The sequence below is a fragment of the Asticcacaulis sp. AC466 genome (assembly GCF_000495815.1).
Taxonomy (GTDB): domain Bacteria; phylum Pseudomonadota; class Alphaproteobacteria; order Caulobacterales; family Caulobacteraceae; genus Asticcacaulis.
This window is the reverse complement of sequence record NZ_AWGE01000028.1, coordinates 1-43030: the sequence shown is the minus strand read 5'-3', so window position 1 is coordinate 43030 and position 43030 is coordinate 1. Positions and strand designations below refer to the sequence as shown.

The window sequence follows — 43030 nt, the reverse complement described above, 5'->3', positions numbered from 1 at the left end:
GACTGGTGGCGTTGGTTCGGCCATAGACCGCCTTGCGCCTATCCTGGGCGGGTGATGAGATGTCGTTTCGCATAGAGGGAGGCGGCGGCATCATCTTCGCTCTGCACCAGAAGGCGGGGCACATCGTCGGCACCGCCAAAGCAGCCGAGTGAACGCCGTGCTCGACCTTACGCCAGCGCCGGGGCTTATGTCTCACGATCAGCTTGTCGCGGAAATAACTACGGCGGATGAGCAGAACTTCGCTGCCTACGACAGCTGCGACACCGCTGCCTACGCAGCGTCTCTGAGCCCGAACCTGGAATTCTATCAGGACAACCAGCCCGTCAAGAACAGCGATGCCGTGCTGACCGCCTTCGGCCAGCGCTGCGCGGAAGGCATCAAATTGCGCCGCAAACTGGATGCGTCCTCACTGATTGTCAACGCGGCACCGCCAGAAGATGCGATCGAGGCAGGCCTACACCGCATCTATTCGGTAAAACCCGATGGCAGCAAACATCTCGATGCGACAGCGCGCTTCACGATGGTGTGGAGCAAAAAGAGCGGCAACTGGCAGCTCCTCCGGGTGATCAGCTACGACCATCGCTGAAGGGGTCAGTATGACCCACGCTGGAGCAGGACGGCCGGCAAGGTCATAACCAGAATGTGGAAGTAGGTCACCACGCCGGTCTTGCGTACAAACAGGCGATCCATCGCCACGCGGCGCGAATAGGTTACGTCGTTTCTGCCGGCGACCTGCCATAGCCCGGTGATGCCCGGCCGAACAGACGCATAATGGCGGATAGACTTGCCATATTTCTTGACTTCGGCCTGCACGATGGGACGGGGGCCAACCAAGCTCATCTCACCCATCAACACGTTCCAGATTTGCGGAAACTCGTCGAGGCTGGTCTTACGCATAAAGCGTCCAAGTTGGGTGATCCGCGGATCGTTCTTAAGCTTGTGATCGCGTTCCCACTCACAGCGCGCTTCCAGGGACGTTTCCAAAAGTTGCTTCAATCGGGCGTCGGCATCAACCAGCATACTGCGGAATTTGTAGCACTTGAAGGTCTTGCCGTTTTCCCCAATTCGGACCTGCCCGTAAAATATCGGACCGCCGTCCTGAAACTTAACCAGCAGTCCTGCGAGGACGAGGATCGGCAGCGTGAAAAAGAGGATGCATAGGCTCAAGACAATATCGAGCGCGCGTATAACCAACTTTCCAGCGGTACGCGATGAGGTGCGTGACGGCCCTCTCTCTTTGCGGCGACGTTCGTGGACCATCTCAAAAGACGAAGATGGCATGATGACTTTCGATCCCATGGTTCCTGCCTTTATCCAATCCATCTTTAAATTCCCGGACCTGTCCGATGCAATACATCTACGTTCCTGACTGATTATTTTGTCAATTATTTTTTTGCAATGCAACAAATATGCCGAACAAGGATCGACAATTTCTCGATATCTCCTTGTGCAAGAGCCGTACCAGTTCAAAATTTTTCGGTAGCAGCGTTAAAAGTTGCACAAAGTCAAATAGATATAAACCCAAAGAACAGGTCCGGCCAGACTAAATATTACAGAGAATTTATAAACTGCGCCGAAATGTCCCTGATCGGGCTCAAAAAAAATGCGTGATAATTGTCATAGCTGTCTCTTTGGCGCCCCCGCAATGCACAATTGCACGCGGTCACGAAGCCGTTAACAGTCCCGACGCGACCTCGCCTGCGGCATGTGCGGCGACCTCCGGCGCCATATGCTACGTGCGTAAACGAGATCGACGAAGCTCATCGTAAGAGGTCACAAATCGGTCCCGAAGATGATTTGTGCCATTTTGAGACGATTTACCTATCTTAACGCTAACACTATTTTCTTTGATTTGTCGCTAAGGCAAGGTTACTGCCCAAAATCAATGCGACGAATGCGGCAATCACCGGTTCCTGCAAACCAAAATCCGTAAGTCCGTGTAGCAAAGCCACGATATATGCAAACAGGACGACCGCCACGCGACGACCGGCGCTGCCCCGGGTTCGGGCAGCCTTAACCATTGGGGCGAGTATAGCTATATTCAAGGACAGGAGGGCCGCCACGCCAATCAGGCCCGTTTCTTCAAACCACTGCAAATACACATTGTGGGCGGCCCGGATAATCGACAGAGCGGGATAATTCCCCCGTTCGATTATCAAATTGTTGACCGTATTAAAGGAGCCGAGCCCCGAGCCAAATAAGGGCTGCTCAAGCGCAATCTGCCAATGTGCGTTGAATATAACAGAGCGCGTGCCGACATCATCCCCCGATTGCCCCATACGCGCGACAAGTTCGGTAAGGGGATCATGGAAAATGACGGCAGCAAGAACGAGAATGCCGGCCCCCGCCGCCACCGCCCATTGTACCTTGGCTTTGCGCCATAACATATAGACTAAGGTTGCAATCGAGGCGATAACTGTCGCCATGACGCCGGCGCGCGATAAGGTCATAACAAGGCCAACCCAAAACAAAATGAGCAGGCACAAATAATAGGGCTTTATGCGGTGTAAAACGCTTCGGCCCTTTGAAGACACGTACCGCGAAACCAAGCGACCGAGCGCCAGAACGCTACAGAAGCCCAATAAGGTGGCCGCGCTGTTTGGCGAACTAAAGGCGCCCGCCAGGCGCCCAGAGGCTCCCTCATGGTCAGTGCCGAAAGGACCAAGCGAATATATGTCGCCGATGATCGCCACCAATGCCCAGGCGCCGGCAGCCAGCAGGAAAATGTCGCCAAACTTCTTCGCCTCACCGTCCGACGTCGAGAGGCGGAAGCCTAGCGCGAATGCGGCGGCGAGCCCTCCCAATTTGATCCACTCGCTCCATAGAGTGGAAGGGTCCACGGCGATAGACGCCGTTCTTGAGGGCGCGAAAAACACGGTGATGACAGCGGGAAGCACAACGGCCAGCCCCAGACACGCGGCACTCAGTAAAACAGGCAGCAACTCTCTGCGCAGACAAATGGGCGGCGTTTCGGTCAGCTTCACGCACCAGGCCAAACATGACAAAGCCGCAAGCACAGCATAAAGCGCAAATGCCTGCAGGTTTACATTGCCGCTGGACACCACAAGACCGGTTAAGACCGTGAGTGCACACGCCCCTGGTAAGGCCCATGCCTTCAGAAATCGCCCACGCGACAAGTTTGGCGTACGTAACCGCTGCGCCAGAAATCCGGCGGACCAGGCGAAATGCATGACCATCGCTGCCGGGCCAGCAAACCAGGCGCATGCCCTTTTTTGTCGGAAGCCGATATAGGACCCAAAACCCAGGCAGGCCACGACCCACAACACCATAGGAATACAGGCCCACCAGACGAGCGGCGTCAGGCCCGCGAACAAAACGGCCGGAAGAATGCAAACGGGTCCTAACTGTCTCAATTTCAAAGGCAGTTCATGCTTGGCGACGGTTCGCGCCCTGCCCCGTCCATAATTATAGTACTGCTTAAACAGGCTGACCGGATCCCGACGGGGAAAATAGGTGATGCCGTTATGGCCGTCCAGCCAGATCTTGCCGCCCAGCAGTCTGAGCCGGGTGTCGAATTCGGCGTCTTCATTATGGCTGAAGGTTTCATCGTAACCGCCAATTTTTTGAAACCACACGAGGTCAAAAAGGGCATGATGGCCGTGATCCACAAACAGACTCTTTCCCGCATGGCGATGTGCGGACCCGCCCGTGCCCAGAACTGAATTCTGAGCGGCCGCCACGCCCGTCTGAAAGCAATGCTGGCCTGCGGTGGTCATAGGAACCACAATGGACTGCGCCGATGACCGCGCTACGGCTTCCACAAGGTTTTTCACATAGTGTCGCGGATAGCCGGCATGCGCATCAATCCGGACCATAAAGCGGTAGTCTTCGCCATACACGGCGGCAGCCAAATTGACAGCGGCACTTTGAAGCCGTTTCTCATTATGTAACAATCTAAGCGATGGATAGGTCTCCATCAGGGATTGGACAATGCTTACGGTTGAATCGTCACTGCCGCCGTCGGCCACCACAACCAGATCGACATAGGCTTTTTCACCTCCACAAAAGCGTTCGATGAGACCGCCTATGTGATCAGCCTCATTCAGGGTCGGGATGACAAGGAGAACCCCCTTACGCGGGGCGTCGACGGCCTTCATAATCTCAACTCCCGTACGATCGCGCGCGCTTCGGCGTGCGTAAAGGCAAGATCGGCATAAGGAATGCTCATGCTGGCTTGGTGCAATTCCCTATAGGTCTCGGACGTCAAGCTTTCGATGAAGGTGGGCAACTCTGTCGCCGGGTCATCAAGCAAGACCCCAGCATGCCTGGACTTCAGCCAAGCGCCGGTTTCAACCGACGCCAGAGCAATCGGCACCGATCCGCAGATGCCCCCTTCATACAACCGGTTGGGAAGCAGCCAGCTTGAGTTCAACCCCTCTTCGAAATAGTCGATCGCCCAGGTGAAGTGGACCTGATCGTAAAGTTTCGGGAAATCACTGGGCGCATAGGGGCCGGTAAATCGCATATTGGGAATGTCCGCAATTCGGGCGCCAACATCTCCGACCTGTCCCAGATCGGGCTTTCCGGCAATCAACACACCAATCCCCGGCATACGTCGGGCCAGATCCATCAATATTTCAAGGCTTTTCCCACACCGCAAGACCCCGAACCAGCCTATCGTCCAGGGCGGCTGGTCGTTTGATTGCATCGAAACGCGCGGTTCGCCAACCGTTTCCAGACATTTGTTTTCGAGCAGTCGCACCTGTCCTTCATACTGCTGCATCCCAACGAAATAGATATCTCTGAATGCCGGAGAGCTTACGATTACGGCATTGGTTTTCTTCAGGAGAAATCTCTCCAAAGCCCGCAAGCTTCTCGAGACAAGCCCCTGCCCCAACATCTTCCGGTGGATGTCCAGACACTCATAGACCAAGGGTGGCTTTGTGGAAAAAAGCTCGCGTACCCAAAATGCGAGCAGCAGCATTTCAAGATTCCTGGCAACCATGACCTCGGCGTCTCTCACCTGCGCGAACAGCGCCGTGCGATTGAGGCAAAAGCGCAACGTCGTAAACACGCGGCTCAGGAGTTTCGCATTATAGGTACGGGCCAGTGGTACAACCTCGCAATCCAGGGAATTGCTCGGCGGCGTTTCACTCCTGTAAAACCCCAGCGCCTTGACCTGGGCACTCCCCCATTTGAAAAGGGTAATCCGACGCAAAACCGCCGCGTCGCTCAGGTCGTGCACAAAATATGCGATCTTCATATAACTTCAATTCCGGTTGTGATCGCCTGACTTTTCGTCTGCGCAACACGCCGTCGCACAGGCCAGCCTAGCCTAACGCCGCGCCAACTCCGCGTAGGCCTTAAGGTAAATTTCCCCTGCCTTTGGCAAGGACAAGGTGTCTTCAACATACTTGCGCGGTTGAAATGTGCCAAGCAGACGCCAGAACGCCTCATAGACCGATTCGAACTGATCGATCTTGAACCGGCGGCCGCACGCGTCGCTAAAATACGGAACACTCGAGACCTCAGTGTTCTCAAGAAGATAAGGATGAAGGACCGGGTCGATCATCTTGCCTTCATCCCACGCAAGGACTGGAATATTCGCCGACAGGGCCTCTTGATAGGCCAGCCCCTGGGTTTCATGTTCGCACAAGAAAATCAACGCCTTGGACTTCTTCAACGCCGCCTTGAATTCGGAATGGTGATGGGCGCCATAACGTAACACGGTGAACGAACGCCCATCCTGCGTCAAACGTCGCGTAACTCTGTCAAGCACAGCGGGGACTTGCGTGTCTCTGTTCCACCGAATTTTATCATAGACGATAAAGTCAACCGTCTTGGGCTCGTTTGCGTAATCGGGCCAATCACCCGTGTCTATGCCCGCAAACCACGTCAGAACCTTGTCGCCACACAAGGGCACATAGATGTCGGATATCCAATCCGATGGCTGAATTATCTTCTTGAACCTTGGGTCTTGGATTGTCCGCGCGGCCGCCGGCGGCAACCCGGGATCCCCTGGGCCCAAGATCACAGGATTGGGCAGGTCAACCTTCGAAATGACCGTCGGATATCCCGCAAGTCCAATGGGGTAGCCGGGGCGACGACGCGCCGCGGCAAAGTCATTGATGCGAATATCGCAACCTACAGCTTCGAGGCTTTTCACAAGACCAAGGAAGGCTGTATAAAAGCCTGTTCTCACCTGCTGGCGCATAGCGCTGCGCTTCAAGAATCTGGCGAGACGTAGTGATTGTGATATTAGCTCCCCACCAAAGCCGGGGATAACCTTACGCTCATAGCCATCGTAAAACAGCAGAACCAAAGGCCCTCGCGCGGTCCGCTCTAATCCATCAGCGATATCCGCTAAGTTGCTGGTCACCTTCATTTTATCTGGTCCCTTCGGCTGCCACACTTGTACTCATCTCGCATCCGCAACACAGGTGTCAACTACAACCGTGTCGCGGGCGAGCTCAGCGGACTGCGTATTCATTTTCGACGCTTTGCGAATTCGACCAAACCCATTAGACGATTTCGGGCAAAAACCAACATCACAGCACTATAAATCAAAGCTCCAGCGCCAATTTCAATGAGCAATTTCCATATCGCATTGAGGTCGCCACAGACATAGCTCGCCACAGCCACCGCAACCACCATCAAAGCAACGCCGATCAAAGGTGCGGAGACGGCTGTAAGATAGTCTTTTAATTTCATGTCTATAAGTTTAAACGCAAATACCAGCAATGCGGGAGAAAAGATTATGGATTTGGCAAGCAAACCATAGCTGAATACCATAATACCAAATTTAAAACTGAAGAGAACGGTTAATGCAACAGCAGCCCTATCGAATATATTATACCACATCCACCACTTCGCCTTTCCGTGCCCACGTATGACGGCAGATTGCAAGGGAAGGAGACTGTCGAATATGCCGATAACACAATATAGTTGCACTATACTTATTGCTGTTCTCCAATGCTCCCCAAACAGCAAGGGAATGAGTTCATTCGAAACAAGCGCAATGCCTGCGAATGCGGGGAGAACTATTGCATTGGTGGCAAATGTCAGGTCCAAAAACAGCTTCTTGCCTTTCGCTTGATCGTCTTGCAGAGACGCCATCAACGGATATGCGACCGTCCCTATCGGGCCAGGTATCAGGTCGGCGATCAGCTTTGTAATGCGCGTGGAAAAGCTGACAAGACCGAGTCCTAAGGTCCCGATAAGGCTTCCGATGAGAATTTGGTCAAGATTTAGCATGGTCAACATGCGGCTCGCGGAGGCGAACACGCCAAAATGGGCCAACTCTTTTATCTTGGATCGATCAAAGTCGAACCCAGGCCTCCATTTCACTGACAAAATCGTGCCGGCGAAGGACACGATCGATGAGGCCAACTGAGACAAGGCGAGCGCCCATATCCCGAAACCCATCAACAATATGCCTATGCACAAGACGGCGGCAACAACCGAGGCCGCTGTGGTGCGAATTGCCATGGCCCGGAACGACATTGTCCGGGACAAAATCGCGCTCGGGACACAATTGCTCAGGTCGAAGATCACCTTCAGCCCGACCACCGGAAGAAGAACCGCCAGCTCTTTTTCGTTGAGCAGCATCGAAATAGGCCACGCGGCCCCGACCAGAATGAAGTAAATCAGGATGGCCGATCCAAGACATAGCCAAAACACCGCATCCAGATGCTTCTTGACCAGCTCCTTGCGCTGGACAAGCGCATCGCCGAACCCGGCAGGTGCAAAAGCATTGGCAAAGCTGGTAATGCTATTTGCAAAAGCAATCAGGCCAAACTCGACGGGATGCAGGTAGCGGGACGAGACCATGAAGACCGCCATGCCGATCATGCCTGGCGCGAAACTATTGATCGAACTCCACACCGCTCCAAACGCCGCCTTACGTCCGTGGCCAGACGTAATTTGCGCGTATTCAGAGTCGACGGCCGGATCTTCCGCGGACGAGGTCGCGTTGAGCTGCGGCAGCCTCGAAGTTGGCAACTCGGTCATCTATTCTCTTCCTGTCCATACTGGACAATTTCTTTACCGCCAAAAAGGCCGTTTATTGCGCCAAGATGCAACAAGCCCCTTAGCAGACTTTTATTGAAACGCGGGCGAGAATAGCTACTGAGCACGGCTGCGCACGCGCAAAAAAGTGCCTTTGAAAAGGTCACGCCCAGAATCGAGAGTTTGCGCGGAAGCGATGGAGCAAGCGTTTCGACGATCAACCGACCATGTGTTTGTCCGGCTCGAAATTTCCGCCGCGCCAACCAACTAAAGCTGGCTCGATCCACCGGTACGGGCTCCCTGACAACGGCTGAGGGCGCATAGGTGATTTTCCCGCCATCCTTGAAAACACCGTAAAAGAAGTGCGTGTCCTCACCGCCACTCTTGCCGCGTCCGAGATCAAAGCGACGCCCAACGATACTCGGAGCAGCAAGGTTCAACAGAACATTGCAGGTGTAACCTGTATGAATGATTCCCTTCACGAACACCGGATAGGTCGAATGCGTATCGCCAGCCCTTATCCAATCCGGTGCAGTATCCGGATATACGGCTTCCACCGGCCCCAGAACAACGGCAGAATCCGATGCTCTAGCTTGGGAAATCATTGCATTCAGCCACCCAGGCGTGACCGTTTCGTCGTCATCTACAAACAGACAGTAGCCCCCGGACGCCTCATCAAGGCATGCATTGCGCGCAACTGAAATATTATGAGCCGGCGCGTGCAGGTAGGTCAGGTTAAGGTTGAGACCGGCGGCATGATCGCTGATTGTCGCCTGCGCTGTCGGCCGCACGTCGTTGTCAGCGACAATAATCCTCATCCTCCATCCATCTTTGATTTCGAGCGTTGACAGTGACGTCAGAGTGACGAGCACATGTTCACGTCTATAGGTACAGACGCAGATTGATACGTGCACGTCGTCGGTCATTTATTAAGTCTGTTATCGGGGACGGAGGAGATTGAATTGATCTGATATTAGATAATAAAGTCGAAATATAAAGCGAATTTAGCGAGTGGATTGTTTTAATTTACGCTAAAAGACTTGTTTACGCTAAAAGACTTGCGCATGGGAACAAATTTGCGTCGCCCACCTTCTGTTCCATCCTATCATAAGAAATAGCCCTTTGTGCCCCTATGCATTCCGGCCTTAGCGTGGCGTGATCATTGGCAAGCGTATCTAAGCCGAAACATGCGTCTTGGCGAGATGAAAAACCGATTGGGCGCCTTTACTGAAAAAACCACAATTCCCGGATAAGGCAGGACCGCGACGCGCTCACAGCCAAGTTAGCAGCCCGAATATCGCTGGCAACCTTTTTTGGCAGCATTTTTCAAGTATCCGTTATAGACACTCCCTAATATAGACCGTTATACGGAGCAGTTGCAGACGTAGCTGAAAGCATGCAAAAATACCAGCCATGAACATTGCCGTCATCATAGCCTCATATAATGCATCAAGCACTATTTTCAGAGCAGTCTCTTCGGCGTTGAAACAGGAGGGGGTTACTGAGGTCATCGTCGTAGATGATGCTTCCGCGGACGATACTGTGGGCGTAGCGCGCACCGCCGACGACAGGTCAGGCAGGTTAAAGATCATTCAACTCACCGAAAATCGTGGCTGTTCACATGCCCGCAACGTGGCCATAGAGAACAGCACAGCACCATTCATCGCGGTGCTGGATTCGGATGATTTTTTCTTACCTAATCGCTTCAAAGTTTTTGAGACCCTGACCAATTGGGACTTAGTCGCCGACAATATATGTTTCGTTCCTGAAGACGGTTTTTTGGACCGTACAGAACTGAACATCCAGAAATTTGATCCGAGCTTTACAAAAATTACGCTGGAAGACTTCGTCACCTCCAACATCTCCCGACTGTTTCGACCGAAGGCGGAGCTCGGATTCTTAAAGCCCGTTATGCGACGGCAGTTCCTTGACGATCACGGCATTCGCTACCTCGAAGGCGTAAACTTCGGCGAGGATTACGATTTATACAGTCGGTGCTTGGGCCACGGCGCGAGTTTTTACGTCACCAGTCACTGCGGCTATGTCGCAATCGAACGAACAAACTCTCTGAGCAGCACCCCCAAAACCCATGCTCATCTCGTTCTGGTTCAAATAGACGATGCACTCATTGAAATGCCGAATCTGCACTCACAAGCTGTCAAGGCGATTAGCCGGCACAGAGACCATTCTGCCCGAAAATACAGGCTTAGAACCGTCCTAGACATAAAGAAAGGCGACGGCCTGGGCAACGCACTCAAACAAATGCTTACAAGTCCGACACATTTTATCGAGATCAGCACAGACATCTTGATAGATAAGGCATCGGCGATCTTGCCAAAAAAGAAAGCGGATTCGGGCACACGACCACTTCGCTACCTTCTCGACGGCAACAGACACGCACAATACCCGACCCAGACAGTGCCTCTCGAGACGCTTTAAAACCTTAGGTCACAAAACGCTGACGGCGGGAAATAGGTCGATTCAAGACAAGACCGCCAATTTAATCTTTAAAGTTGAAAATCTGGACACGCCTATGAGTGCGTTTACGGCCGACATCGCCCCCGTTTTCAGTGGGCGCTTGCCGTTGCATGGACTGGCGATTTCTTAAACGGCCGCAGCCCATTAAACAGATGTTTAAGAGTTAACCTTACATTTTTCTCCAGCGTTAAGCATTGATAGGTATGCTCCATTATCCAAACAAGAGAAAAGATCAGTATGCCAAGCGTCGCAAAATCCGCCGTAAGCTTTGACCACGATGTAGATACCACCACTTTGACCGGCGAAGCCTCTGTCAACGAGCCTCCCCATCTGGCAATGGTGAGCGACGCCAAAGCTTATATTGGGAATGTCTCCGCTGTGCAAACAATGCAGCAGCAGTTGGTTCAAGAATTCGCCAGCCTGCCAGAGCCCGACGTTGGCCCTAAATATCCGGCGAAATTCGTCTTGGCCGGCGTCGTTGTCTTCTGTGGCATTTTTTGGGTAGTTGTCGCGAAACTCATCTTTTAGACTCGGCGCACAGGCACGCGGATATCGTCGGGTATTTACTCCCCAACGGCTATTATTCAGCTTGACACGCCACCTTTTTCGCCGCGACCACCTCCATCAACTGACCATACTGATAGGCCGGATTAAGCGCTTCACGTCGCGCATATTCGAGGGCACGCGCAGACAGCTGCTCATAAACGTTTACATCCCTCCATATCAGTTTTACGGATCGTACCCAATCTTCGATCGGTGCATCTCGTGAGATTACCACTCCACCCGGCCCTATTGCCTCCCCAAGTCCGCCGCAATCGGATCCTATAACAGGAATCCCGCTGCAATGCGCTTCGGACGCAACCCGCCCCCACGCTTCCTCCCATTGACTGGGCGCCAGCAAGATTTTCGTCCGGGCATAAATATCCCGCATGTCGTTGGAGCGGCGGACCAAGGTTACGTTTTGCAGCCCTGCAATATCCCGGTTGATAAGATCCACGCGCTCGTCTGGCAAGCTCCAGCTTTCGACAAATTGAAACGGGACCTCCGGACAAGCCGTGGCAATAGCCAAAGCCGTTTCATAGCCCTTTTCAATATTGGGGTTGATAAAGGTAATCATGTCCTTTGGGCCATCGGTGGCATACTTCTCCACCTCAATCATGGGCGGAATAACGACGCTTCGAACACCCGAAATTTTTTGATAAAAGTCTGACGTGTAGTTGGAATTTGCAATGAAAGAGGTGTTGCGCAAGCTGCCCGGATTACCGCCTAAAAGCTCGTATTCCATGTGCCGAAAATAAAGCACGGTTGCGACGCCCTGCGCTTCCATAGCGCGCGCAATAGCTACGCTGCCATTACCCTGCGCAAGAACAATATCAGGCTGGAAATAGGACACCACGTCTTTTGCTGAGCCTGCCACGTCCCACGAACGCATCGTTAGATGCCCCATACGCCGGTCGATAGCAAATTTCCGCCTAAAGAGCTTCATCTGGAATTTTGCGCCAAGCCCAAACGCCCCTCCACCGTAAAGCTGGCAAGTGAGGGCCGCGTCGTTGCCGTTGGAAATACAGCGCGCAATCAGCGCGGCCGTACTATTTTCCATGCCTCCATTCTCTTGAGGTGGATAACCGTTTCCGTTCGCGAAAAGTATTTTCATACCGTCCATTCTCCATCGGTTAGCGCGTGTGCAAAAGCTGTGAATGCACGATCCAGTCGCCGATTGGGATTACGTGGCGCCAATTCTACGGACGCACTAAACCTACTTATGGGCGACGTTGACGCCGATGTCCAGACATGGACTGGCTTCTATATTCCCGCAACTATTCGTTAACTGCCCTTGCGCGCGCGCCTAAATGTCTTCAATAGACATTTCTATATTGCACTGCGTGGGGTGCATACGCTTAATAGGCGTATTATGAGCGTGCGGGTTTTGGGACACAGGGCGATACCTTCAATGAAGCCGATAATTTGGAGCAATGCGCCGCTCATATTGACATTCTTGGGGCTTACGGCCGCAGCTGGCACGATAGGCTATTTTGCAATTGTAAAAAGGGATCCGGCCCAGTCTCAGCTTGAGAGGCTGGTTAAGCAAAATCTACCAAACTCAAAGAACGCCATATTTAACAACATCGAGGTATTTGTACTCGCTGACGGGTCAAAAGCCATGTGTGGCGAAGTCAAAACGAAGGATGGATCAGGGAAGTATGGCCAATATAGGCGGGTCATCGCAAAGCCGAAGATGGTCATAGCCGAATTTACAGATACCTATGATACGACCTTCGTACAGGCCTGGACAAATACGTGCATTTATCACTACGCCAATCCAATGACCCCGAGTGCAATGGAAACGGATTTGAGCGCCGAATAGCAGGCAAACCAACGGGTATATTTATTCTCCTTGCCAGCGTCCGTTCAGAACTAGCCACGCTTTGCGCGTTCCCGTCGCCAGTCACCCCTTATACGGCGATGATAAAGGCGAGCAAAAATAAGCGGTAATAGCGCCATGGCGACGCCAAAAGAATCGGCCACCCAGTCGGCAAATTCAGCATCTCGTCCTGTAAGTCCTTGAATGATTTCAATTGCCACTCCAAAAAGCGAACAAAGTCCGCCGATATAGAGCTTGGGGACTCTTGGCGCCGCCATAAAGAATAATAGGGTCAGACAGTAGAAAGCCAGAGCATGGGCTTCCTTATCGCTCAGGAAGAAAAAGCGTTCATCGCCCTGAAAGGGCCCAAGGGTTACGATGCAGACAGCGAGCCACAGCAGGACGAAAATGATCCGGAAACATAAGAGTAAGAACCGGCTGGCCTTGACGCTTAGCATTACACTCTCCTGACACCTATAAATTCAACGGCGTCAATACCGCGCCAAATCCAAGAAAAACCATATCCCACAACAGCTTGTCCGGGCGATCCTACAACCAATTTTACGCATATTGCTACGCGACAATGTCCACAGCATCTCTATTTCAGAACAGCTTCAAACGCATGACGCTGGCCGCAGATATTTAGTGGCTGCCCTGTATCGGACTCTGCCGTTGACAGTTCTGCCAAAGAAACCTTGGTCAACACTATATTTTGCACGGAGTTTTTTCTAAGACATTCATTCCGCACGCGTATTTCCATAATTTTATTGTGCCCAATCTGGGTTGCAGGCCTTAGGCTTCTCGTCAACGGAAACGCCAGAAGGACTACAAACGAACAGGCGGGCCATATTGACAATTGCCTGATCACTGTCGTCTAAGAATTTATGCTGCATATGCTTAAACAAGAAAAGAACCTGCTGATCGGCGCGCTTACAGCGCTAATCGCCTTCACCTTTGAACACACTATCCTTGAAATGGGACAGGCGGCCTCTCTGATCGCCGCCTCTGTCTTGGTCGTCGCGATCATTATGGTATCGCTACGCGTCGCTCATCATGCCGAGGTGCTGGCCGAAAAATTCGGCGAACCCTACGGCACCATGATTCTGACCCTTTCCGCCGTCCTGGTCGAAGTCATCATTCTGGTGATGATGCTCAGCCACACATCGTCTCCAACATTGGCGCGCGACACCATCTATTCGGCAGTCATGCTCGACATGAATGGTATATTGGGCCTCGCGGCGATTCTGGGCGGCCTCCGTTACGGCGAACAGCCGTACAATGTCGATTCCGGCAATACGTATATCGTCATGATACTGACAGGGATGGGCGTCTCAATGATTGTCCCGGAATTCATTCCGAACGTGCACTGGCAGGCCTATTCCGTCTTCACCATCTTTATAATGCTGATCCTATATGGCAGCTTTCTGCGCTTACAAACAACAAAGCACAGTTACTTCTTCAGCTATACCTATGCCGAAACCGGTGAAACAAATCACCATCGCGCGGGAAGCGCGCGCATGTCGGGGACCTTATTGGTCGTCGGCGTGGTATTGATCGGCGCACTAGCCGAAGTCATGGCCAAGACCATGGACCATGGCCTTACAGGCACTGGAGTGCCACCCGTTGTGGCCGCTATTCTGGTGGCGGCCATCTCGGCGAGCCCGGAAATACTGACCGCCCTACGCGCCGCTCTTGCCAACCGCATGCAGCCGGTGGTCAATATTGCGCTGGGCGCTTCGTTGTCGACCGTCATCCTGACCGTGCCAGCCATCGAGATCATGGCCCTGATCAACAATCATCCCGTCACCATGGCGCTAACCCCGGTCCAAACCGTTATGACCTTCCTGACCTTGGTCGTCGCCGCCATCAATCTGCATGACGGGGAAACCAACGCCATTGAAGGCGCCACCCATTTCGTTCTGTTCGCGACCTTCCTCATGTTGTCTCTAATGGGGCTGTGATCGAGTTCCGACAATAGGTTTTCGGGCGGCCACTACCAGGCCTAAGCCCGAAAGGAAATTGACGAAACCTCAGACGAAAACCCTAAGGACGCGCCAAATCGTTGTTGGCCGGCCTTAAGACATATTAACATCCGTCCGCTATTTTCTGTTCGCATTTGCGACATATTCCCGATAGATATATCCCACTTACGGGTGGGGGACACTCTACGTACTTAATTCAGGGTTCCCATGACTGAGGCTGTTTTGGTTGCTGGCGGCGCCGGCTTTATTGGCGCACAGACCTGCAAAGCGCTGCATAAGGCGGGATACCTGCCTGTAACACTTGACAGTCTGGTTACCGGCTACAAATCTGCGGTGAAGTGGGGGCCGCTCATTCATGCGGATCTGCGCGACAGAGCTGCCGTTCTCAATGCAATAAAAACCTATGATATCAAGAGCGCCATTCATTTTGCCGCATTCAGCCTGGTCGGCGAGAGCACGCGCGAACCCGCCAAATATTATGATAACAATGTTGGCGCTGCCCTGGCGTTTACTGAAGCCCTCATCGAAGGCGGCGTTGATGCGCTGGTCTTTTCTTCCACGGCAGCGGCCTACGGCACACCTCAAACCTCGCCCATCCCGGAAACGCATCCGCTTCTGCCCATAAATCCATATGGCGCAAGCAAGGTGGCCTTTGAACAGGCGCTGCACTGGATGAGCGGCGCACACCCCCTGCAATACACAATCTTGCGCTATTTCAACGCCGCCGGCGCCGACCCCGATGGCGAAATCGGCGAGAGCCATGTACCGGAAACGCACCTCATTCCACTGATTTGCCAGGCCGCGTTAGGAAACGGTAAGCCGTTGACCGTCTTTGGGTCGGATTATGACACGAAGGATGGCACCGCGATCCGTGACTATATACACGTCGTCGACCTAGCAAATGCCCATGTCGCAGCGATAAAGCGGCTGCGCGCCGGTGGCGACAGCCAGGTTTTCAATGTCGGGACAGGTGAAGGCGTGACTGTCCTCGAAACGCTGCAAACAGCCGAACAGGTTATGCAACGACCGGTGCCGCACAGCTTTGGACCTCGTCGAACCGGTGATCCAATCGCTTTGGTGGCCGATGTTGGTAAAATCCGCGGAATGTTAGACTGGACGCCGGAACACAGCGACTTGCCGAACCTGATCCGGACGGCAATGCGCTGGCAGCGAGACAAATTGTATTAGGGTGTGTTTCTAAAGGTGTGGTGACGCTTTAGGATAAAAAGCACGTAAAAAGCTAGACCTTGCGGACGCTCATCTGGCAAGACACTCGAAATGAACGCGTTATGCGACAGATGCCAACCGCGTCGCTTGCCACTATTGCTGATAATAGTGACGGCGTACTTTTTTAACGCGATACAAGGGCTTTGGCGCAGGTAAACCCATACGGCTAGCCAAAAAACCGGCAATTTTCCAGATAATTAGCTTAACACGCCAAACCACAAGCGGCGTTTCATGCCCGATATATGCCATAAGATGCGCTCCGTTCTCAACCGTGCAATTTTATGTTGTTGCACCGCAACATGGCAACAGTGCGGCCTAGATATAAGGATTTTATAAAACTAAGACGGCCCAGCCACTGTGGGCGGACTAAGGGTACAGGGGGCATAGGGCCCAAGGTTAAGGCCGAAGATATGAAACCCGCGTAGGCGCAGAAGCAATCGCTGGTCAACGTGAAATATTTTTCATTTTTGCCGAGCGAATGCTACCTTGCACGTTCAATGTATCTATGAATCGATAAGATATTTTTCAATATTTTATAATTAGCGACGCACCTTAGAAAGTCCTTCGTCACGATGAAAGTCATTACTGAGCCGCAGCGCCGTCCGCGCGGCCGTCCGCGTGAGGACCTGTCAGACACCAAGACAAATCAGTCGCTGGAAAAGGCGCTTGGGATACTGAAATCACTGTCCGACCACGATGGCCTCAACCTGACAGAGCTTTCAGAGGCAACCGGCTTGCCCCCTTCAACCACACATCGCTTGCTTGGCACCCTGGCCGCTCATAACTTGGTGGCCCACGATGAGGCGACGCAAAAGTGGTCGATCGGCATCGAGGCCCTTCGTATCGGTATGGCCTTTCAACGCCGGAACCAGATTTTGATCGCAGGACGGCCCGCGATGATCGAATTGATGGAAGTGACGGGAGAAACGGTCAATCTGGCCTTGCTCGACGATTTCCAAGTTGTTTTCGTATCGCAGATTGAATGTCACGAACCCATCCGCGCCTGCTTCCGCATCGGGGAACGGCGCGCCCTGCACGCCTCCGGCATCGGCAAAGCGTTACTCGCTGAAATGCCTGACGCGCGCCTCAAACAGTTTCTGCAACGTCCTCTGCTGCGCCTGACGGACAAAACTATAACCGATCCCGACAGGCTACACGACGAACTGAGCCATATCCGCCAACAGGGCTGGTCTGTCGATGACGAGGAAGCCAACCCCGGCATGCGGTGCGTGGCCGCGGCGGTCTATAACGCGTTTGGCGAGGCGCACGCCGGCATATCCGTATCAGGGCCGTCGAGCCGCATTACACCCGAACGTCTAAATGACCTCGGCCGCCAGGTGCGCGACACCGCCGCCCGCATTTCAAGCCTGATCGGCGGTCACTTGCTGGCCTGATTTAGCTCTGGCACGGTAGGCATGCAAAATCGCCTCGGTATAACCGTTAGGCTGGGCGCATCCCTTAAACACGAGGTCACAAGCCGCCTGGAAAGCCAAACCGTCAAAGTGCGGCGCCATGGGTTGATACACCGGGTCATCGGCATTTTGACTGTCAACCACACCAGCCATGTGACGCATACGCTCCTGCACCAGAGCTTCGGTTACCAAGCCATGACGCAGCCAATTGGCAACGTGCTGACTGGAAATCCGCAAAGTGGCGCGATCCTCCATCAGCCCCACATCGTGGATATCTGGCACCTTTGAGCACCCTACCCCCTGGTCGATCCAGCGAACAACATAGCCCAATATACCCTGGAGATTGTTGTCCAGCTCTTCCGCGATCTCCGCCGCGGACAGGGCGCGATCAAGCAAGGGTGGCGTCAGGATGTCGTCCAGTGAGGCGGGTGTTCGTCCAGCGATTTCAGTCTGACGCGCATGCACATCGACCAGATGGTAGTGCATGGCGTGCAAGGTAGCCGCCGTTGGTGACGGCACCCAGGCCGTGGACGCGCCGGCTTGCGGATGGCCGATTTTCTGCGCCAACATATCATGCATATGGTCAGGTGCTGCCCACATGCCCTTGCCAATCTGGGCATGACCGGGCAGACCGCATGCCAATCCTATGTCGACATTTGCGTCTTCATACGCCTTGATCCACGGCGCCCCCTTGATATCGCCTTTTCGCATCACCGGTCCCGCTGCCATAGAGGTATGAATTTCATCACCCGTCCGGTCTAGGAAGCCGGTATTGATAAAAAAGACACGGTCTTTGGCCGCCGCAATACACGCCGCCAGATTGACCGTCGTACGGCGCTCCTCGTCCATGAGGCCGATCTTCAGTGTTTGAGCCGGCAAATTGAGAGCCTGTTCGGCGAAGGCAAAGGTATCGACGACGAACGCCACCTCATCCGGCCCATGCATCTTGGGCTTGACAATATAGGCAGATCCCGCGCGGCTGTTCGTTCCGGCGTCATGGCGAGCGATCAGGGCTGTTACCATCAGGTCGATCAGGCCTTCCGGAACTGGCTTACCCTCTGCATCGCGGACCGTGTCGCTATACATATGCAGGCCAACATTGCGGCTGAGCATCAAACTGCGGCCAGGTAGTATGAGTTGCCCGCCGTCCGGCGTCATATAGACCCGGTCCGCATTCAGACGACGCGTCACGGGGCGGCCCGCCTTGGAAAAGACGTCCGTCAATCTCCCGGTCGTGAGGCCCAGCCAGTTACGGTAACAAACAACCTTGTCAGCGGCATCGACCACAGCGACACTATCCTCCATATCCATGATGGCGGATAAGGCGGCCTCGACGATGAGGTCGGCAACACTCGCCGGATCGGTGCGACCTATGGCATGGTTCCGATCGATGACGATGTCGATATGCAAACCGTTGTGACACAACAGGATCGAACTCGGCTGGTCGGCGCTTCCGTTAAAACCAACAAACTGAGCAGGGGTTTGCAACGGCGCACCGTCGGCCGTCAGGCGGCCATCCTGACACCTGTAGGCGGTGACGTCGGCATGGCTGAGGCCATGTAACGGCACAAATGCGTCCAGCCACCTCTTAGCCTGGCGCCTAACGGCCGCACCCCGATCTGGATCATAATCCCCCGTGATAACAGCGGCCAATGCATCGGTGCCATAGAGGGCGTCATACAGGCTGCCCCAACGGGCATTGGCGGCGTTCAGGGCATACCGAGCGTTCGAGACCGGAACGACCAGTTGCGGCCCGGCTAAGTCGGCGATTTCGATGTCGACCGCTTGGGTCGCAACTGAAAAGGGTGCTGGTGACGGCCGCAGATAGTCGATGTCCGCAAGAAAGCGTTTGTATGCCGCTGGCTCGAACGGATTAGCCCCGTGCCAGGCGTCGATCTGATCTTGCAGATGATCGCGATGTTGCAAAAGCCTGGCGTTGGGTTCGCTGAACCTGTTGAGCAAATCCGCCAGCCCCGCCCAGAACACGTCCGCCGGCAGACCTGCACCCGGCAGCGCTTCGTCCATAATGAAACGATGGAATATATCGGCGGCGGTATAACGTCCGAAAGCGACCTGAGGCATGACACATCCGTATCTGAAGTAAGAACCCCAGATTAAGACCACATACGTACAGGGTCAATTTTTCTGAAAATTATTTCCAGCTCCAAAAATAAACAATAAGCTATTGAAAAGAATTATGAATTTATTTTTCGAAATTAAATAGCGGGATCAGCATTACCGTCGTAATGAATCCGCAGCCCGGCCTCACGTGCCGACTGCAAGCTATGAATAGCCGTTATACGCGGCACAAGATCCAGGTTTTTAATCGGGCGTCCGTCTATATCGTACTGATGATCTCCGACATTGAAGGCGGCAGGATTGCGTGGATCTTTACGAACCTGCAGCGGTTGCTCCAGGCCTTCTACAACGACCCATGCGCTGTCATATAAGCGAATTCCCATGCGAACCTGTCTAACCCTCATCTAATAAGAATGTTCTAGAGTCTTAAGGCTGCCACTGCAATAAAAAAGCCCTGAACCCGAAAAGGATAGGTTGCCGGCAGATATCGCTCTCTTGTCGAACCATACCGTGCGATCGTCTCGGCGCCCCCCAAAGTGCGCCAAGACGACACCTTCGCAGCCCACTTCGCCCCCCAGCGAAACGAACTGCGCAGTTGCACGGAAGCCATCGACGATGAGGCTTTCCCCGAAAGTCAGCATAGCAAAAAGGTCGACACAATTCGGCCCCTTTTTACAACCTCTACCTCCGGATGTGAGAAACAATATAGCAATATAACGGACTTAGCAACGATCCGGCCAATTGGTTTGTGTCTTTTTTCTGGCGGCGAAATAGCCAATGTCACCTATCATCGCCTTAAAGCGTGCGGCGGAAATAATCAACTGTGCGCCTTAATCCTTCGTCAAGCGAAACGGTTGGCTGCCAGTCAAGCTTGGCCTTCGCAAGGGTAATATCAGGCTGTCTTTGACGGGGATCGTCAGCCGGCAGCGGCATATGAACGAGGTCAACCTGCGCGCCCGTATGTTCAATGACTTTTTCCGCCAACGCCCGCATGGTAAATTCCGACGGATTTCCGATATTTATGGGGCCGGTTACGTCGTCCGGACTATTCATCAGGCGAATCATGCCCTCAATCAGGTCATCGACATAACAGAAACTGCGGGTCTGTGTGCCTTCACCATATAGTGTAATCGGCTCCCCGCGTAGGGCCTGAACGATGAAGTTGGACACAACACGCCCGTCCTCCGGGTTCATGCGTGGTCCATAGGTATTGAAAATCCGCATGATCTTGATCTTCACGCCATGCTGACGATGATAGTCCGAAAAGAGAGTCTCCGCGCACCGCTTCCCCTCATCATAGCAAGCCCGCGGCCCAAGGACATTGACACGCCCCCAATAGCTTTCCGTCTGCGGGTGGACCTCTGGGTCACCATAGATTTCACTGGTCGACGCCTGAAGGATTTTCGCCTTTGTACGTTTGGCGAGTCCCAGCATGTTGATAGCCCCAAGGACACTCGTCTTCGTGGTCTGAACCGGATCAAATTGATAATGAACCGGAGACGCCGGGCAAGCCAGATTGTAGATCTCGTCGACTTCCACATAGAGTGGGAAGGTGACGTCGTGCCGCAACATCTCGAAATTTGGATTTGCTATCAGATGCGCGATGTTTTGCCGTCGTCCGGTAAAAAAGTTGTCGACGCACAGAACCTCGTGGCCCGCGCTGAGCAGGCGCTCGCATAGATGAGATCCCAGGAAGCCGGCTCCGCCGGTTACCAATATTTTTTTCACTAAATCCCCATTTCTACTATTTGCATCGCAGCAATCCGTCTTTGTTTCCTTACGATATGGCAATACCCGAATCAACCGGGCATCACTCCTCAAAAGTCATCGCTCTTTGCGCTGCTTGGCGGCTTCTGCGGCCAGCTTGACGTCTTGCGCGCGGGAGATTGGCGCCACCAATATGCCCGACGGCGTGGAAATGACCATGATATCGGAGAGGCCGATAATCGAAACCACTGGTCCAGAATTATGCACCAAGCAATTTTGAGCGTCGATCAAAATGGCTTCGCCGGTGACGTGATTCGCGCGCTCATCCTTTTCCCCCAACCGCCACAATTCGGCAAAGCCGCCAACATCCGCCCAGCCGATGTCGCACGGAACGACCGCCGAGCGGGAAGTGTTTTCCATGACCGCATAGTCGACGCTGATGGACGGAACCTGGCCGAACGCCTCTTCATCGAGATGAATAATCGCGCCGTCGCGCCGGGCCTTGTCGTAAGCATCCTTGCAGGCGGCCAAAACCTCAGGCGCATAAAGGCTCAATTCCTCCAGCATGACCTGGGGTGAGAACAGGAAGATGCCGGCATTCCAGTCGTGCTGCCCCCCCTCTACGTAGCGCTGCGCTGTTTCGAGATCAGGCTTTTCCCAGAACTTTTTGATGGCGAAAATGCCATCCGACAAAGTCTCACCACGTTCGATATAGCCAAAGCCGGTCTCAGGATGCGCCGCCTTGATGCCGAAGGTGACAATGCGTGTCCGGGCTGTTTCGCTGGCTGCCACCACAGCTGCATGGAAGGCGTCGGGCTTGGTAATGACATGATCAGCCGGTACCAGCAGAACCAGAGCCTCAGGATCGATTTCGCGCCCACTCAAGGCTGCAATGGCGGCAACCGCCGCCGTATTGCGGCCGAACGGTTCGAGAATCACCGCTTGCGGAACCTTGCCAATAACCGCCAATTGCTTGTTAACGAGGCTAGAATGACTTGCGCCGCAAATCGCCACAGGTGCCATATAATTTTCGCCACCCAGTCGCAACGCCGTTTCCTGAATCATCGTGTTCGGCGTCGCCAAGGCATGAAATTGTTTAGGCGCCGCAGGAATAGACAGGGGCCACAGCCGAGTGCCGGAACCGCCTGACATTATTATCGGAATGATTTTACTAGCCATGAATGCTTCAGCCCTTCAGAGGAATACGAGCGATAAAGCATTTCCATGGCCTGACGTTAGATTTTTTTTCGATGCGGTGGCGATAACCTCCTAATAAAGAGAATATAGCGACCATACTGCCTCAAACCGAACTGCATTTTTACGAATTCCGACCTAAGCCGGCACCTCTTCTGCATCTTTCGAGATATCCCTATGACCGACATCGCCCAGAGCCTCCACATCAAGCAGCACGACCTGCGCCAATGGCTGTTCAATCACGCCTTGCCTATCTGGTGGGAAAAGGGCGGTGATCGCGAAAAAGGCGGCTTTTTTGAAAAACTCAATCTCGACACCACGCCCGACGATATCAACCGGCGCACACGCGTGGCGGCCCGTCAGGTATTCTCCTACGCTCTGGCCCAGCGCATGGGTTATACCGGCGAAACCGCGGCGGCCGTAGATCAGGGTCTTGCCTGGTTGAACGGGCCGGCGCGTAATCCGCAGTCGGGTATGCTGTATGCCGTTCTAAAGCCCGACGGCACAGTCGTGCGAGGCGAATTCGATTTTTATGACCACGCCTTCGCCATGCTCGCCTATGCCTCAGCCTTTCGCGTGCGCCCACAGGACCGCGCACTCGAATATGCCGCCGTAGCAATCCGCGACACGATCGTCGCCACCTACTCCCATCCGGTCCGCGGCTTCGAGGAATCAAACCCCCGCACCTTGCCGCTAAAGACCAATCCACACATGCACATGTTCGAGGCGTGCATCGCCTGGATCGAGGCCGGTGGCGATAAAACATGGCACGACATTGCCCAGATGATCGCCGATCTGTGCATCGACAAGTTCATTCATCCGGAAAATGGCTCCCTGCGTGAGTTCTTCGACGGCGACTGGAACCCGATGATGGGGGAAATGGGGCGAATCATCGAACCCGGCCATCAGTTTGAGTGGGCATGGCTCTTTATTCGTTGGTCGCGCATATCCGGCAACGCCAAATATATGAAAACCGCCACGCGCCTTATCGAGATAGCCGAAGACGCCGGCACGGATCCAGAGCGCAATGTGACCATCTTTGAATTGTGGGATGACTTCTCTGTCAAGGATGCCAAGGCACGCCTATGGTCTCAGACAGAACGCATGAAGGCCTATACCGCGCTGGCTCAATCGGCCGACAGTGATGAGGCGCGCCGTACGGCTGTGGTCAAGGCCGTAGAAGCCAGCGCGGGCCTACAACTCTACTTCAACACCGAAGTCGTGGGCCTTTATCGCGATCGCATGAAACCCGATGGCACCTTCGAAATAGAACCCGCCCCCGCCAGTTCCCTATACCACATCATCTGCGCCATCGATGAAGTCAGTCAGTTGATCGCCTGATTGAAAAAGCGGCTTCCCTTGAAAGCGCTTCCAATGTAGCCTGCCGTCAACGACACCTTGAGGAAACGCCATGAAACACCCGATCCGCAGCGGCCTGTTGGCCACGGCCTTGCTTGCTTTCGCCTCAAGCGCGGCATTGGCGCAGATACAGCCGTGGATGGACACGTCCAAGTCGCCGGAAGAGCGAGCGGCGGCGGCCGTTTCGGCCATGACCCTCGATGAAAAATTGGGGCTGGTCATGGGCTATACCGATCCGGAACAACTCGTCAAAGAGCCGGATGAGGTTGTCTCGGCGCAGATAAAAGCCGACGTCGTCGCCCACCATATCAAGGGGTCGGCCGGATATATTGCCGGCGTTCCCCGCCTCGGTATCCCGGCGCAGTGGCAAACAGATGCGTCGATTGGCGTACGTGTGGCCGGCATGGAACGCACGGCCCTGCCCTCGTCGCTCGCGACGGCGGCCTCATTCGATCCGAAAGTCACCGAAATGGGCGGCATCATGATCGCCAATGAAGCCAGGGCGTCGGGGTTCAACGTGTTTCTGGCCGGCGGCGGCAACTTGGCTCGCGAACCGCGCAATGGTCGAAATTTCGAATATACCGGCGAAGACCCTGTCCTGACCGGTGAAATGACCGGCGGCCTCATTCGGGGCATCCAATCGCGCCATATGGTCTCGACCATGAAGCACTGGGCGGTGAACGATCAGGAAAGCCAGCGCACAACTGTGGACGCCCGAATCAGCAAGCCCGCCATGCGCCAGTCGGACCTTTTGGCCTTCGAGCTGATCTATGATCTGTCCAGTCCCGGATCCGCCATGTGCGCCTATAACCTGGTCAACGGTGACTGGGCCTGCGAAAACGATTATTTGAATAACCAGGTGCTGAAGCAGGACTGGGGCTTCAAAGGCTATGTCATGTCCGACTGGGGCGCCGTGCATTCATCTTCCAAGGCAGCCAATAATGGCCTCGATCAGTTTACCGGCTATCCCTGCTGTGGACACCATGGTGCCTTCTTCTCGGCCAAAACGCTGAAAGCCGATATCGCGTCCGGCGCCATTGCCATGTCGCGCATCGACGATATGGCGCAACGCATTCTGTGGCCGCTGTTCGCCAAGGGCGTGGTCGATGATCCTGCAAAAGTGGGCCCGATCGATTTCAACGCCAGTGCTGCGGTTGCTCAGACAGCCGCCGAGCAATCGCTTGTCCTTCTGAAAAACGAAAATGACCTGCTGCCCCTCGCCGCGTCTGCAAAAACGATCGCCATGATCGGCGGCCATGCCGACAAGGGCGTCATTCAAGGCGGTGGCTCATCAGGCGTCACGCCGATCGGGGGCAATGCCGTCGTAGGTCTGGAACCCAAAACCTGGCCAGGACCGGTGGTCTACATCCCCTCGTCGCCGGTCGCGGCAATGAAGACCGTCAAACCGGATGCCACTGTTACCTATATCAGCGGCGACAATATCAAACAGGCCGCAGCACTTGCCAAAAAGAGCGATGTCGCCATCGTCTTTGTCACCCAATGGATGGGTGAAGGCATAGACAATCCGCTCGAACTGCCCGGCAATCAAGACGCGCTGGTCGCCGCTGTGGTGAAAGCTAACCCCAAGACCATCGTCGTCGTCGAATCCGGCGGCGCCATCCTGATGCCTTGGGCCAACCAGGTTCCGGCTATTCTGGAGGCCTTTTATCCGGGCAGCCGCGGCGGCGCGGCTATTGCCAACATTTTGACCGGCAAGGTCAATCCGTCCGGTCACTTGCCAATCAGTTTTCCGGCATCTAACGCCCAACTGGCCCACGCAGAGATACCCGGCTTTCATAAGCCTGACGGCATCAAGGTGTCGATCAGCTATGACGAAGGCGCGGCCATAGGCTACAAATGGTATGACGTCAAAGGCTTCAAGCCGCTTTTCGCCTTTGGTCACGGCCTCAGCTATACGCAGTTCAACCTGACAAACCTGAAAGCCGAGTTAGCCGGCTCGGACGTAAAGGTGAACTTCTCGGTGAAAAACACCGGTAAGGTCTCGGGCGCCACGGCCGCCCAGGTCTATGTGTCGGCCGAACCTGCGGCCGGCTGGGAAGCGCCCAAACGGCTGGGCGGGTTTGCCAAGGTCAAGCTGGAACCAGGCGCCTCCAAGACCGTTGAGGTCAAGATCGATCCGCGTCTGCTGGCGACCTACGACGAAGCCACCAATAGCTGGGTTATAAAGGCCGGCACCTATCATCTTAGCCTGGGCGAAGCCTCGGACCGCCTGTCAACCGCCACCGACATACAATTGCCCGAGACGAGATTTAGCGCCGTACACGCGCGCTGACGCGTCACTTCTTGGCAGTTCGTGCGCGCTCATAGGCATAGCCCACCTGCAGAAGTCGCGCCTCGCTCCACTTCGGGCCGATAAAAGACAGCCCAACCGGCAGTCCCTGAACCGTGCCCATCGGCACCGTGAGGTGCGGATAGCCGGAAACGGCCGGAAGCTGAGTGGCCGACGGACCGTTATATTGATCGCCGTTGACCGTGTCCGACATCCAGGCGGGACCATAGGTGGGCGCAACCAGAACGGAGACAGAGTTGGCTTTCAAAAGATCATCCAACCGGGCCGCTGCCCTGGCCTTGGCGCCAACGGCCTTGAGATAGACGGGATCATTCAACCCGGTCGTCAACTGCGCGCGCTCAAACAACTCCTGTCCAAAATAGGGCATTTCCTGTGCCGCGTTCGCGGTATTGAATGCGATAATGTCAGCCAGGGTTTGGGTCTTGACCGTCGCCGGTGTAGAGGCGAGATAGGTATTCAGATCGGCCTTCAGCTCGTACATCATGATGTTCATTTCATCGTCGCCGATGTCTGAAACGGAACTGTCCTTGATGTCGACCAAGACCGCGCCAGCGCCCGCTAACGACTTTAGCGCCGCCTCGAAGACAGCTGTTGTCTTGACGTCCTTGCCGACTTGGTCGCGCAGAATGCCGATGCGTACGCCTTTCAGGCTGAAACCCGCCAACTTGGCTGTGTAATCCAACTTATGAGCATCCGCTTCGCCGGTGGCGGTATCCGCGGGGTCGCGCCCAGCCATGACGCCGAGCATCGCTGCCACATCGGCAACGGAGTGGCCCATGGGCCCAGGTGTATCCTGGCTATGGGAAATCGGCACAACATAGGTCCGCGACACCAGCCCAACCGTTGGCTTCAACCCGACCAGGCCTTCCATCGACGATGGGCAGGTCACGCTGCCATCGGTTTCCGTTCCCACCGCCAGGGGCGCCAGGCGCGCCGCGACAGCGGCGCCCGAACCAGAAGACGAACCGCAAGCCGTACGGGCGTGATCATGCGCATTCGCCGTCAGCCCGCCCGTGGCGCTCCAGCCACTGACCGCACGTGAAGAGCGGATATTGGCCCATTCGGACAGGTTGGTCTTGGCTAGGATGATCGCGCCGCCATTGCGGAGATTGGCAACCACCGGCGCATCACGATGGGTGATATTATCCTTCAAGGCAAGCGAGCCGGCCGTCGTCGCGATAGGATCGGCCGTCTCTATATTGTCTTTTATAAGGACCGGAATCCCCATCAAAGGGCCTAGGGCTTTGCCCGCTTTACGCGCCGCATCCGACGCCTTCGCCTGAGTGAGCGCGTCAGGATTGACTGAGATGATCGAATGGAGGTCGCCGTCCTTGGCTTTGATCTGGTCCAGCGCCGCCTGGGTCAAATCGGCGGACGTATATTTGCCCGCCGCCATATGCGCCTGCATGTCGCTCACAGACACTCCGCCTGTGAGGTCAGCCATGGCTATGCTATAACCGTCAGATCGAACGACCGATTTCTGACAGGCGCTCAGCAAGATCACAGACGTCAAGGCAACGGCGAGCGTTCGAACGCGCATGATAATGTCCCCAATTTCTCGTGACTTCACTACAGTTTTACGAAAGTGACAAGTGAAACAGTTGCGCTCACGCACAAGCGCGCTATGAAGACCGCCATAACAGGAGGCACCTTTGGACCTGAACCCCATCATGCTGGCTGCCGGCGCAGAGATTATGCGCATCTACGCCACCGATTTTACCGTCATCACCAAAGGCGATGCCTCCCCGGTCACGGAAGCCGATCAAAAAGCCGAGACCATAATCCTTGAGGGTCTGAAGCATCTGGCACCCGGTATCCCCATCATCGCCGAAGAGGAAGCCGCCGCCGGTCGCTTTCCGACAACTGCCGGACGGTTTTTCCTGGTCGATCCGCTCGACGGGACCAAGGAGTTCATATCGAAGAACGGTGAGTTCACCGTCAATATTGCCTTGATCGAAGATGGCAGACCCGTTTTAGGTGCCGTTTATGCCCCGGCGCTTGGGAAAATCTACTGGGGCAGTGTCGGTACGGGCGCGTTTATGGCAGAGGTCATTGATGGCGTTTTGGGTGAAGCGCGTCCCATTCGGGTTCGCAAACCCGAAGGCGGCCTTATCGCGGTCGGTTCCCGTTCACATGGCGGTGCAGAGACGCAGGAATATCTGAAGACGTACGATGTCGCCGATTTCGTGGCGGCCGGGTCATCGCTTAAGTTCTGCTTGATCGCCGAAGGCTCAGCCGACATTTACCCGCGCATGGGCCGAACAATGGAATGGGATACGGCGGCAGGCGATGCAGTCCTGCGCGCGGCCGGCGGGCGCGTGGAAACACTCGATGGACAGCCCCTCACCTACGGCAAGCGATTCCAGAATACCGACGGAGACTATGCCAATCCACATTTCGTGGCCTTCGGACACGTCAGCGTTGGATCATAGATTAGGATTGCTGAACTATTCCACGACGCTTAAACGTTTGTGACGGGAGGGCGGTGTAGCTAGAAGGTGCGTCCGAATTGAGGTTTCCTGTATGACGATCACACCCGAACGCATGACCCACCTGAAACGGCTGGAAGCCGAGTCGATCTTCATCATGCGTGAGGTCGCCGCCGAGTTCAAAAACCCGGTCATGCTCTATTCGATCGGCAAGGATTCGTCGGTCATGCTGCACCTGGCCATCAAAGCCTTTTACCCGTCCAAGCCGCCCTTCCCGTTCATGCATGTCAATACGACATGGAAATTCCGCGAGATGATCAAGTTCCGCGACGATACGGCGGCACGCCTGGGCCTCAATCTGATCAGCCATACCAATCAGGAAGGCGTGGCCAACAACATAAATCCGTTCGATCATGGTTCCAACGTCTTCACCAACATCATGAAGACGGACGCGCTGAAGCAGGCCTTGACCGAACATGGCTTCGATGCGGCTTTTGGTGGCGCCCGCCGGGACGAAGAAAAGAGCCGCGCTAAGGAACGCATCTTTTCCTTCCGGACACAAAATCATGGCTGGGACCCCAAAAACCAGCGACCAGAATTGTGGAACCTGTATAACGCGCGCGTCAAACCCGGCGAAAGCATCCGCGTCTTTCCGATATCGAACTGGACCGAGTTGGATATCTGGCAATATATTCTGATGGAAAACATTCCCATCGTGCCGCTCTATTTCGCCAAGAAACGTCCGGTCGTCGAACGTGGCGGTCAGTTAATCATGGTCGACGACGAGCGCCTGCCGCTCCTGCCCGGCGAAGTGCCCGAGATGAAATCGGTCCGTTTCCGCACGCTGGGCGACTATCCGCTCACCGCCGCCGTCGAATCCGAAGCGGATACGCTGGAAGAAATCGTCGCCGAAATGCTCGTGGCGCGCACGTCCGAAAGGGCCGGCCGCATGATCGATCATGATGAAGCCGGATCGATGGAAAAGAAGAAGCGTGAGGGGTATTTCTGATGAACGCGATTGTTGCGGAAAAAATGGAAACCCAGGCGCTTATCGATTACCTGGCCAGCCATGAACAAAAAAGCCTGCTGCGTTTCCTGACCTGCGGCAGCGTCGACGACGGCAAATCGACCCTGATCGGTCGTCTGCTCTACGACACCAAGCTAATTTTCGAAGATCAGTTGGCGAGCATTGAAAAGGATTCGAAGAAGCACGGCACGGTCGGTGACGACATCGACTTGGCCTTGCTTGTCGACGGCCTTCAGGCCGAGCGCGAACAGGGCATTACCATTGACGTGGCCTATCGTTTCTTCACAACCGATAAACGCAAATTCATCGTTGCCGACACGCCTGGTCACGAACAATATACCCGCAACATGGCGACCGGCGCCTCCAACTCGGATCTCGCCGTCATTCTGATCGATGCGCGCAAGGGCATTTTGACACAAACGCGCCGGCACTCCTTTATCGTGTCGTTGCTCGGGATCAAACACGTGGTTCTCGCCGTCAACAAGATCGACCTGATGGACTACAGCCAGGCTGTATTCGACAAGATTGTAGCGGACTATAAGGCGTTCGCGGCCGATTTCGGATTTGAAACCCTTCAGGCAATTCCCATGTCGGCGCGCTATGGCGACAACGTCCTGAGCCGAAGCGAGAAAATGGCATGGTATGACGGCCCCACCCTGGTTGAGCATCTAGAAACCGTCCAGATCGACCAAGACCTGAGCGACAAACCTTTCCGTTTACAGGTCCAGTGGGTCAATCGCCCTGACCTGAACTTCCGCGGCTTCTCCGGCACTATTGCCTCAGGCACAATTCGTCCGGGTGACGAAATCATCGTTGCCAATTCCGGCAAATCATCGACGCTCAAATCCATCGTAACCTATGACGGGGAACTGCCCGTCGCCGGTGCGGGCCAAGCCGTGACCTTGACCCTGGCGGACGAGATCGACATCTCGCGCGGAGATGTGCTGACCGGCAAAGAGGCACGACCAGAGCTTTCCGACCAATTCCAGGCCCACCTCATTTGGATGAGCGATCAGGAATTGATTCCTGGTCGCACCCTACTGATCAAGATCGGCGCCAAAACGGTTTCAGCGTCCGTGACCGAGATCAAGCATAAGACGGACGTCAACACCTTCGCCAATTTGGCCGCCAAGACATTGAAGCTCAACGAAGTCGCCGTCGTCAACGTCGCCCTTCAGGAGCCGGTCGCGTTTGACACCTATGCCGACAATCACGCCATGGGCGCCTTTATCGTTATCGATCGCGTCACAAACCTGACGCTTGGCGCCGGCATGATCGATCACGGCCTTCGCCGCGCAACCAACGTTCATTGGCAGGCACTCGACGTCAACAAAGCCACACGCGCCGCCGCAAAGAACCAAAAGCCTGCCGTGCTGTGGTTCACCGGCCTGTCCGGCGCAGGAAAATCAACTATTGCGAATTTGGTCGAAAAGAAGCTGCTCAGCCTCGGCCACCATACGTATCTGCTCGATGGCGACAACGTCCGCCACGGTCTGAATAAGGATCTGGGCTTCACCGACGCTGACCGTGTCGAAAACATCCGCCGCGTTGCGGAGGTGTCGAAACTGATGGTCGATGCCGGCTTGATTACGCTGGTTTCGTTCATCTCGCCATTCCGTGCCGAACGCCAAATGGCCCGCGAGATGTTGGCCGACGGTGAATTTATCGAGATCTATGTCTCGACGCCGCTTGCTGTAGCCGAACAACGCGATGTCAAAGGCCTCTATGCCAAAGCCCGCGCGGGAGAAATAAAGCACTTCACGGGCATCGACAGTCCTTATGAGGCTCCGGAGAGTCAACAGCTGACTCTCAATACCGCAACCCAAGCCCCTGAGCAGTTAGCAGAAAAGGTTGTGACCTATATGATTGAGCACGGCCTCCTTGGCGACGGTTCTGACTACATGATCTAAGGCGCCCCAACCAAGTTGAAAGTCGCGCGGCCGGCTACGGGTTATGCGACGAATTATACAGCTGTCCCCAACCTTCAACTTGAATTATCTGCCGACGATTGACTCGGAATCCCTTATCTTTCTAATACGCATAGATTTCAATACAGGACCTTCTATGCAGTTTGAAAGATTTGCCGTCTCCGGGCCCGCGCTTATTCAACCTAAGTTAATTGGTGATACGCGTGGCTATTTCATGGAGGCCTTCAAGGATGCCTGGTTTCGCGAACACATTGAAGACGTAACCTTCGTCCAAGATAATCAGTCGCTTTCGGCCCAAGTCGGCACGATTCGCGGCTTACATTATCAGACTGCACCGGTCGCGCAGGGCAAACTTGTCCGGTGTCTGAAGGGAGCCATATTCGACGTCGCCGTCGACATCCGCCCAGGATCGGATACCTTCGGACAGTGGATCGGCGCCACCCTTACGGCCGAAAAAGGCGAACAGTTATGGGTACCGGAAGGTTTTGCGCATGGCTTCTGTACGCTAGAGCCTGACACGGTTGTCTTCTACAAGGTCACGAACCCTTATTCGCATCCACATGATGCCGGTATCGCCTTCGATGATCCCGAAATCGGGATCGATTGGCCCATCGACATTTCAAAAGCCGTTCTTTCGGACAAAGATAAGGTGCAGCCTAAACTTGCGTCTTTGCGTTAGGCCATATACTGGGTGATTTATTGACGCCAGTTGGGGGGGCTTGGTAGGTTAAGACTGCGGGGGCAATCGGCCTGCTTAGGCACCAGTTTTTTGAGGGATGATTTATTAATGCGTATTCTGGTTACCGGTGGTGCCGGTTTTATTGGCTCGGCTCTGGTGCGCTATCTGGTTGGCGAGGTCGGTGCAGACGTTCTAAACGTCGACAAGCTAACCTATGCTGGCAACCTTGAATCGTTAGGGCCGATTGACGGCGCCAACAACTATCACTTCATACAGGCTGATATCTGCGATCGCGCGAAGATCAGTGAGATTATCGCAGGCTTCAAACCAGACCACATCATGCATCTGGCGGCCGAGAGCCATGTCGACCGCTCGATTACCGGCGCGAAGGATTTCGTCGAAACCAACGTGATGGGCACCTTCTCGATGCTGGAAGGGGCGCGTCATTACTGGAATTCGCTTGAAGGCGAGGCGAAGGCCAGATTCCGCTTTCTTCATGTCTCGACCGATGAGGTCTATGGTTCACTGGGTGAAACCGGGTTGTTTGAAGAAACCACGCCCTACGACCCGTCATCGCCCTATTCGGCGTCCAAGGCGGCTTCGGACCATTTGGCCAAGGCCTGGCACCGCACCTACGGCCTGCCGATTGTGGTATCCAACTGCTCCAACAATTACGGCCCGTATCATTTCCCCGAAAAGCTGATCCCGCTCAACATCATCAACGCCATGGAAGGCAAGGCCCTGACCGTTTACGGCGATGGCTCCAATATTCGCGACTGGCTCTATGTCGAGGATCATGCCCGCGCCCTGCATCTGATCTGCGCAAAGGGTCGCGTGGGTGAAACCTACAATGTGGGAGGCCGTAACGAGCGTAAGAATATCGACGTAGTGAAGCGGATCTGTGCCATCATGGACCAGTTGCGTCCGCAAAACGCCCCGCATGACAAGCTGATTACCTATGTTACCGATCGTCCCGGTCACGATCATCGTTACGCCATCGACGCCACCAAGCTGGAAGATGAACTGGGCTGGAAGGCGTTGGAAAACTTCGACAGCGGTATTGAAAAGACGGTGCGCTGGTATCTCGATAATGAAATCTGGTGGCGTCCCTTGCGCGGCGAAGTCTATACCGGTGAGCGCCTCGGCGTTTTGAAAGCCTAGACGATGCGCATTCTGGTAACCGGAAAGAACGGTCAGGTCGATACGGCCCTACAGGTCCTGGGCGATCAGCTAGGGCTAGAGATTATCCGCATCGGCCGACCTGAAGTCGACCTCGCTCAGACAGATACAATCGAGGACGCGGTCCGCGCTGCCCGTCCGGATGTTATTATCTCTTCTGCCGCCTATACGGCCGTCGATAAGGCGGAAGCAGAACCCGAGCTTGCGCAGGCAATCAATGGCGACGCCGCCGGCGAGCTGGCGCGGCTCGCCAAAAACCTGAACATCCCTATCCTCCACCTGTCGACAGACTATGTATTCGCTGGCGACAAGGACGGCGTTTACGACGAGAACGACGCGCCAGCTCCGGTCAGCGTTTATGGCAAGACCAAGCTGTCGGGTGAGCAGCAGATCGCTGCACAAACCGACAATCATGTCATTCTGCGCACGGCCTGGGTCTATTCACCCTATGGCAATAATTTCGTCAAAACCATGTTGCGCCTTGGAGAGACGCGCGACGCGCTGAGCGTTGTCGCGGATCAACATGGCTGCCCGACCTATGCGCCTGAGATTGCGCGGGCCCTGTTGGCCATTGCGCAGCAGGTCGCCATCGACCTCGACCCCACCATCCGCGGCACATTTCATCTGACGGGACAGGGTGCAACGACATGGGCAGCCTTCGCCTCCGCGATTTTCGCCGGCGCCGTCCAGCGTGGCCGCAAGGATGTGCAAGTGAACCCCATCACCACGGCAGAGTATCCAACACCGGCCTCACGCCCCACAAACTCCCGCCTTAATGGTGACAAACTCAACGCCATCTATGGCCTGCAGCTCGATCCGTGGGAAATATCGCTTGCCGATTGCCTGGATAATTTAATCAACGTTCCAATTAAGGACCCATCCTGATGAAGGGTATCATTCTTGCCGGTGGCAGCGGTACGCGTCTGCATCCCATGACAATTGGTGTCTCTAAGCAGATGATGCCTGTCTACGATAAGCCGATGATCTATTATCCCCTATCGACCCTTATGATGGCTGGGATACGTGATGTTCTCATAATCTCGACTCCCCACGACTTGCCTTTGTTTCAGAAACTGCTCGGTACGGGTGAGCAGTGGGGTATTAAGCTGAACTATGCCGAACAGCCAAGCCCAGACGGGCTAGCACAGGCCTATATTATAGGTGCTGACTTCGTGGCCGGGTCGCCTTCGTGCCTGATCCTCGGTGACAACATTTATTACGGTTCATCACTATCCAGCTTCCTTGAAGAATCGGCGTCAATTACATCAGGCGCCAGCGTATTCGCCTATCAAGTATCTGACCCCGAAAGATATGGCGTCGTAGAGTTTGATAAAAACTTCAAGGCCTTATCGGTTGAAGAAAAGCCGACAAAACCGCGCTCAAATTGGGCAATTACCGGCCTTTATTTCTACGATCACCAAGTGGTTGACATTGCGGCCAATCTCAAACCCTCCGAGAGAGGCGAGTATGAAATTACCGATGTGAACCGTGTCTATCTGCAACAAGGCGAGCTGAGCGTCAAACCCATTGGCCGCGGCTACGCGTGGCTTGATACCGGCACGCCTGACAGCCTTCTCGATGCGGCCGAATTTGTTCGTGTATTAGAAAAGCGGCAGGGCTTTAAAATAGCGTGCCCAGAGGAAATCGCATGGCGAAGAGGCTTTATCACCGATGAGCAGCTAGCAATGGTGGCAGCTAAACTCGGCAAAAGTGATTACGGAAAATATTTGAGCAAATGTCTTTCCACATATTAAAAATATAAGAAAGCGACTTCTGATTGGGATGCAAGTCTCGCATGCGACAGATGAGCAAAATCAAACCGTGAACCATCTCGAACACTAGTTTTTAGTGGGTTCACTGGCAGCTGGGAGTCTTTATGAAAATCTTTGGGTATATTCCAGCGAGATTGGGGAGTGAGCGCCTCAAGCAGAAAAACCTCAAACTCCTAAATGGCGCTCCTCTGGTTAGCTACGCCTGCGAGGAGATGCTGAAGGTTGAAAATGTTGACTGGTTTTGCTTGAACACCGAGGCCGAGGAAATTGCTGAAGTCGGACGCTCGAAGGGAATAGACGTATATAAGCGTGATGCGAGCTTAGCTGAATCCCACGTCAAAACCGACGATATCGTTATCGATTTTGTTCGACAGAACCCTTGCGATATCGTTGTCCTCGTCAACCCCACAGCCCCCATGCTTAGACACCAGACAGTGGCGGCTTTCGTAGAGCAATTCAAATCTACCTCGCCCAGTGCGATGTTCAGCTGTTCGTCGATAAAGCGACATGCGCTTTTTAAAGGGCAACCCCTGAATTTCGAATTGGGAAAGAAGAGTCCGAGGACACAAGACCTCGAACCGGTCAAAATAATCGATTTCGTTATCTGCGCCTTCGACGTTAAGCAGGCACTCCAAAATTACGATCTCCACGGCTCTTTTTTGTATAGAGGTCAAATAGACTACTTTGACATACCTGAAGCGGAAGCTATTGATATAGATACAGATATCGAGTTCAAAATTGCCGATATTTTATTAAAGAAAAAATTGTCTTCAGAGATTCAAAATTTTTCTTGAACTGGCAGATCTCAGCGGAAGGTTATACCATGACATCATTTGCCATTACGTGTTGTTACCTAGAGCAACACGATGAAATATATAAGATTTTCTCAGAGATAGGCATTCAGCTTCTTGAGGACGGAATCGAACTTATTGTGGTCGGCAATTGGACCGAGCCTCCCGATTATCCGGGCTTTCACGCCGTTGTCTTACCGTTCTTGCTGTCAGAGCAGGGACGAGATTATTACAATTTTTACGCCGCAAGCAAACTACCTATGTCGATCGATGCTGACGCGGAATTCGCAGCCATAGACCAGCAGTGGGGGCCATCGGCTCAAGGCTTGGAGTTTAACTATTTTCTGCAACGTGCCGTCGCTTTCTGGCAAACCATTTTTGAGATATTGTCGCCCGTAGCTGTCTTGCCCTGGGGCGTGACCGCTCCTGTCTCTCGCGTGATGCTGAGAATGGCTCAAATACGCCAGATTCCTGCGTATATTATTGAGCGTGGCTACCTAGAAGACACCGTTATGCTTAGCGCGTCCGGGCAAACCGCTCTGAGCCCTTCGACATATGCGCCAGATCTCGTACTAAAAGCCAAAGATCTCGCATACCCCAAAAAAGACTGGGAGCGTATCAAGACCTATTATTCCATCAAGGAATCTGATCGCTACCAGCAGAATAACATACTCATTTCAGAAGACAGGCTGCACCAGTTTGCAAATTTGAACGGCCCTGTTTTTCTATATATTGGCAGTAACGATAGAGGGAGTGGGCTAAGCTTCCATCACCACGCTCTTGGCGAAAAAAACAGCCCTGCCTTTGAAAGCTCGAAAGAGGCCCTCGAAGAGGTATGCGTTTGCCTGAAACGCGTATATCCAGATTGCACACTGATATACAAACCCCATCCCGCGACAAAGTTCGAAATTGAAGCTGATGATTTAACCATAATCAACGCCTCAGATGTGAAGCTGACGCAACTCATAGACTATGCTGACGTCGTTATAAACTTGTCGTCGGGCTCACAGTTCCACACGATCCTGCAAGAAAAGCCGCTCGTCACACTAGCAAACTCCTTTCTGACGGGGCGCTCTGTGGCGTATGAAGTTCACACATTAGATGATATCGAAACGCAGCTGAGCCTCGCGGTCACTCGCACAGGACTTGAAGAACGCCTCGCGCGCGGTCGGGCGCTCATGGTCCAGCTCTATGATCGGTATCTTTACGGCACTAAACCCACTACACCAACACGCTTATTTACCAGCGATATTACCGAAGTGATAAAGCGGTATAAAAATTATGTTCCAAAAAAAGATCAGAAATTTGTCAATAACATAGATGAATTTCGCGCGTTTTTGGACGGGTCCTACAGCAAGAATTCGTGGAAGTATCGTGAAGATTATTTGAATTCAATAATTCAGATCGGGCACGAGGAGCGCGATGAACTTAGGCGAACAAACCAAAATTTACGCGAAGAGGCCGACCGCCTATTTGAAGAGCAGAAGCAATATGCCGTACAAAAGGCAACCCTTTCCGAAGAGATAGAGGTCCTGAAAAGGAGCCTGGCAGAATCAGATGGCGAGCATGACGCGCGCATTCAAGATCTTCATACCCAGCGTTCGACGCTGGAAAGTCAGCTCGTTTTACTTAATGAGACGCTTGCGGCCGAAAACGACCTTGCCGCAGAAAGGATCCGACAGGCTGACCAAAACGTCGCGGTCGCTCAAGCCGAAAGTGCCAAACTCGCTGCAGACATTGAAGACCTGGCCAGACAAAAAGCCGCCGAAAAGGAGAAACTAGCGGACGAAATCGATCAGTTGACAAAACAACACACAGGTGAACTTGCGAAACTTGCCGAAGAAATTGGTGAGTTAACGAAACAGCATATCGTCGAAATCACCACCTTGAAACAAGGCTTTCATGACACACTCGCCGAGGTCAATGGCCGCCTCATGCAGACGTTAGAAAAGTATAAGGAACTTGAGCAACACGCGAAAAACACCGACCACATACTTGATATGTACCGGCTGGGTTCTCCCACGCAATATGCCATATGGGGAACATTAAGGAGCAAACGCCCCTGAAGTAAGGACCAACAATATCTCGACTGAGACATTTCGTCGCTAAAGGGTTCAATCACGGTTGGAGTGGGGTAAAAAGCTAATTAATCCCAGCCTGGCTATTGCCTCGGGCGGGTTGCAAGGCTAACCATAAAATATCGACATATTTACCTAAGGATCGGATCGATGGGTGGCGTAGAGCTTGTAGAACAAACTGACATTGACACGGGGAACATAAGCCTCAAAGCCAGAGATTTTATTCTCCAGAATGTTGCGTCCTTCAGAAACGCTATGCCTTTTAATCACCTTGTTGTAGACGATTTTTTTACGGAATCTGCTGCAAGGGACTTGTCTGCCGAATTTCCGCCCTATGACTCGCCGAGCTGGTATTTTTACAAAAACAGCATCGAGAATAAGAAGGCGCTGAACAATTGGAATGAGTTCCCGTCAAAGACATACAAGGCCTTCACTGAGCTCAATTCACAGTCTACAGTTCAGCTCGTAAGCGCTCTGACCGGTCTGCCTCTTTACGAAGATAAAGGGCTGAATGGTGGCGGATGGCACATTCACGGCGTGGGTGGTAATCTTAATCCGCACCTTGACTACTCAATCCATCCAAAGCTTGGCCTGCAACGGAAAGTCAATATCATCATTTATCTTGGCGAGGAGATGAAGCCTGAATACGGTGGGCATCTTGGCCTTTGGAAGCATGATGGCCAAAACAATCAGCCCGGCGAACTAGCGCTCGAAATTGAGCCGAAATTCAACCGAGCCGTTATTTTCGACACCACCCAAAACTCCTGGCACGGCATGTCTCGCCCCCTGGCGCAGCCTGAGGGTGTATGTCGTAAAAGTCTTGCAATCTACTATCTGTGCGAACCGCCAAAGGGTACCGATCCCAGGGGGCGGGCTTTGTTTGCTGCGCGCGAAAATCAGCAGGGCGATCCCGAAATTGCGGCGTTGATCCGCGCGCGCGCTGACGTCGAACTTTCGAAGACTGTCTATCAAGGCGAATGAGGTCTTCCCTTGTCTCGTATTGCCTCTGAGAACAGGCGTTCCATTCACAATCCTTAAGCTCAAGACCGCACAGTAATCTAGAATGTCGAACTCCAAAAGCACGCCAAACAAGACGTCTGCCTCTGAAAGGGCTGAGCGAGCAAAAGCCAGTCCTGCCAGAAGCTCTGCCGTGAAGGTTACGTCAACCAATCTTCACAACGAAAATATGGTTGCGGACAAAGCTACGCAGTTAAAGCGTGCATCCACGACCAAGCCAAAGAGTCAAAGTTCTCTCGCAGAAGCAAAGCAGACATCGTCTGTGGACATCAACGATTTACTGCGCAAAGTCCAGGAACAGGATGCAACCATTGCCCGATTGAAACAAAATTTCGATCAGCAAGCCCTCACCTTGAATAGCTACAAGTCGGAGTTGCGTGCGGCCAACTCGAAATGCAGCAACATTAGCGCACGATACGATACGGTCGCTGCCCAAAACTATGCCATCCTAAATTCGCGTACCTGGAAGGCGACCGCCTGGCTGCGCAAAGTGGTCAGCGCCTTCATCATGGCGGCCCGCAAAGCTAAGCTGTTAGCAAGCCACAGCAAAAATCATAACGAAGCTATTGAAAAAGCAGAAGTATTAGCCAATTCACACATGTTCGATCCCCACTATGTGTGCAAGCAATTAAACATTACCAGCAACAATCGCCTAGAGGTTGCTCGCCTATTTTACACCAGCGATAGAACTAAAAATTTACACCCGAGCCCACTGTTCGACTGTGAATATTATAAGACCAAGAACAAGTTAACAAGGCAAGACGATGCCATTGAGCACTTTTTAACGATCGGCGCTAAAGAACATCTACCAACCCACAGGCTCTTTGACAATGAGTGGTATATTCGTGCGCTGCCGGAGGCAGCAGACGCTCCCGATCTGATAACGCATTATTTCGAAGTGGGTCGCAAGATTGGTATTACGCCCGTTGACCCTTCGCGAGTAGCCATTTCGCCTCTCATTGAAAGGCTGTTCTTCTATGATTTAGATACGCCTGAGGCCAAAGAGTTTGACGCTCTCATCTATGTCGGCATGAACGGTGACCTGGCGCATTTGCCTGAGGCGGACTTGCGCCACCACTTTGATCATCACGCGAAATATGAAAACCGCATCGGCACAGCCGTAGACTTATTCAATTTCCTCGACTGCTATCCGCACGAAATACCAATCGATTTTAATCCTGCCGAATACGCCGCAATACATCTGGATTTGGCTGAGCTCTACCAAAATCGTCCCCTGGAACTTATGCGACATTATTTGAAGCATGGCGTTGCTGAAGGCCGTCCGTATAACTTGTCGGATCTCTTCGGAGACTACAAGCCTACAGAACGCGTATTCTCAGAGAGTAGCCTGCAACATATGGGGGAGAGAACGCCTCTGTGTGTCATTATGCATATGTATTACACGGACATGTGGGATGAGTTGTCGGGTTACCTCAAAAACATTACCCTTCCGTTTGATCTCTACATCAACTTGGTGGACACGACCTGGAACACAACAATAATCAGTGAAATTCGAGCTTTTAAGCCCGATGCGCGCATATATATATCTGCCAACAAGGGACGCGATATCGGCGGTTTCTGGCGGTTGATGGACTCGACTAAATTCGATCAGTATCTTTCTTTTGCTATTCTTCATGCCAAAAAAAGCCCCCATGTCGCCGACACCATCGTTACCACTTGGAAAAGTGACCTTCTAAGCGCAATATTGGGATCAGAAGACATAGTAAGGCAGAACATTGCCGCCATGATTGAGGACCCTAAGATTGGCATCATAGGTTCGGCAAAGTGGCGCAACACTGACGTAGCCAGCAATTCGAAAACCTATGAAGACGCGATGGATTTCTACAATATTTCTGAAGAAAATCGCGATTGTGAGTACGTATCAGGCACGATGATGATTGTGCGCTCTGAAATTATGAAGGCTATTTATATGCCTTTAAAAGATTATGATTTTGAAGACTGCGACGCGAAGTCGTTAAGCTTCCACATGGACGGTCAAATGGCACATTCTATCGAGCGCCTATATGGCAATATTATGAAAGAACTCGGCTACGAGTTCCTTTGGCGATAGGGTGTAAAATGAAAATACTTTTCGTGCTTCACGATCTGAGTCTTACAGGCGCCCCTAAATTGGGACTGCAAATCGCAACTGTGTTCGCAGAAACGCACAACGTCACTTTGGTTTCGAAGAAGGCGGGTCCGCTGAGCGAACAGATCGACAGGTCGAAAATCAAAGATGTGATTATTACCGACACAAGTCACGAGATTAAAGACAGCCCAGTTAATGACAGAGTGGATTCTGCCGTCGAACTTATCAAGACGAAAAAGCCCGATCTTATTTATGTGAACTCAATTGCCGCTGCCGACTGGGTTCTAGCGGCTGTAGAGACAAATACTCGAGTGGTTTTGCACACTCACGAAATGAGCAAGGAGATCATGTCTCTCTTGCGACGCCGCATTTTTAGGCCCGAGGACATCCACCGGGCGGACTATATCGTTGCTGCCTCTGAAGAATGCTTAAAGGACGCCATCGATATTTTTAGACTGGACGTATCGAAATCCGAAAACTTTAGTGTTTGCGTAGACATTGACGCCGTAAGACAGAGTGCCGCGATGGATATGCCGTTTTTGCCCAAGCGGCACGACGGCCAGGCCTTAGGCTTTGACAAGAAGATTGTCGCGATGTGCGGATTGGCGTGTCTTAGAAAAGGCTCGGACATCTTTTACACAGCGGCTAAACTTATGCCCGAGATTGATTTCTTATGGGTCGGCCCGTGGGATGACAAGGCAGCGATAAACGCCAACACCGCACTAGCCCTCAATGAAGGCGCTCCCTTAGACAACCTCTATTGGACAAATACAACCGCAAACCCCTATGCTTTCATCGCCCGATCTGACTTCTTTTTTCTGACCTCGCGCGAAGACCCTAACCCGTTGGTTGTCCCGGAGGCCTTGTTACTGAATTTACCTACCGCGAGCTTTACAGCATGTGGTGGCTCTCACGAGTGGACGCGACGGTTCGGTTTTGCCTTATCGGGAGAAACAGACACTCTCCGTATGGTCGCGTTTTTGAAGCGTTACTTCGCGACTGCCTCCTATCGCCACGATAGGAGCTATACAAAAGATTTGCTGCCCCTTCTGGATTTGCGTACGAAGGCAAAAGGACTTCTTGATACTATAATCAAGACTGCGGCATGAAAAGCAGCCTTTCGTTCGTCACTCGCGAAGTAGGCTGCGGCTTTTTTTAATATGTCACGCTCAGCTTTGAGTTTTGCTACCTCCTTGCGCAAGCGATCAATCTCAAGCTGTTCCGGCGTCATTTGTCCCTTGCCGGGGAAGGCTTCTGTCGGATCGGCTGAAATGCCTTCACCACTTGCGAAGAACCGCCGCATGGACATCCAAATCGCGGGATGCCAGCGTGACCGAGACGCCGCGATCTGTGACCAATCTGACAGCCTCGATCTTAAACTCGCGGCTGAACTTTCTCTTTTCCATATGAACCTCCAGTTCGATGAACACCCTTTTCTTGGTGTCCGTCAAACCGGCAGTAGTGAGGTGGTCCCGGAAAATCGGACAAGGTGCTAAGCTTGTGTCGTTCTCTGTAAAGGATGAGACATATGACAGGCAAACGCACGAAGTATTCGGGTGATTTTAAAGCGAAGGTGGCGCTGGAAGCGATCAAAGGCGAGATGACCTTGGCGCAACTGGCAGCCAAGCACGGCGTTCACCAGACGCTGATCAATAGCTGGAAACGGCAGGCCATTGAGAATATGGCGTCGGCGTTTTCGGGCAAGGCCGAGCAGGCTCAGGCAGATCGGGAATCCGAGGTCGAAAAGCTTCACGCGAAGATCGGCCAGTTATTGGTGGAGCGAGATTTTTTGCGCAAAGCCTCCGGTCGCTTAGTGCCGGGCGGAGGCGAGAGATGATCGATCCGAAACATCCGACCCTGTCGGTGAAACGCCAATGCCAGTTGGTCTCGATCAGCCGGTCGTGTTTCTACGGCGGCCGGCAGGGCGAGAACGTTTTGAACCTCACCTTGATGCGGCTCATT

Annotated in this window: 34 protein-coding genes and 2 pseudogenes; 22 read left to right on the top strand and 14 right to left on the bottom strand. The window is 53.5% G+C overall.

The window, feature by feature from the left end; translation table 11 throughout:
• Positions 1-157 precede the first annotated feature (157 nt).
• Positions 158-586, top strand: a complete 429-nt coding sequence (locus tag AEAC466_RS42920; protein ID WP_155913905.1) for a nuclear transport factor 2 family protein — start codon at positions 158-160, stop codon at positions 584-586.
• Between the two features lie 5 nt (positions 587-591).
• Here the strand turns inward: AEAC466_RS42920 and AEAC466_RS42915 are convergent, their stop codons facing one another.
• The 6 genes from AEAC466_RS42915 to AEAC466_RS42895 all read right to left on the bottom strand — a co-directional run bounded on the left by AEAC466_RS42915 (position 592) and on the right by AEAC466_RS42895 (position 8894).
• Positions 592-1299: a sugar transferase gene (locus AEAC466_RS42915; protein ID WP_023460199.1), complete on the bottom strand. Its 708-nt coding sequence runs from the start codon at positions 1297-1299 to the stop codon at positions 592-594.
• Positions 1300-1838: 539 nt separating this feature from the next.
• Positions 1839-4118 (bottom strand): O-antigen ligase family protein, encoded by a 2280-nt coding sequence (locus tag AEAC466_RS44805; RefSeq protein ID WP_023460198.1) that lies wholly within the window; start codon positions 4116-4118, stop codon positions 1839-1841.
• On the bottom strand, positions 4115-5224 hold the full coding sequence (locus AEAC466_RS42910; RefSeq protein WP_023460197.1) for a hypothetical protein: 1110 nt from the start codon (positions 5222-5224) through the stop codon (positions 4115-4117). The genes AEAC466_RS44805 and AEAC466_RS42910 overlap by 4 nt, the downstream gene beginning before the upstream one ends.
• 72 nt (positions 5225-5296) lie before the next feature.
• On the bottom strand, positions 5297-6346 hold the full coding sequence (locus AEAC466_RS42905; RefSeq protein WP_052025210.1) for a glycosyltransferase: 1050 nt from the start codon (positions 6344-6346) through the stop codon (positions 5297-5299).
• Positions 6347-6447: 101 nt separating this feature from the next.
• Positions 6448-7971: a lipopolysaccharide biosynthesis protein gene (locus tag AEAC466_RS42900; RefSeq protein WP_023460195.1), complete on the bottom strand. Its 1524-nt coding sequence runs from the start codon at positions 7969-7971 to the stop codon at positions 6448-6450.
• Positions 7968-8894: a glycosyltransferase gene (locus AEAC466_RS42895; RefSeq protein ID WP_023460194.1), complete on the bottom strand. Its 927-nt coding sequence runs from the start codon at positions 8892-8894 to the stop codon at positions 7968-7970. Before AEAC466_RS42895 ends, AEAC466_RS42900 begins: the two co-directional genes overlap by 4 nt.
• A 487-nt stretch (positions 8895-9381) precedes the next feature.
• Between AEAC466_RS42895 and AEAC466_RS42890 the strand changes: the two genes are divergently transcribed.
• Positions 9382-10407 carry a glycosyltransferase family 2 protein gene (locus AEAC466_RS42890; protein WP_023460193.1) on the top strand — a complete coding sequence of 342 codons (1026 nt, stop codon included), beginning with the start codon at positions 9382-9384 and terminating at the stop codon, positions 10405-10407.
• Between the two features lie 276 nt (positions 10408-10683).
• Entirely contained in the window at positions 10684-10974 is a 291-nt protein-coding gene (locus tag AEAC466_RS42885) for a hypothetical protein (RefSeq protein ID WP_023460192.1), read from the top strand.
• Positions 10975-11026: 52 nt separating this feature from the next.
• On the opposite strand, the gene AEAC466_RS42880 is transcribed toward AEAC466_RS42885, so the two are convergent.
• Complete coding sequence (locus AEAC466_RS42880; protein WP_023460191.1) at positions 11027-12046, bottom strand: glycosyltransferase; 1020 nt, start codon at positions 12044-12046, stop codon at positions 11027-11029.
• A gap of 351 nt (positions 12047-12397) precedes the next feature.
• Between AEAC466_RS42880 and AEAC466_RS42875 the strand changes: the two genes are divergently transcribed.
• Positions 12398-12811, top strand: coding sequence for a hypothetical protein (locus AEAC466_RS42875; RefSeq protein ID WP_023460190.1), 414 nt, complete (start codon positions 12398-12400; stop codon positions 12809-12811).
• Positions 12812-12861: 50 nt separating this feature from the next.
• Here the strand turns inward: AEAC466_RS42875 and AEAC466_RS44685 are convergent, their stop codons facing one another.
• Positions 12862-13266, bottom strand: a complete 405-nt coding sequence (locus AEAC466_RS44685; protein WP_023460189.1) for a VanZ family protein — start codon at positions 13264-13266, stop codon at positions 12862-12864.
• A 435-nt stretch (positions 13267-13701) separates the two neighbouring features.
• On the opposite strand from AEAC466_RS44685, the gene AEAC466_RS42870 reads away from it, so the two are divergent.
• From AEAC466_RS42870 to AEAC466_RS42860, 3 genes are all read left to right on the top strand, one after another.
• Positions 13702-14769 (top strand): calcium:proton antiporter, encoded by a 1068-nt coding sequence (locus AEAC466_RS42870; RefSeq protein ID WP_235074371.1) that lies wholly within the window; start codon positions 13702-13704, stop codon positions 14767-14769.
• A gap of 228 nt (positions 14770-14997) precedes the next feature.
• Positions 14998-15978 carry a UDP-glucose 4-epimerase GalE gene (galE, locus tag AEAC466_RS42865; RefSeq protein ID WP_023460187.1) on the top strand — a complete coding sequence of 327 codons (981 nt, stop codon included), beginning with the start codon at positions 14998-15000 and terminating at the stop codon, positions 15976-15978.
• 611 nt (positions 15979-16589) lie between these two features.
• On the top strand, positions 16590-17411 hold the full coding sequence (locus AEAC466_RS42860) for an IclR family transcriptional regulator (protein WP_023460186.1): 822 nt from the start codon (positions 16590-16592) through the stop codon (positions 17409-17411).
• On the opposite strand, the gene AEAC466_RS42855 is transcribed toward AEAC466_RS42860, so the two are convergent.
• From AEAC466_RS42855 to AEAC466_RS42835, 4 genes are all read right to left on the bottom strand, one after another.
• Positions 17379-19511: a malate synthase G gene (locus tag AEAC466_RS42855; protein ID WP_023460185.1), complete on the bottom strand. Its 2133-nt coding sequence runs from the start codon at positions 19509-19511 to the stop codon at positions 17379-17381. The two genes, AEAC466_RS42860 and AEAC466_RS42855, sit on opposite strands and share 33 nt — an antisense overlap.
• Before the next feature lie 134 nt (positions 19512-19645).
• Positions 19646-19891, bottom strand: coding sequence for a hypothetical protein (locus tag AEAC466_RS42850; RefSeq protein WP_023460184.1), 246 nt, complete (start codon positions 19889-19891; stop codon positions 19646-19648).
• A 412-nt stretch (positions 19892-20303) separates the two neighbouring features.
• Positions 20304-21236, bottom strand: coding sequence for a UDP-glucuronic acid decarboxylase family protein (locus tag AEAC466_RS42840; RefSeq protein WP_031239617.1), 933 nt, complete (start codon positions 21234-21236; stop codon positions 20304-20306).
• A gap of 96 nt (positions 21237-21332) precedes the next feature.
• Positions 21333-22394, bottom strand: a complete 1062-nt coding sequence (locus AEAC466_RS42835; protein ID WP_031239616.1) for a mannose-1-phosphate guanylyltransferase/mannose-6-phosphate isomerase — start codon at positions 22392-22394, stop codon at positions 21333-21335.
• 192 nt (positions 22395-22586) lie between these two features.
• Between AEAC466_RS42835 and AEAC466_RS42830 the strand changes: the two genes are divergently transcribed.
• Together AEAC466_RS42830 and AEAC466_RS42825 are read left to right on the top strand one after the other, a co-directional pair.
• Positions 22587-23750, top strand: a complete 1164-nt coding sequence (locus tag AEAC466_RS42830) for an AGE family epimerase/isomerase (protein ID WP_023460180.1) — start codon at positions 22587-22589, stop codon at positions 23748-23750.
• A 70-nt stretch (positions 23751-23820) separates the two neighbouring features.
• Positions 23821-26061, top strand: coding sequence for a glycoside hydrolase family 3 C-terminal domain-containing protein (locus AEAC466_RS42825; RefSeq protein WP_023460179.1), 2241 nt, complete (start codon positions 23821-23823; stop codon positions 26059-26061).
• Between the two features lie 4 nt (positions 26062-26065).
• Here the strand turns inward: AEAC466_RS42825 and AEAC466_RS42820 are convergent, their stop codons facing one another.
• A complete protein-coding gene (locus AEAC466_RS42820; RefSeq protein ID WP_023460178.1) occupies positions 26066-27619 on the bottom strand; it encodes an amidase in 1554 nt (517 codons plus the stop codon).
• 112 nt (positions 27620-27731) lie between these two features.
• Here AEAC466_RS42820 and cysQ point away from each other — a divergent pair, with 112 nt between their 5' ends.
• The 12 genes from cysQ (at position 27732) to AEAC466_RS44330 (ending at position 42177) form a co-directional block, all read left to right on the top strand.
• The gene (gene cysQ, locus AEAC466_RS42815) at positions 27732-28511 is read left to right on the top strand and encodes a 3'(2'),5'-bisphosphate nucleotidase CysQ (RefSeq protein ID WP_023460177.1); all 780 of its coding nucleotides are present in this window, start codon (positions 27732-27734) and stop codon (positions 28509-28511) included.
• 91 nt (positions 28512-28602) lie between these two features.
• The gene (cysD, locus tag AEAC466_RS42810) at positions 28603-29517 is read left to right on the top strand and encodes a sulfate adenylyltransferase subunit CysD (protein WP_023460176.1); all 915 of its coding nucleotides are present in this window, start codon (positions 28603-28605) and stop codon (positions 29515-29517) included.
• Complete coding sequence (gene cysN, locus AEAC466_RS42805) at positions 29517-31445, top strand: sulfate adenylyltransferase subunit CysN (RefSeq protein WP_023460175.1); 1929 nt, start codon at positions 29517-29519, stop codon at positions 31443-31445. The genes cysD and cysN overlap by 1 nt, the downstream gene beginning before the upstream one ends.
• Positions 31446-31488: 43 nt before the next feature.
• Positions 31489-32142 carry a dTDP-4-dehydrorhamnose 3,5-epimerase gene (rfbC, locus tag AEAC466_RS42800; RefSeq protein ID WP_369794557.1) on the top strand — a complete coding sequence of 218 codons (654 nt, stop codon included), beginning with the start codon at positions 31489-31491 and terminating at the stop codon, positions 32140-32142.
• A gap of 108 nt (positions 32143-32250) precedes the next feature.
• Positions 32251-33303, top strand: a complete 1053-nt coding sequence (gene rfbB / locus AEAC466_RS42795) for a dTDP-glucose 4,6-dehydratase (protein ID WP_023460173.1) — start codon at positions 32251-32253, stop codon at positions 33301-33303.
• Positions 33304-33306: 3 nt separating this feature from the next.
• Complete coding sequence (gene rfbD, locus AEAC466_RS42790) at positions 33307-34206, top strand: dTDP-4-dehydrorhamnose reductase (RefSeq protein WP_023460172.1); 900 nt, start codon at positions 33307-33309, stop codon at positions 34204-34206.
• Positions 34206-35075 (top strand): glucose-1-phosphate thymidylyltransferase RfbA, encoded by an 870-nt coding sequence (rfbA, locus tag AEAC466_RS42785; RefSeq protein ID WP_023460171.1) that lies wholly within the window; start codon positions 34206-34208, stop codon positions 35073-35075. Before rfbD ends, rfbA begins: the two co-directional genes overlap by 1 nt.
• Positions 35076-35197: 122 nt before the next feature.
• Entirely contained in the window at positions 35198-35887 is a 690-nt protein-coding gene (locus AEAC466_RS42780; RefSeq protein ID WP_023460170.1) for an acylneuraminate cytidylyltransferase family protein, read from the top strand.
• A gap of 29 nt (positions 35888-35916) precedes the next feature.
• On the top strand, positions 35917-37950 hold the full coding sequence (locus AEAC466_RS42775) for a hypothetical protein (protein ID WP_155913903.1): 2034 nt from the start codon (positions 35917-35919) through the stop codon (positions 37948-37950).
• Positions 37951-38112: 162 nt separating this feature from the next.
• The gene (locus AEAC466_RS42770) at positions 38113-38943 is read left to right on the top strand and encodes a 2OG-Fe(II) oxygenase (protein ID WP_031239610.1); all 831 of its coding nucleotides are present in this window, start codon (positions 38113-38115) and stop codon (positions 38941-38943) included.
• An 82-nt stretch (positions 38944-39025) separates the two neighbouring features.
• Positions 39026-41050: a rhamnan synthesis F family protein gene (locus AEAC466_RS42765; protein WP_081714760.1), complete on the top strand. Its 2025-nt coding sequence runs from the start codon at positions 39026-39028 to the stop codon at positions 41048-41050.
• An 8-nt stretch (positions 41051-41058) separates the two neighbouring features.
• Entirely contained in the window at positions 41059-42177 is a 1119-nt protein-coding gene (locus AEAC466_RS44330; protein ID WP_155913901.1) for a glycosyltransferase, read from the top strand.
• Between the two features lie 41 nt (positions 42178-42218).
• On the opposite strand, the pseudogene AEAC466_RS42760 reads toward AEAC466_RS44330, so the two are convergent.
• Positions 42219-42474, bottom strand: a pseudogene (locus AEAC466_RS42760) (transposase); the annotation flags it as partial.
• 122 nt (positions 42475-42596) lie between these two features.
• On the opposite strand from AEAC466_RS42760, the pseudogene AEAC466_RS42755 reads away from it, so the two are divergent.
• A pseudogene (locus tag AEAC466_RS42755) lies at positions 42597-43030 on the top strand (transposase); the annotation flags it as partial.

Coding starts and splice junctions, on each gene's coding strand:
- AEAC466_RS42895 (WP_023460194.1), bottom strand. CDS start 8,894: ATGACCGACGACGTGCACGTATCAATCTGCGTCTGTACCTATAGACGT.
- AEAC466_RS42820 (WP_023460178.1), bottom strand. CDS start 27,619: ATGCGCGTTCGAACGCTCGCCGTTGCCTTGACGTCTGTGATCTTGCTG.
- rfbA (WP_023460171.1), top strand. CDS start 34,206: ATGAAGGGTATCATTCTTGCCGGTGGCAGCGGTACGCGTCTGCATCCC.
- cysN (WP_023460175.1), top strand. CDS start 29,517: ATGAACGCGATTGTTGCGGAAAAAATGGAAACCCAGGCGCTTATCGAT.
- AEAC466_RS44805 (WP_023460198.1), bottom strand. CDS start 4,118: ATGAAGGCCGTCGACGCCCCGCGTAAGGGGGTTCTCCTTGTCATCCCG.
- AEAC466_RS42900 (WP_023460195.1), bottom strand. CDS start 7,971: ATGACCGAGTTGCCAACTTCGAGGCTGCCGCAGCTCAACGCGACCTCG.
- AEAC466_RS42775 (WP_155913903.1), top strand. CDS start 35,917: ATGACATCATTTGCCATTACGTGTTGTTACCTAGAGCAACACGATGAA.
- cysD (WP_023460176.1), top strand. CDS start 28,603: ATGACGATCACACCCGAACGCATGACCCACCTGAAACGGCTGGAAGCC.
- AEAC466_RS42835 (WP_031239616.1), bottom strand. CDS start 22,394: ATGGCTAGTAAAATCATTCCGATAATAATGTCAGGCGGTTCCGGCACT.
- AEAC466_RS44685 (WP_023460189.1), bottom strand. CDS start 13,266: ATGCTAAGCGTCAAGGCCAGCCGGTTCTTACTCTTATGTTTCCGGATC.
- AEAC466_RS42855 (WP_023460185.1), bottom strand. CDS start 19,511: ATGCCTCAGGTCGCTTTCGGACGTTATACCGCCGCCGATATATTCCAT.
- AEAC466_RS42765 (WP_081714760.1), top strand. CDS start 39,026: ATGTCGAACTCCAAAAGCACGCCAAACAAGACGTCTGCCTCTGAAAGG.
- AEAC466_RS42850 (WP_023460184.1), bottom strand. CDS start 19,891: ATGGGAATTCGCTTATATGACAGCGCATGGGTCGTTGTAGAAGGCCTG.
- AEAC466_RS42880 (WP_023460191.1), bottom strand. CDS start 12,046: ATGGAAAATAGTACGGCCGCGCTGATTGCGCGCTGTATTTCCAACGGC.
- rfbB (WP_023460173.1), top strand. CDS start 32,251: ATGCGTATTCTGGTTACCGGTGGTGCCGGTTTTATTGGCTCGGCTCTG.
- AEAC466_RS42885 (WP_023460192.1), top strand. CDS start 10,684: ATGCCAAGCGTCGCAAAATCCGCCGTAAGCTTTGACCACGATGTAGAT.
- rfbD (WP_023460172.1), top strand. CDS start 33,307: ATGCGCATTCTGGTAACCGGAAAGAACGGTCAGGTCGATACGGCCCTA.
- AEAC466_RS42905 (WP_052025210.1), bottom strand. CDS start 6,346: ATGAAGGTGACCAGCAACTTAGCGGATATCGCTGATGGATTAGAGCGG.
- AEAC466_RS42860 (WP_023460186.1), top strand. CDS start 16,590: ATGAAAGTCATTACTGAGCCGCAGCGCCGTCCGCGCGGCCGTCCGCGT.
- AEAC466_RS44330 (WP_155913901.1), top strand. CDS start 41,059: ATGAAAATACTTTTCGTGCTTCACGATCTGAGTCTTACAGGCGCCCCT.
- AEAC466_RS42770 (WP_031239610.1), top strand. CDS start 38,113: ATGGGTGGCGTAGAGCTTGTAGAACAAACTGACATTGACACGGGGAAC.
- AEAC466_RS42890 (WP_023460193.1), top strand. CDS start 9,382: ATGAACATTGCCGTCATCATAGCCTCATATAATGCATCAAGCACTATT.
- AEAC466_RS42875 (WP_023460190.1), top strand. CDS start 12,398: ATGAAGCCGATAATTTGGAGCAATGCGCCGCTCATATTGACATTCTTG.
- AEAC466_RS42825 (WP_023460179.1), top strand. CDS start 23,821: ATGAAACACCCGATCCGCAGCGGCCTGTTGGCCACGGCCTTGCTTGCT.
- AEAC466_RS42910 (WP_023460197.1), bottom strand. CDS start 5,224: ATGAAGATCGCATATTTTGTGCACGACCTGAGCGACGCGGCGGTTTTG.
- rfbC (WP_369794557.1), top strand. CDS start 31,489: ATGCGACGAATTATACAGCTGTCCCCAACCTTCAACTTGAATTATCTG.
- AEAC466_RS42915 (WP_023460199.1), bottom strand. CDS start 1,299: ATGGGATCGAAAGTCATCATGCCATCTTCGTCTTTTGAGATGGTCCAC.
- AEAC466_RS42870 (WP_235074371.1), top strand. CDS start 13,702: ATGCTTAAACAAGAAAAGAACCTGCTGATCGGCGCGCTTACAGCGCTA.
- AEAC466_RS42830 (WP_023460180.1), top strand. CDS start 22,587: ATGACCGACATCGCCCAGAGCCTCCACATCAAGCAGCACGACCTGCGC.
- galE (WP_023460187.1), top strand. CDS start 14,998: ATGACTGAGGCTGTTTTGGTTGCTGGCGGCGCCGGCTTTATTGGCGCA.
- AEAC466_RS42780 (WP_023460170.1), top strand. CDS start 35,198: ATGAAAATCTTTGGGTATATTCCAGCGAGATTGGGGAGTGAGCGCCTC.